The sequence below is a fragment of the Streptococcus orisasini genome (assembly GCF_001431045.1).
Lineage (GTDB): Bacteria > Bacillota > Bacilli > Lactobacillales > Streptococcaceae > Streptococcus > Streptococcus orisasini.
Map to the genome: position 1 here is coordinate 1 of NZ_BCLE01000042.1, position 57,255 is coordinate 57,255.

At 39.8% G+C, this 57,255-nt stretch carries 53 protein-coding genes, 1 pseudogene and 1 other annotated feature; of the genes and pseudogenes, 45 read left to right on the forward strand and 9 right to left on the reverse strand.

Going from position 1 to position 57,255, the window contains the following annotated elements; translation table 11 throughout:
• Positions 1-18: 18 nt before the first annotated feature.
• The 4 genes from SCSH_RS09080 (at position 19) to SCSH_RS09095 (ending at position 3,025) form a co-directional block, all read left to right on the forward strand.
• Positions 19-969, forward strand: coding sequence for an Abi family protein (locus SCSH_RS09080; RefSeq protein WP_057491598.1), 951 nt, complete (start codon positions 19-21; stop codon positions 967-969).
• Positions 970-996: 27 nt separating this feature from the next.
• Positions 997-1,992 (forward strand): type II toxin-antitoxin system antitoxin SocA domain-containing protein, encoded by a 996-nt coding sequence (locus SCSH_RS09085; RefSeq protein ID WP_057491599.1) that lies wholly within the window; start codon positions 997-999, stop codon positions 1,990-1,992.
• Between the two features lie 69 nt (positions 1,993-2,061).
• Positions 2,062-2,535, forward strand: coding sequence for a hypothetical protein (locus tag SCSH_RS09090; RefSeq protein WP_057491600.1), 474 nt, complete (start codon positions 2,062-2,064; stop codon positions 2,533-2,535).
• Between the two features lie 91 nt (positions 2,536-2,626).
• Positions 2,627-3,025, forward strand: a complete 399-nt coding sequence (locus SCSH_RS09095) for a hypothetical protein (RefSeq protein ID WP_057491601.1) — start codon at positions 2,627-2,629, stop codon at positions 3,023-3,025.
• Positions 3,026-3,180: 155 nt separating this feature from the next.
• Here SCSH_RS09095 and SCSH_RS09100 read toward each other — a convergent pair whose 3' ends face one another.
• Both SCSH_RS09100 and SCSH_RS09105 read right to left on the reverse strand, forming a co-directional pair.
• Positions 3,181-4,344, reverse strand: a complete 1,164-nt coding sequence (locus SCSH_RS09100; RefSeq protein ID WP_057491602.1) for an NAD(P)-dependent malic enzyme — start codon at positions 4,342-4,344, stop codon at positions 3,181-3,183.
• Positions 4,345-4,380: 36 nt separating this feature from the next.
• Positions 4,381-5,700, reverse strand: coding sequence for a 2-hydroxycarboxylate transporter family protein (locus tag SCSH_RS09105; RefSeq protein ID WP_057491603.1), 1,320 nt, complete (start codon positions 5,698-5,700; stop codon positions 4,381-4,383).
• Positions 5,701-6,031: 331 nt separating this feature from the next.
• Here SCSH_RS09105 and SCSH_RS09110 point away from each other — a divergent pair, with 331 nt between their 5' ends.
• On the forward strand, positions 6,032-7,570 hold the full coding sequence (locus SCSH_RS09110; RefSeq protein WP_057491604.1) for a Spo0B domain-containing protein: 1,539 nt from the start codon (positions 6,032-6,034) through the stop codon (positions 7,568-7,570).
• The gene (locus SCSH_RS09115) at positions 7,567-8,238 is read left to right on the forward strand and encodes a response regulator (RefSeq protein WP_057491605.1); all 672 of its coding nucleotides are present in this window, start codon (positions 7,567-7,569) and stop codon (positions 8,236-8,238) included. Before SCSH_RS09110 ends, SCSH_RS09115 begins: the two co-directional genes overlap by 4 nt.
• A 193-nt stretch (positions 8,239-8,431) precedes the next feature.
• On the opposite strand, the gene SCSH_RS09120 is transcribed toward SCSH_RS09115, so the two are convergent.
• Entirely contained in the window at positions 8,432-9,079 is a 648-nt protein-coding gene (locus SCSH_RS09120) for an HAD family hydrolase (protein WP_057491606.1), read from the reverse strand.
• 100 nt (positions 9,080-9,179) lie between these two features.
• On the opposite strand from SCSH_RS09120, the gene SCSH_RS09125 reads away from it, so the two are divergent.
• The gene (locus tag SCSH_RS09125; protein ID WP_057491607.1) at positions 9,180-10,319 is read left to right on the forward strand and encodes a glycerate kinase family protein; all 1,140 of its coding nucleotides are present in this window, start codon (positions 9,180-9,182) and stop codon (positions 10,317-10,319) included.
• Between the two features lie 28 nt (positions 10,320-10,347).
• Here the strand turns inward: SCSH_RS09125 and SCSH_RS09130 are convergent, their stop codons facing one another.
• Positions 10,348-10,800 (reverse strand): YueI family protein, encoded by a 453-nt coding sequence (locus tag SCSH_RS09130; RefSeq protein ID WP_057491608.1) that lies wholly within the window; start codon positions 10,798-10,800, stop codon positions 10,348-10,350.
• Between the two features lie 129 nt (positions 10,801-10,929).
• Between SCSH_RS09130 and SCSH_RS09135 the strand changes: the two genes are divergently transcribed.
• The 7 genes from SCSH_RS09135 (at position 10,930) to SCSH_RS09170 (ending at position 19,060) form a co-directional block, all read left to right on the forward strand.
• A complete protein-coding gene (locus SCSH_RS09135) occupies positions 10,930-11,181 on the forward strand; it encodes a hypothetical protein (RefSeq protein ID WP_057491609.1) in 252 nt (83 codons plus the stop codon).
• A gap of 26 nt (positions 11,182-11,207) precedes the next feature.
• A complete protein-coding gene (locus SCSH_RS09140; RefSeq protein WP_057491610.1) occupies positions 11,208-11,846 on the forward strand; it encodes a DUF4352 domain-containing protein in 639 nt (212 codons plus the stop codon).
• A 287-nt stretch (positions 11,847-12,133) separates the two neighbouring features.
• Positions 12,134-13,432 carry a surface-displayed alpha-enolase gene (eno, locus tag SCSH_RS09150; protein ID WP_057491612.1) on the forward strand — a complete coding sequence of 433 codons (1,299 nt, stop codon included), beginning with the start codon at positions 12,134-12,136 and terminating at the stop codon, positions 13,430-13,432.
• A 258-nt stretch (positions 13,433-13,690) separates the two neighbouring features.
• Positions 13,691-16,576, forward strand: coding sequence for a GBS Bsp-like repeat-containing protein (locus SCSH_RS09155; RefSeq protein ID WP_057491613.1), 2,886 nt, complete (start codon positions 13,691-13,693; stop codon positions 16,574-16,576).
• Positions 16,577-16,600: 24 nt separating this feature from the next.
• Positions 16,601-17,209, forward strand: coding sequence for a DUF6287 domain-containing protein (locus SCSH_RS09160; protein WP_057491614.1), 609 nt, complete (start codon positions 16,601-16,603; stop codon positions 17,207-17,209).
• Positions 17,210-17,297: 88 nt separating this feature from the next.
• Positions 17,298-18,518, forward strand: coding sequence for a peptidase T (gene pepT / locus SCSH_RS09165; protein WP_057491615.1), 1,221 nt, complete (start codon positions 17,298-17,300; stop codon positions 18,516-18,518).
• A 56-nt stretch (positions 18,519-18,574) separates the two neighbouring features.
• Positions 18,575-19,060, forward strand: coding sequence for an EbsA family protein (locus SCSH_RS09170; RefSeq protein ID WP_057491616.1), 486 nt, complete (start codon positions 18,575-18,577; stop codon positions 19,058-19,060).
• On the opposite strand, the gene SCSH_RS09175 is transcribed toward SCSH_RS09170, so the two are convergent.
• On the reverse strand, positions 19,052-19,246 hold the full coding sequence (locus SCSH_RS09175; protein ID WP_057491617.1) for a ferredoxin: 195 nt from the start codon (positions 19,244-19,246) through the stop codon (positions 19,052-19,054). The genes SCSH_RS09170 and SCSH_RS09175 overlap by 9 nt on opposite strands.
• 45 nt (positions 19,247-19,291) lie before the next feature.
• On the opposite strand from SCSH_RS09175, the gene SCSH_RS09180 reads away from it, so the two are divergent.
• From SCSH_RS09180 to rplT, 5 genes are all read left to right on the forward strand, one after another.
• Positions 19,292-19,783, forward strand: coding sequence for an SAG1386/EF1546 family surface-associated protein (locus SCSH_RS09180; protein WP_057491618.1), 492 nt, complete (start codon positions 19,292-19,294; stop codon positions 19,781-19,783).
• 10 nt (positions 19,784-19,793) lie between these two features.
• Entirely contained in the window at positions 19,794-20,474 is a 681-nt protein-coding gene (cmk, locus tag SCSH_RS09185) for a (d)CMP kinase (protein WP_057491619.1), read from the forward strand.
• 24 nt (positions 20,475-20,498) lie between these two features.
• Positions 20,499-20,627 (forward strand) — a sequence feature (ribosomal protein L20 leader region).
• A 15-nt stretch (positions 20,628-20,642) separates the two neighbouring features.
• Positions 20,643-21,173, forward strand: coding sequence for a translation initiation factor IF-3 (gene infC / locus SCSH_RS09190; protein WP_057491648.1), 531 nt, complete (start codon positions 20,643-20,645; stop codon positions 21,171-21,173).
• A gap of 34 nt (positions 21,174-21,207) precedes the next feature.
• Positions 21,208-21,408, forward strand: coding sequence for a 50S ribosomal protein L35 (gene rpmI / locus SCSH_RS09195; protein ID WP_057491620.1), 201 nt, complete (start codon positions 21,208-21,210; stop codon positions 21,406-21,408).
• Positions 21,409-21,453: 45 nt separating this feature from the next.
• Positions 21,454-21,813: a 50S ribosomal protein L20 gene (gene rplT, locus SCSH_RS09200; protein ID WP_057491621.1), complete on the forward strand. Its 360-nt coding sequence runs from the start codon at positions 21,454-21,456 to the stop codon at positions 21,811-21,813.
• A gap of 234 nt (positions 21,814-22,047) precedes the next feature.
• Here the strand turns inward: rplT and SCSH_RS09205 are convergent, their stop codons facing one another.
• Complete coding sequence (locus SCSH_RS09205; RefSeq protein WP_057491622.1) at positions 22,048-24,207, reverse strand: LTA synthase family protein; 2,160 nt, start codon at positions 24,205-24,207, stop codon at positions 22,048-22,050.
• A gap of 131 nt (positions 24,208-24,338) precedes the next feature.
• On the opposite strand from SCSH_RS09205, the gene SCSH_RS09210 reads away from it, so the two are divergent.
• The 7 genes from SCSH_RS09210 to SCSH_RS09240 all read left to right on the forward strand — a co-directional run bounded on the left by SCSH_RS09210 (position 24,339) and on the right by SCSH_RS09240 (position 30,844).
• Positions 24,339-25,496, forward strand: coding sequence for a class I SAM-dependent rRNA methyltransferase (locus SCSH_RS09210; protein WP_057491623.1), 1,158 nt, complete (start codon positions 24,339-24,341; stop codon positions 25,494-25,496).
• Positions 25,497-25,502: 6 nt separating this feature from the next.
• Positions 25,503-26,180 (forward strand): type I 3-dehydroquinate dehydratase, encoded by a 678-nt coding sequence (gene aroD / locus SCSH_RS09215; protein ID WP_057491624.1) that lies wholly within the window; start codon positions 25,503-25,505, stop codon positions 26,178-26,180.
• Positions 26,170-27,033, forward strand: a complete 864-nt coding sequence (locus SCSH_RS09220) for a shikimate dehydrogenase (RefSeq protein WP_057491625.1) — start codon at positions 26,170-26,172, stop codon at positions 27,031-27,033. Before aroD (SCSH_RS09215) ends, SCSH_RS09220 begins: the two co-directional genes overlap by 11 nt.
• Positions 27,034-27,050: 17 nt before the next feature.
• Positions 27,051-28,118 (forward strand): 3-dehydroquinate synthase, encoded by a 1,068-nt coding sequence (aroB, locus tag SCSH_RS09225; protein WP_057491626.1) that lies wholly within the window; start codon positions 27,051-27,053, stop codon positions 28,116-28,118.
• Between the two features lies 1 nt (position 28,119).
• Positions 28,120-29,286 carry a chorismate synthase gene (gene aroC, locus SCSH_RS09230; protein ID WP_057491627.1) on the forward strand — a complete coding sequence of 389 codons (1,167 nt, stop codon included), beginning with the start codon at positions 28,120-28,122 and terminating at the stop codon, positions 29,284-29,286.
• Between the two features lie 84 nt (positions 29,287-29,370).
• A complete protein-coding gene (locus SCSH_RS09235) occupies positions 29,371-30,477 on the forward strand; it encodes a prephenate dehydrogenase (protein ID WP_057491628.1) in 1,107 nt (368 codons plus the stop codon).
• Positions 30,478-30,493: 16 nt separating this feature from the next.
• Complete coding sequence (locus tag SCSH_RS09240) at positions 30,494-30,844, forward strand: YlbF/YmcA family competence regulator (RefSeq protein ID WP_057491629.1); 351 nt, start codon at positions 30,494-30,496, stop codon at positions 30,842-30,844.
• A 152-nt stretch (positions 30,845-30,996) separates the two neighbouring features.
• On the opposite strand, the gene SCSH_RS09245 is transcribed toward SCSH_RS09240, so the two are convergent.
• The gene (locus SCSH_RS09245; RefSeq protein WP_057491630.1) at positions 30,997-31,902 is read right to left on the reverse strand and encodes a LysR family transcriptional regulator; all 906 of its coding nucleotides are present in this window, start codon (positions 31,900-31,902) and stop codon (positions 30,997-30,999) included.
• A gap of 154 nt (positions 31,903-32,056) precedes the next feature.
• Between SCSH_RS09245 and SCSH_RS09250 the strand changes: the two genes are divergently transcribed.
• The 7 genes from SCSH_RS09250 (at position 32,057) to SCSH_RS09280 (ending at position 40,034) form a co-directional block, all read left to right on the forward strand.
• On the forward strand, positions 32,057-32,899 hold the full coding sequence (locus SCSH_RS09250; RefSeq protein WP_057491631.1) for a sugar phosphate isomerase/epimerase family protein: 843 nt from the start codon (positions 32,057-32,059) through the stop codon (positions 32,897-32,899).
• Between the two features lie 21 nt (positions 32,900-32,920).
• Positions 32,921-33,778 carry an SDR family NAD(P)-dependent oxidoreductase gene (locus tag SCSH_RS09255; protein ID WP_057491632.1) on the forward strand — a complete coding sequence of 286 codons (858 nt, stop codon included), beginning with the start codon at positions 32,921-32,923 and terminating at the stop codon, positions 33,776-33,778.
• Positions 33,779-33,805: 27 nt separating this feature from the next.
• Positions 33,806-35,104 (forward strand): MFS transporter, encoded by a 1,299-nt coding sequence (locus tag SCSH_RS09260; RefSeq protein WP_057491633.1) that lies wholly within the window; start codon positions 33,806-33,808, stop codon positions 35,102-35,104.
• Between the two features lie 87 nt (positions 35,105-35,191).
• Positions 35,192-36,073 carry a shikimate dehydrogenase gene (locus SCSH_RS09265; protein WP_057491634.1) on the forward strand — a complete coding sequence of 294 codons (882 nt, stop codon included), beginning with the start codon at positions 35,192-35,194 and terminating at the stop codon, positions 36,071-36,073.
• 125 nt (positions 36,074-36,198) lie between these two features.
• Positions 36,199-37,545 carry a hypothetical protein gene (locus SCSH_RS09270; protein ID WP_082581970.1) on the forward strand — a complete coding sequence of 449 codons (1,347 nt, stop codon included), beginning with the start codon at positions 36,199-36,201 and terminating at the stop codon, positions 37,543-37,545.
• A 187-nt stretch (positions 37,546-37,732) separates the two neighbouring features.
• Positions 37,733-38,692 (forward strand): alpha/beta hydrolase, encoded by a 960-nt coding sequence (locus SCSH_RS09275; protein ID WP_238581386.1) that lies wholly within the window; start codon positions 37,733-37,735, stop codon positions 38,690-38,692.
• A 25-nt stretch (positions 38,693-38,717) separates the two neighbouring features.
• Entirely contained in the window at positions 38,718-40,034 is a 1,317-nt protein-coding gene (locus SCSH_RS09280; RefSeq protein WP_057491635.1) for an SLC13 family permease, read from the forward strand.
• A gap of 139 nt (positions 40,035-40,173) precedes the next feature.
• Here the strand turns inward: SCSH_RS09280 and SCSH_RS09285 are convergent, their stop codons facing one another.
• On the reverse strand, positions 40,174-41,052 hold the full coding sequence (locus SCSH_RS09285) for a LysR family transcriptional regulator (protein ID WP_057491636.1): 879 nt from the start codon (positions 41,050-41,052) through the stop codon (positions 40,174-40,176).
• A gap of 173 nt (positions 41,053-41,225) precedes the next feature.
• Between SCSH_RS09285 and aroD (SCSH_RS09290) the strand changes: the two genes are divergently transcribed.
• From aroD (SCSH_RS09290) to SCSH_RS09350, 12 genes are all read left to right on the forward strand, one after another.
• Positions 41,226-41,978, forward strand: coding sequence for a type I 3-dehydroquinate dehydratase (gene aroD, locus SCSH_RS09290; RefSeq protein ID WP_057491637.1), 753 nt, complete (start codon positions 41,226-41,228; stop codon positions 41,976-41,978).
• 12 nt (positions 41,979-41,990) lie between these two features.
• Positions 41,991-44,909, forward strand: coding sequence for an oxidoreductase (locus tag SCSH_RS09295; protein WP_057491638.1), 2,919 nt, complete (start codon positions 41,991-41,993; stop codon positions 44,907-44,909).
• Between the two features lie 302 nt (positions 44,910-45,211).
• Entirely contained in the window at positions 45,212-45,712 is a 501-nt protein-coding gene (locus tag SCSH_RS09300) for a shikimate kinase (RefSeq protein WP_057491639.1), read from the forward strand.
• Positions 45,713-45,813: 101 nt separating this feature from the next.
• The gene (aroA, locus tag SCSH_RS09305) at positions 45,814-47,103 is read left to right on the forward strand and encodes a 3-phosphoshikimate 1-carboxyvinyltransferase (protein ID WP_057491640.1); all 1,290 of its coding nucleotides are present in this window, start codon (positions 45,814-45,816) and stop codon (positions 47,101-47,103) included.
• Positions 47,104-47,135: 32 nt separating this feature from the next.
• Positions 47,136-47,960, forward strand: a complete 825-nt coding sequence (pheA, locus tag SCSH_RS09310; protein ID WP_057491641.1) for a prephenate dehydratase — start codon at positions 47,136-47,138, stop codon at positions 47,958-47,960.
• A gap of 47 nt (positions 47,961-48,007) precedes the next feature.
• Positions 48,008-49,411, forward strand: a complete 1,404-nt coding sequence (locus tag SCSH_RS09315; RefSeq protein WP_057491642.1) for an LCP family protein — start codon at positions 48,008-48,010, stop codon at positions 49,409-49,411.
• Between the two features lie 56 nt (positions 49,412-49,467).
• Entirely contained in the window at positions 49,468-50,829 is a 1,362-nt protein-coding gene (gene rlmD, locus SCSH_RS09320; protein ID WP_057491643.1) for a 23S rRNA (uracil(1939)-C(5))-methyltransferase RlmD, read from the forward strand.
• A 478-nt stretch (positions 50,830-51,307) separates the two neighbouring features.
• A complete protein-coding gene (locus tag SCSH_RS09330) occupies positions 51,308-52,273 on the forward strand; it encodes a DUF4365 domain-containing protein (protein WP_057491644.1) in 966 nt (321 codons plus the stop codon).
• A gap of 12 nt (positions 52,274-52,285) precedes the next feature.
• Entirely contained in the window at positions 52,286-52,684 is a 399-nt protein-coding gene (locus SCSH_RS09335) for a hypothetical protein (protein ID WP_018374750.1), read from the forward strand.
• Positions 52,685-52,817: 133 nt separating this feature from the next.
• Positions 52,818-54,038, forward strand: coding sequence for a hypothetical protein (locus SCSH_RS09340; RefSeq protein ID WP_238581387.1), 1,221 nt, complete (start codon positions 52,818-52,820; stop codon positions 54,036-54,038).
• A gap of 619 nt (positions 54,039-54,657) precedes the next feature.
• Positions 54,658-54,981 carry a TfoX/Sxy family protein gene (locus SCSH_RS09345; RefSeq protein WP_057491646.1) on the forward strand — a complete coding sequence of 108 codons (324 nt, stop codon included), beginning with the start codon at positions 54,658-54,660 and terminating at the stop codon, positions 54,979-54,981.
• Positions 54,982-55,273: 292 nt separating this feature from the next.
• Positions 55,274-56,338 carry an alpha/beta fold hydrolase gene (locus SCSH_RS09350; RefSeq protein WP_238581388.1) on the forward strand — a complete coding sequence of 355 codons (1,065 nt, stop codon included), beginning with the start codon at positions 55,274-55,276 and terminating at the stop codon, positions 56,336-56,338.
• A 593-nt stretch (positions 56,339-56,931) separates the two neighbouring features.
• Here the strand turns inward: SCSH_RS09350 and SCSH_RS11145 are convergent.
• Positions 56,932-57,159 (reverse strand): annotated as a pseudogene (locus tag SCSH_RS11145) (IS982 family transposase); the annotation flags it as partial.
• Positions 57,160-57,255 lie beyond the last annotated feature (96 nt).

The following is a 57,255-nucleotide window of genomic DNA, read 5'->3' on the forward strand; positions in this document are numbered from 1 at the left end:
TATTTTTTTGGGTGAAAGATGAAAGAACATAAGACATTTAATCAACAACTAGCTATCCTCCGTAAACGTGGTATGACTGTTCCTAAAGATGGGAGACCTAAACGATTTTTAGAACAAGAGAATTACTATAATGTCATCAATGGGTATAAGGATTTATTTTTAAAAAAAGATGCCAATAATCGCCCCATTGTACCAGAAAAATATTTAGATGGCACGCATTTTAATGAATTGCGAGACCTTTTCTTGTTTGATAGAGAATTACGTTCCCTATTTTTAAAATATCTTCTGATTTTTGAGAACTCATTGAAAACAACAGTTGCTCATACATTTACACAAGAATATCCTAAAAAGAATGCCTATCTTGATATTGATAACTTTGTGGACGATGCTCCTAAGAAGGTGCTCCAGCAGATTTCGATTCTTACGAAAACGATTCATGATAAGGTGGATAAAACGGGGGCTGTTAAACATTACATAGAAGAGTACGGTGAGGTTCCGCTGTGGGTTCTAGTAAATTTTTTAACCATAGGTAATATTGCGCATTTTTATAACATTTTGACCGATTCAATGAAAAATAGAATTGCCAAATTTTACGGTAATAAATATAATAAACAGTATTCAGGGAATAATTTACGAATAAGCAGTCACGATTTTGAATCTATCTTAAAAGCCGTTAATCTTGCTAGGAATATTTGTGCTCACGATGAACGACTCTACAATGTTAATCTTAGAAATATACGGTTAGTAAATATTGCTTCCTATTACAATATTAAGAACTATGATAATAAGCGTTTAGTTGTTATCATCCTATTTTTAAAAGTAGTATTGGATAAATCATACTTTAAAACGTTTTTCAGCGATTTTATTAAACTGTGTAAAAGATACGAAAAGCAATTTCAGACAGTTACTTTTTCTAAAATTCTTAGTGTTATGGGAATGGATTTGAAAGAATTGCAAAATAACCTTTAAAATAAGCTTACTTTGAAGTAGTATATCATGGCAGAAAAAAGAGTCTTTTGTGAACATTGTTTAGATGATGTGACCTATCATGTTGAAGAACGCGAGTTCACGCGGAAATTAAAAGGAAAAAATTATACTTTTAAGGGTCGTGAAGCTCTTTGCGATAACTGTAACAGGCCTGTTTTTGTTGAAGAAATTGATAATGCTAACAGAACAGCTCTTTATGCTTCTTTTAAAAAGGAAAACGATATTATTTCTATTGCTGAAATTAAAGCTATTCTTAAAAAATATAATATTGGAGCTAAGCCTTTATCAGAGCTTTTAGGCTGGGGAATTAATACCGTTCCTAGGTATTTAAAGGGGGATATTCCTAAAGCAGACTATTCAGCTAAGCTTCGTAGGATTGCTGCTGAGCCTGATTATTTTTTGTCCCTCTTAAAAGATGCATCTGATATTTTAAAACCGATAGCTTATGAGAAAAGCATGAGAGCTGCCGAGGAAGCGATCAAAGCAGGAGGAGTAGATAAAGAATCTTTAGCAGCGGATTATCTACTGTCTAAAAATAATGAGATAACTCCTCTGGCTCTGCAAAAACTGCTTTACTATGTTCAGGGCTTTTTTTATGCTTTTACTGGAGAATTCATGTTCGAGAGTGATTGTGAAAGCTGGGTGCACGGACCTGTATACAGAGATATTTATAATAAATATCAAGAATTTGGCAGAAATCCGATTGTTTCAGAAAAGAGTTATGATTTCAGTAGTTATTTCACTTCTCAGGAAATGCAGCTGCTGGACAGTATTATCAAGCATCTCAGTGTTTATAATGGTAAGGTATTGGAGAAATTCACTCATGAGGAAAGTCCTTGGCTGTTGGCTCGAGGAGATTTAAGAGAAGATGAGCCTTCCACTAATATTATTGAAAAGGAAATGATTGCTGATTTCTTTACCAAAGTCAAAGAAAAATATAATATGCTTACAGTAGATGATTTGTCGGCTTATACCAAAGCAAGGTTTGCTAGTCTTAGTTTTTAAACTGTTTATACAAATTCATCTGCTATGACATTGCCGGCAGAAATTCGCTGATAGAAAAGAGGAAAAACTATGTCTGTTAAGCAAAAGGGAAAACGGTCCAAACTAAGAAAATGGCTGGCTGCAAGTATGATTATTGTGAGCGGTTTCTTGTTAGTCAGTTTGATGATTTATGCTGTTACGGATTTTTTGCCTAAAGATGCTTCGCCTATGCAGATGAAAGTGTTGGTCATTGCTATAATGGCTTTTCTGCCTTTTAATATGCTGATTAGCGCTGTTTTTATGCTCAAGTATCAAAAGATTTTAAAAAAGATTCTGCTAACCTGTCTGGCTTCTGTTATGACAGTGATCATTATCTTTCTTGTTACTGTTTTTACTATAAAATCAGATGTTTCTGATATGCCTCAGTCCCTTGGTGTCCGCTCTACTCAGTCATCCAATCAGTCAGTAAATAGACATAAAGAACGGAAAAAATCATCTGAAAATGGTCGCTGGTACTCAACTGAAAGCGAGGCTTTGAATCATTTTAAGGAAACAAAGGGATAAAGATTTCTTTTACATTAAAGACTTAGGAGATACTGTCCATTATTTTTATACTTCCAGCAAATCAAAGAACTTTACAGTATATGCGCTGGAGATGAAAGACGGTAAATATTTTAAACCTGCTGCGGAAGAATATTTTATAAAAGATTACTTAGATGATCCTTACTTATATGACTGTGATGATGCTGCCTGTGATAGTATTTCTGAAGAACACATCTTTAAATATATGCAGGGAGCAAATGTTTCAGCCATGGCAGAGCAGGACTTATACTTTGGTAGATGGCACAATAAAAAAGAAGTCAAGAGTTTAACGATTTTAGGTCAACACCCAGATGAAATCATCCCTGTCAAATCTGGAAAGAGGATTGATTATTTTTGGATTATGGAAAGTTCAGAGATCACCAAATCGCTTAAAGAATTTAACTTTTCCAAATTTACCTACCGCAAATTGGCTAAGCACTTGCAGATTAAGTACACCAAATCACAAAATTAGCAGATAGGTTGAAGTTTAACAGACACACATAAAAAATGACTAAAGCTGGCTGTTCTTTAAATTGGATTTTTAGTTTCCAACTTAGAGAAGCCGTTCAGCTTCAGTCATTTTTGTTTTATTTTAAACAGCTGCTAAAGGTTCATGAGGCCGTGCTTCTATTGTGTGGCACTTTCTCTGACAGCGGCTGCCACTGTTTTGGCTACACCTTCTTGGAAGGCGTCTGGGATGATGTTAGTCGGGCTGAGTTCGGCATCCGGAATAAGGTCAGCAATGCCGTGTGCTGCGGCAATCTGCATGTCAATGGTAATCTTTCTGGCTCGGGCATCTAAGGCGCCGCGGAAGATTCCTGGAAAGGCTAAGACATTGTTGATTTGATTTGGAAAATCACTGCGGCCTGTTCCGACAATATAAGCTCCGCCTGCGATAGCTTCATCAGGGAAAATTTCAGGGACTGGGTTAGCCATGGCAAAGATAACTGGCTTGTCTGCCATTTCTTTGATCCATTCCTTTTTGAGGACACCCGGTGCAGAGACCCCGATGAAAATGTCTGCACCTTTAAGGGCTGTCTGTAAGTCACCTGAGAGATGCTTACGGTTGGTAACCTTGGCAATATCGGCATGGTGGGCAGGAAGGCTGCTGTCTTCTTCGTTGATGATACCTGTACGGTCTACAACAGTAATATGTTTGGCGCCGGCGGCTAAGAACTTACGCGTGATGGATAAACCGGCGGATCCTCCTCCGTTAACAACGATTTTGACCTCATCAAGGGTCTTGCCAATCAGTTTCAAACTGTTAAAGGCAGCTGCCAGAACGATAATAGCTGTCCCGTGCTGGTCATCATGGAAGACCGGAATAGGGCATTCTTCAATGAGGCGCTGTTCGATTTCAAAACAGCGCGGTGCACTAATATCTTCCAGATTAATACCGCCGAAAGTTGGAGCGATGGCTTTAACTGTTGCGATAATTTCTTCGGTATCCTGCGTATCAAGAACAATTGGCACTGCATCAACATCGGCGAAGCGTTTGAAGAGTGCCGCCTTACCTTCTATGACTGGCATAGCGGCTTCTGCGCCGATATTTCCCAGCCCCAGAACGGCTGAGCCGTCGCTGACTACTGCAACGGTATTTTTCTTAGTTGTCAATTCGTAGGCCAGTTCCTTGTTTTCTGCAATAGCTGATGAAACTGCCGCAACACCTGGTGTATAGGCGATGCTCAAATCTTTTTTGTCTTCGACTTTGACCTTAGAAATCACTTCTAATTTTCCGCCCTTTTCTCTTGCCTGCTGCAAGGCTAATTCTCTAACATCTTCATTTGCCATATTCATTTCTCCTCTTTTCTATTTTTTGTTGAATCATTAAAAGATAATCCGTAAGATAGCAGTCATGGTAATAACAGTGATGGCTCCGCCAAGACGCGTTGCTACTTGGGCAAAAGGCATGAGATTCATGCGCTCTGCCGTGCTTAAGATGGCAACATCACCTGTACCGCCCATACCGCTTTGACAGGCCGAAATAATAGCGGCTTCAATAGGATACATGTTCATAAAACGGGCTACGAAAAATCCTACTGAAATAACGGTGAAGACAACGCTGATAACAATGATAAAGTAAGGTAGGGTAAGAACCCCGACAACATCCTTCAAAGGAATATAAAGAAGACCAAGCCCCGCCATCAAAGGGTAGGTGAAGTTGCCTGAGATAAATTTGTAAAGCTGCTTAGCACCGTGCTGTGTTTCTGCTGGAATGACGTTGAGATATTTGAGAGCGGCAGCAGCAACAATCATCAGCACTGGTCCCGGAAAACCTGTAAGATGCTGTAGCAGATAACCGACAATGAATAAGGTACAGGCTGTCAGAACCCCGGCTCCCATTTTTTTGATGTCAAGCGGTCCGGAATTGTCCTTGAGAGCATCAGCCATATCGTCTTGAGAGTTGAGCCGCACCAGCTGCCCTTGGCCTGAAAGGTCCGGACGCCGCTCACCCCAGCGTGACAGAATAGCAGTACACATAATAGCAAAGAAGTTGCCGACAATCGTTGCCGGAATCAGCTGAGCAACCAGCTGCTCGCTTCCCATGCCAGTAATCGCACTGTAACCAAGCGACAGCGGAAGAATACCTTCGCCGATTCCTCCAGCCAGAACGGGTGTGACAATGAAGAACAGGGTATGTTTCCAGTCTTGTCCTAGCAAAACACCTACCAGCGTACCGACAGCCATGGCGCAGATCATTCCTAACATCATAGGAATAATCATTCGCATCAGTCCCTGCACCAAAATTTTACGATTCATTCCCAGAATGCTGCCGCAGACTAAACAGGCAATGTAAAAGTATAAAAAGTTAGCCTGCTTCATCAAAATATCAGCAGAATCCAAAACATTTTTATTTACCAGATTCAAAAACACTAAAATGGATGGCATCAGCAATGAAAAAATTGCCGGTCCGCCAAAGTTTTTCAAAACCGGAATATTGGCACCGAGGGTTCCCAGTAACCAGCCCAAAGTCAGAATAACAGCAAAGCCGCCCAGCATATTGACGGGGAGCTGCTGCAGCAGGGCTGTTATTAATATAATGAGAGATAAGACGGCGTAGACAGGCAGAGGAACAGAACCGACACGGCGGCTCATCCATTTTTCCCATACCGTTGGAGACGTTTCAGCTGTTTTCTCTTTTGCCATAAGTTTCTCCTCCTAATTGATTGGAATTACCCTCATTATAGAGAAAATGTTTTTTGAACTTAAGATTATTTAAGTAATTTAAGTAAGTCAACTTTTTTAAGGTCAGCTGCCGCTTGGCGGATATGGTATAATAATGGACAAATATAAGGAGAGCAAGGGGACGTTGCTGCTTGAACTGCAGGGGATAGGAAACTCAAGCATTCATTTGCCGGCCTTGTTCTGCCTTATGAAATGTAGTTAATGAAAAGGCACAGAAAAACTGGGAAATTTAAAGATATTTGCCTTATCAGGTGCCTGTCGGTTAAGCAATCCGAGAATAGGAGATTTGAGCATGAAGAAGGGACTGACTCTCAGAAATTTATTGACCATGGTCTTTATCCTGATGCTGCTGATGATGGCTTCTTTATTCTATGGACTGACACTCTACCAGCATTCGCAGCTCATTCGCCACCAGCAAGAAGAGCTCTTGCTTTCTGTGGGCCGTCAGCTGGCTCTTGACCCCCAAATCAAAACAGCTCTTTTAACCAAGGATAAAGATGAAAGAGCAGAAGTCTATACGCAGAAAATTGCAGCTATCCACCGTTTAGATTTTGTAGTAGTGATGGATATGCGTGGGATTCGCTTAACCCATCCTGATAGGAGCAAAATCGGCAAACACTTTGAAGGAGGCGACGAACGTCCAGCCCTTAAAGGGAAAACAGTCATTTCGGTCAGTCAGGGCAGCCTTGGCAAATCCTTGCGCGGCTTTGTCCCTATATATGCGGATAATGCTAAGAAAAAACAAATCGGTGTTGTAGCCTTGGGAATTAAGGTTCATTCACTGAGCACGCTTATCAGAACCTCGCGACAGGGGTATTCATTGGCTCTGTTTTTAAGTATTATGGTGGGATTTGCTGCTGCAACAGGTCTGGCCTTTTATCTCAAAAGACAGCTCCTCAATTTGGAACCGCGAGAGCTTTCCCGTCTTTTTGAAGAGCGCAATGCCATGCTGGATCAGACCAAGGATGCCATCATCGTTATTGATCTTGGGTATAAGATCAGCTTGGCCAATATTGCTGCTGAAGAGCTTTATCGAAAGAGCAGCGGACAAGATGACAGTTTGCTGCAAAAGCCTGTTGATCAGTTGATAACGGATTTTTCAGCAGACATGTTAAAAGATAAAAAAGAGCAAGTCTATCGTCAAAAGGGTCAGGATTATATCTTTTCTTCCGCTCCTATTGAGGTCAGCGGCAAGCTGATTGGCTGGATTATTTTTTTGCGAAATGCGACTGAATCTTTTTTGATTATGGATCAGCTGGCCAATACCACAGCTTATGCCTCTTCGCTTCAGGCGCAGACTCACGAATTTGTCAACCGTCTTCATGTTATCTATGGTTTGGCTGATCTCAATGCTTACGAGGAGCTGAAAATTTATTTAGAAGATATTTTGACGCCAGACAAGGAGTTTGCCCACCAACTGTCCTTTTTAGTTCAAAATCCTCAGATTGCGGGTTTTCTAAATGGTGAACGCCAGAAATTTACTGAGCGCAAAATACCGTTCTTGGTTGAAATTTCACCCAAAATTCCGGCCAATGAAAACGAGACAGAAACCAAGGCTTTAATCAATGTTTACCGCTACATTCACCATGTTCTATTGCAGCTGGTACTGCAGGGAAATCTTTCCCTAACAATCCACTATGAAGACAATCAACTGATGACCAAGTATTTTCTAACCCTGCCGCAGGATCAACAAGAACAGCTGCAGAATCAGTTCGACAATCATTTTTTCAAGCAGATGCTCAAGGAAAATCAGGCAGAGTTCGACATGCAAGCAGAAGGTGACCTTATTCAGCTTGTCTTAGTATTGCCTTACAAGGAGGGAAATGTATGAATGTACTCATTATAGAAGACGATCCCATGGTAGAATTTATCCATCGCAACTATCTGGAAAAGGGAGGGCAATTTGATAATATTTACTCTGCTAATTCTCTGAAAGATGCTGAGGAACTTCTTGAAAAACGTGAGATTGCTTTGATATTGCTGGATGTTCACTTGCGAGATGGCAGCGGTTTGGATTTACTCAGAGACCTTCGCAAGCGCAGCAGCAACAGCGATGTCATTCTAATCACAGCCGCCAATGAAGCCCAAACCGTTAAGGAAGGGCTTCACTTAGGTGTGGTTGATTACTTGATCAAACCCTTTACTAATCAGCGTTTCCAGCAAAGCATCAATCTCTTTCTCAGACAAATGACCAACTTGAACGAAGCCACTGTGGAGCAGGCACAGATTGACCAGCTTGTAAGCAGCAAGGCCGATACTCCCCAAAATACAGCAGAACTTGACAAGGGACTTTCTTTAGAGACCCTGAGCAAAATAAAAACAGCCATCTTGGAACTCCCCGCTCCCTTTACCGTTCAGGAGCTGGCCGACTGCTGTCAGATTTCGCATGTTACCATCCGCAAATATATCTCTTATTTGGAAGAGCGCCACTATCTTAAAAGCCATACTGTCTATACTAAGGTCGGCCGTCCCTACAAAGTGTTTGAAAGGCAAACATAACATTTTTGTTAGCAAGCTCATTCGCAGTGGCAAGGAAAAGTAGTAATCTTGTTTGAAATGCCTTAAGATTATTTTAAGTCTTCTTTGTTATCTTATAATTATCTTAAAACTTTTCCATAAATTTCCTAAAAAGAGAGCAAGACAGAAACTATGATTTTTTTGAAATCAATGTTGCTGTTTCGCTCTTTTTTTGTTATCTAAGAAGAATTTTTCTTAAATCTTCTGTACTTTTGGCAATATAATCAGCTTTTGCAGCTTGCAATTCTTCAAAGCTACCGTATCCGTACAGGACACCGAGTGATGCGAGCTGATTTTCCTTGGCTCCTAAGATATCGTATTTGCGATCGCCAACCATGATAGTTTCGGCAGGATTTACTGTATCAGCATTTTTCAAAGCGTAGGCGATGATATCGCTTTTTTTGCTGCGGGAGCTATCCATACTAGCACCAGTGATAATTTCAAAAAAGTGGCTGAGTTCAAAGTGCTCCAAAATCTGCTGTGCGAAAACTTCAGGTTTTGATGTGGCCACAAGAAGCTGTCTTTTTTGACTTTTTAGGTCTGCCAGAAGTTCTGGAATACCTGGATAAATCTGATTTTCAAAGATTCCTTTTTCTCTGAAATAGTCTCGGTAAAGGGCAATAGCTGCCTGACTTTCAGCCAAAGACATGCCCAGAGTTTGTTCAAAACTGGTTTTCAAAGGGGGACCGATAAAGGTCTTCAGCAGATGGTCATCTGGAATCGGGCGATCTAGCTGAGTCAAAGCATAGCGGATAGAATTGAGGATTCCCTGTCCTGAGTCGGTCAGGGTACCATCCAAATCAAATAAAATTGTCTGATACATACAGTCTCCTTTTCACTGTAGCGATATTTAGAAAGTCTGTCAGGAAAATCTTAATGTTTTACGTTATAATAAAGTCATAATACTTTAAGGAGGAATTTTTATGCATATTCTCATTGCCCCAGATTCATTCAAGGAATCTTTACCAGCTCTGGAAGTAGCAAAAGCCATCAAAAGAGGACTCGCAAAATCGCTGCCTCAGGCTGATTTTGAGCTCTTTCCTATTGGCGACGGTGGTGAAGGGACCTTGCAAGCTCTAGCTTTGGGACTGCATCTAGAAAAATCCTCTCAAAAAGTAACTGGTCCTTTTGGTCAGCCTCAGACAGTTGAGTACGCCTATAAAGATGACTTGGCAGTGTTTGAAATGGCTGCAGTAACTGGTCTTGAAACGATTCCTGAGGAGCAGCGAGACCCTCTATTAATCAGTAATCAAGGAATTGGTGAGCTGATAGTGTTTTTAGCTCAGCAAGGCATCAAAAAACTAATGATTGGTGTAGGCGGCAGCTCTACTAATGATGGTGGTATTGGTATGGCAGCAGGTCTAGGCTATGAATTTTTTGACAAACAAGGGAAAAAGCTAAAAGCAATAGGAGCAAATTTGAGCCAAGTCGCTTATATTTCCGACTGTAAGGTATCACCCTTGATTAAAGATATGGAAGTGACTGTTATCACCGATGTCACTAATTTTCTTTGCGGACCTAAAGGAGCTACCTATGTTTTTGGCCCGCAAAAAGGCTTACCGCAAGACTCCTTGCAAGCTGCTGATCAAGCAATGGCAGCATTTTATCAGCTAGCGGCTCCTAACCTTTTGAATGTAGCAGGAGCAGGAGCGGGCGGCGGCATGGCAGCAGGCTTGGTTGCTTTTGCTGGCGGCAGAATTATTTCGGGAATTGATGCTATTTTAGATATTCTTGATTTTGATCAGCGTGTTAAAAATGCTGATATTGTGATTGTTGGCGAAGGACGCATGGACAGACAGAGTCTGTCAGGCAAGGCTCCTGTGGGGCTGGCCCGACGAACTCCTCAAGGAATTCCAGTTATTGCGATTTGCGGCAGTTTATCAGATGATTTGCCTGACTTTCCCACGGCAAACATACAGGCTGCTTTTCCCATTATTTCAAAAGTTGACAGTCTGGAAAACACTTTAGCTGATGCAAGGTTCAATCTTGAACGGACAGCTCGTAACATCGGCAATCTTTTAAGCCTGACCATTAAAAAAGCTCGTAGCTGCAAGACCGATTAGTCAGCATCAGATTTTTACTGTCCTCTTTTTATTTTTTAGAGAACCATTTTCGCCAGAATGGTTTTGGCGAAGTCTCCTTAGAACTTTGCCTGAGCAGCTGGGGATAAAGAGTCCTAATATCAGTCGTTTCAAGATTCTCAGCTTTATCTGTATGAACCAAAAGGCCAAAGGGTGACTGACAATTATCCTCATCAACAATAGTCGCAGAAAGTTCAGCTTTCTGTGCTTTTTTCATGTAGTTCATCTGAGAGTCTAATGATAGTTTAGGAGAAATCTTCAGGTAGCACTTGCCGTAAGCTGCCTTAAGATCCGATAAAATAGCGTCAAAACCTTCAAAAATAGTTTGATTTTCAGCATCTTCTAAAAGAATACTTAGGACTAAGCGTTCAGCAAAAGTCCCAAAATACTTTCGCTGTTCATCAGGATTCAGCCGCTGTTCACCACTAGCTCTTTCCAGAACTTTCTTTTCTAAATCAGTCATTGTCCACCTCGTTTCATCATTTATAACAATTATACACTATTTTACAGATTAAAATGTATCTGTTGAAGGGAATTTGCTTTTTCAGGAATTTTAGTGGTATAATCGGAAGCAAAAAAGGGAGAGAAGAAGATGGAAAAAAGAACAGATGTCTGGAAAACTCTCAGTATTGTCTTCATTGTTTTAACCAGTTTGTTTTTCATTACAAGTGTGACATTGACTACTGTTTACCTTTTATCTTATCAAGATGTTGAACAGTTGGTTGAACAATCTCAAGAAAAAGCAAACAAAATTTCCGACTACCGTAAAACAATCAGAAAATACAAGGAAAAAGAAGCTCTGGATTATATTGACAATAATTACAAATCAAATAATTATGAGTAAAGAACGAAAAATATTAGGAGAAGAAGATGCAGAAAAAAACAAATGTTTGGAAAATTCTAGGGATTGTCTTTAGCAGTCTGGCTGGTTTCTTCTGCTTGGTTACCTTTATCTTGGGCACTTTTTATGCAGTTCACCAGCAGGAATTTGCTAAGTGGGCTGCAGTGAATAAGATGCAGGATAGAACGATTGCCAATAAGAAAAAAGAGATTAAAAGCCTTAAACGCAGAATTGATAGTCACAGTCGTTACACTTACAAGGACTATAGTAAAGATAAAACTAAACGATACATTTTTGGTGAAAGTGCTGTTTTAAACACAGGTGAAGAAATAACAGTAACAGGTATTAAAACAAATGCTAATCTTAAAGGGAAAGGTTTATCAAAAGACAATCAAACAATCGTCCTCAACGTAAGCGTGAAAAACACAAGAAATGAACCCATCCAGTTCAGTCCCAAAGATTTTTATATTTATGATACCAATCTTGATATTGCTGATTTAAGTCACTATGCGGCTAACAAAAAAATTCCGGATGTCATTGAACCTGGTAAGACAATTACTGCCAGCATTTATTTCACCGCCACTAAACCGGCTCCTTACCTAGTAAATTTTGGCAATGCCTATTGGCTTCCTCAGACTGTCTACCAAAAAAGATCGCGCTCAATCTAAGCTGATGGCAACAAAAATTAAGAGATAGAAATTTTAGGGAGTCTTTGATTTAAACTGACTGTTCAAGAATTGAGCGGTCTTTTTTTGTTTATGAGAGTAGGACAGACAGCAATCATGTGTGTCTGTCCTATTTTCAAATTGTAAGCCGTTTCTTTAATTAAGAAGAAGTCAAGATGAAAAAATTCCCAAGACAGCGCTGCAAACAACAATTTTTTTGGTTTGCCTAAGTTCCAACTTTGTGGTATTATTAACATGTAAAAATTAAAACTCATAAGGAGAGTAATATAATGTCAATTATTACTGATGTTTACGCTCGCGAAGTCCTTGACTCACGCGGTAACCCAACACTTGAAGTAGAAGTTTACACTGAATCAGGTGCTTTCGGACGTGGTATGGTTCCTTCAGGAGCTTCTACTGGTGAACACGAAGCAGTTGAACTTCGCGATGGAGACAAATCACGCTATGGCGGCCTTGGTACTCAAAAAGCTGTTGATAACGTAAATAATGTTATTGCAGAAGCACTTATTGGCTATGATGTTCGTGATCAACAAGCTATTGACCGTGCTATGATCGCTCTTGATGGTACTCCAAACAAAGGTAAACTTGGAGCTAATGCTATTCTTGGTGTTTCTATTGCCGTAGCTCGTGCTGCTGCAGACTTCCTTGAAGTTCCGCTTTACAGCTACCTTGGCGGATTTAACACTAAAGTTCTTCCAACTCCAATGATGAACATCATCAACGGTGGTTCTCACTCAGATGCTCCTATTGCTTTCCAAGAATTTATGATTGTACCTGCTGGTGCACCTACGTTTAAAGAAGCTCTTCGCTGGGGTGCTGAAATCTTCCATGCTCTTAAGAAAATCCTTAAAGAACGTGGACTTGAAACAGCTGTTGGTGACGAAGGTGGATTCGCTCCTAAATTTGACGGAACTGAAGATGCTGTAGAAACAATCATCAAAGCAATTGAAACTGCTGGCTACAAACCAGGTGAAGAAGTATTCATCGGCTTTGACTGTGCATCATCAGAATTCTATGCAGACGGCGTTTATGACTACACTAAATTCGAAGGTGAAAAAGGTGCAAAACGTACTGCTGCAGAACAAATTGACTACCTTGAAGAATTGGTTAACAAATACCCAATCATCACTATCGAAGATGGTATGGATGAAAATGACTGGGATGGCTGGAAAGCTCTTACAGAACGCCTTGGCGGACGTGTTCAATTAGTTGGTGACGACTTCTTCGTTACAAACACTGACTACCTTGCTCGCGGTATCAAAGAAGGTGCAGCTAACTCAATCCTTATCAAAGTTAACCAAATCGGTACTTTAACTGAAACATTTGAAGCTATCGAAATGGCTAAAGAAGCAGGCTATACTGCGGTTGTATCACACCGTTCAGGTGAAACTGAAGATTCAACAATTGCTGATATCTCAGTTGCAACTAACGCTGGTCAAATCAAGACTGGTTCACTGTCACGTACAGACCGTATTGCTAAATACAACCAATTGCTTCGTATCGAAGACCAACTTGGTGAAGTTGCTGAATACCGCGGTTTGAAATCATTCTATAACTTGAAAAAATAATCGTTGATTTAACAACTTTTAAAGACCTTAGCCTTTGAGCTAGGGTCTTTTCTATGCTTTAGAGACAAAGAAGAAGTAAGAGACTAAAGATTTACTTTAATTGACATGTTTTTGGTGGCAATACATTTTTGCCTTGATATTATGTATTAATAAATGTAAAACCAGCTAAATAAAGTGTTACAAAAGAAAGTTAGCAATTTTGAGTAGGAATTGCGAATATGGTATAATGAAAGCAATTATATTTTTAAGGAAAGTAATATGGAAAAAAACAAAATTAAAACTTATCTGATGGTGCCTTTGGCTCTTACCCTGTTTATGGCTGCCGCTAAGGTATCTGCAGATGAAACAGTTCAAACTGCCTCTGGTTCAGAAAAGGCAGTATCTTCTGAAGTCGCGTCAGTGACTAGCGCTGAAACATCAGTATCAGAAGCAAGTAGCAGTCAGAGCACTGCTGCAGTCAGTCAAGCTACCAGCCAAGAAGAGCCAAGTCAGCCAGTCGAGCAAACAGCTGCTGAATTGACAACTACTGAAAGTTCTCAGCAAAATGACACGACATCTGCTGAAACTACGACTTCATCGGCTTCCAATCTGGTGGATGTTCAGGCAAAAAGTCAGCCAACAACAAAAGCAGCAGCTCAAACGCAGAACCAACAGTCTTCATCGAATCAGCCTCTTAGACAGTCAGTGTTTTCACGAAAAACAGCGGCTGTAAAAGCGCCTCAGCCAAAAGCACCTGTTTCGGCTGCTAAGGAGCAAAAAACACCTGTAACAACAGCTGCAATTGAAGAAAAAGGAATAAAGCTCCAGTACAATCAGTCTATTGCCAAGGATACTAAAATTCAGTTTGCGGTTTGGACAGCTCAAAATGGTCAGAATGACCTTCGGTGGTATACAGCCAATAATATGGGGGCTGCCTATGCTGAATTTAAAAATCACCGCGAGTACGGAATCTATTATATTCATACTTATGCTAACCAGAAGGGCAAAATGATAGGGCTTAATGCTATGTCTATTACAATTGCCAGACCTCAGGTTCAGACAAAGATTCAAAAAACGTCATCCAACCGTTTTGAAATTACCATTTCTAATGTTCCAAATACCATTACACAAGTTAAGGTTCCTGTTTGGTCAGATAAAAACGGTCAGGATGACATCAAATGGTACAATACTACAAAGACAGCGGCTGGTACCTATAAGGCTACTGTCAATCTGCAAGATCATAAGAATACATTTGGCCATTATCAAGCTCATGTTTATGGCTATAGTACAGTTACCCAATCTCAGATTGGATTGGTAGCAAGCCCAGGTTTTGACAATAATGACACTCGTTCCAATGCGCTTGTTTCGGTTGTAGGCTATAAGGAAAATTCAAGCACTTTTGATGTAGTTGTCAAAGGAAGCCAAAAAACCAAGACAATCAAATCTGTTGGCGTTGCTGTTTGGTCAGAAGACAAGGGTCAGGATGATCTTAAATGGTATAAACCGGCAGTCACTAATAATCAGGCAACTGCTAAAATAGATATTGCCAATCATGCAAATGTCTCTGGAAAGTATCTTGTTCATGTTTATACAGATTATACAGATGGGACAACATCAGGAATTGCCCTGGGGCCTTATAAAATTACTAAAACACTTGCTGCGGTTCAGCTTACTTCTAATGGTATTCAAATCAGATTGAATGCTGGTAATGTTAAAGATAAAAGCAAGGTTTCCTTTGCTGTTTGGTCAAATGATAAAGGTCAAGATGACCTTCGGTGGTATCAGGCTAATAAGCAAGGTGAAGTAGTTGCCAACTATAACAATCACCGAGGTTATGGTGTTTACAATATTCATGTTTATCATGATAAAAATGGTAAACTGGAAGGATTGGGAACGACAACTATAACGGTTGCTAAGCCAGCTGTGACGACTAATATTGCTAAGACAGGTGACAATGAGTACACGGTTACTATTAAAAATGTTCCTTATTACATTTCATCAGTGCATGTTCCTGTGTGGACAGCCAAAAATAATCAAGATGATATCAACTGGTACGAAGCTCGTAAAGTATCAGATAAAACTTATCAAGCGAAGATTTTTCTTAAGAATCACCGGTTTGAAAGTGGCCTCTACAATGTTCATATTTATGGCAAGAGCAGGCTGGAAAATAATAAATTAATCGGTATGGGAACAACAAACTTTACGATCAATGCAGTTAAATTTAGTGATCCGAAAGTAACTGTGACAAATCATCAGGCTAAAAATGGAACCTTGGATGTTGTTATTACTGAAAATAATAATTCTAAAAAGCTGAAAATTGCCAAAGTCGCCGCTTGGTCAGAAGATAAGCAAAGCAATCTGTACTGGTATAGCAGCAGTGATGTCAAAAACGGTAAAATTAGCCTTACTGTCAATGAGAAAAATCATGGCTATATTAAGGGAAATTATCATGTTCATGTCTATGTGACCTATCAAGATGGTCAGGAAGTCGGTTTTGACAAGGGAACTTACCGTTTAGAGGCTGATAGACCAGCTGTAACTCTGCCATCTTACTTTATTGATGTCAGCAGCCATAATGGAACGATTTCTGTTGCAGAATTTAACCGTTTAAAGCAACAGGGAATTCGGGGAGTTGTTGTCAAGTTAACAGAAGGTACCAGCTATCTTAATCCTTATGCCAAATCACAGATTGCTAATGCTAAAACAGCAGGAATCAAAGTTTCTGCCTATCACTATTCGCACTATACATCAGCAGCAGAAGCCCAAGCAGAGGCACGTTACTTTGTAAATGCGGCTAAGGCACATGGTTTGTCTTCTGCGACTGTTATGGTAAATGACATGGAAGTATCTTCCATGCTGAACAATATAAATAATAATGTTCAAGCTTGGCAAGATGAGATGAAGCGTTTGGGATACGGCAATCTTGTTCACTATACTATGGCAAGCTGGCTGGATATCCGCGGTGGAAGTGTTGATACAACACGATTTGGACTTAACAATTTTTGGATTGCTCATTATGCCAAAGGCTATACTTATATGTCTCAAGAAGAAGCTAAATCCTTAAATTATTATGCTAATGCAGCGGCTTGGCAATATACAAGTGTTTCTTCTAAACTGACTCATCCTTTAGATGAAAACATTGATTATACTGGCCGCTTTACTTAAAAGCTATAATAAGGAGTTCAATTTATGAAAATGAAATCTATCCTTAAAAGTTTTGTTGTTGCATTGCTCAGTGTTTCTCTTCTTTTGGGCTGTTCGGCTCAAAAGAAGAGTGATAATGGCGAAAAATCTGCTTCTCCCAAGACAAGTCTGCAATCAAAATCGCATAAGAGCGACAAACACAGCTCATCTGAACAGGAGAAAAAAACAGAATCTTCGTCGGAAAGCAGTCAGTCGTCCAGCTCTTCCAGTGAAGAGAGCCATGAGGCAGAAAGTCTGGCTCCTATTGATACAGGGGCTATCTTAAAGGCTGATTACAGCACAGCAGCAGGTACCTGGAAGAATGCACAGGGGCAAGTTTTAAACTTTAATAATCAAGGATTGACGACAGCTGGGATGATAGTCAGTCTGTTGGATATTGATCAGGATGGTGTTCTTCTGCTGAATGTGGAAACGGGCAGCAAAACCAATCTGACCCTTTATATTGTGCCAGCAAATCATACCTTGTCTCAACAATACTTTGCTGATGGACAGACGGATACATCTGATAAATCAAAAGATCGCATCATTTCTTCTGAAAGTTTAAATAGCGGCCAATTGGAAAATCAAGTTTATTATCATGTATCAAGTCGTTAATAAAACCGAAAAAATTCTGACTAATATTTAAAAAACCACGTTTATCTGTGGTTTTTTCTGTTATAATTAAGAAGATAAGAGGTGGCAAATGACTTACGATAATTTATTAAAACGTTTTTTAACCTATGTTAAAATCAATACCAGAAGTGATGCAAATAGCACTAAAACACCAACAACACAGAGTCAGGTTGACTTTGCATTGACTGTTTTAAAACCAGAAATGGAGAATATTGGCCTCAAGGATGTTCATTATTTGCCAAATGGTTACTTGGTGGGAACTTTGCCTGCAAATGGAAATTTTCCTTATAAGATTGGGTTTATTGCTCATATGGATACAGCCGATTTTAATGCCGAGGGTGTGAATCCTCAGATTATTAAACATTATGACGGTGGAACTATAAAACTTGGGCAGACAGATTTCACTCTTGATCCAGCAGACTTTCCAAATCTTAAGAATTATGTGGGACAAAGCCTGATCACTACAGATGGGACAACCCTTTTAGGAAGCGATGATAAGTCAGGAATTGCTGAAATTATGACAGCAATTGAGTATTTGACGAGTCATCCTGAGATTGAACATGCTGAAATTCGTGTTGGCTTTGGGCCTGATGAAGAAATTGGCATTGGTGCTGATAAATTTGATGTGGCAGACTTTGATGTTGATTTTGCCTATACCGTCGATGGTGGGCCCTTAGGAGAGCTGCAATATGAGACTTTCAGTGCTGCAGAAGCAGAGCTTCAATTTACAGGTCGTAATGTTCATCCGGGAACTGCTAAAGATCAAATGGTCAATGCCCTGCAATTAGCTATTGACTTTCATGAGCGGCTGCCTGAAAACGACCGTCCTGAAAAAACTGATGGCTATCAAGGTTTTTATCATCTTCTCAGTCTTGAAGGAACTGTTGAAGCAGCTCGCAGTTCCTATATTATCCGTGATTTCGATGATGATGCTTTTGCCAAACGTAAGTTTTTACTGCAGCAAATAGCTGAACGAATGAACATACAGCTAGGAGCAAAACGTGTCCAGCTTGATCTCCGCGATCAGTATTATAATATGCGAAAAGTGATTGAAAAAGACATGACCTGTGTTGATCTTGCCAAGAAAGTTATGGAGAATCTGGATATAAAACCTATCATCGAGCCTATTCGAGGTGGAACGGATGGCTCCAAAATTTCCTTTATGGGACTACCAACGCCTAATCTTTTTGCAGGTGGTGAAAATATGCATGGCCGTTTTGAATTTGTCAGCTTAGAGACTATGGCAAAAGCTGTTGATGTCATCATAGGTATTGCCCGTTTCAGACATTAAAATTTGGAAAAAATCACTTAACTATGATAAAATGATGTAACATGGAGGAAAAGTAAGTGATTAAAATATTTGGGAAAGTAAGGTACCATTGGCAACCCGAATTATCATGGCTAATTATTTATTGGTCCATTACGATTATGCCAGTTTTTATTGCTCTGTCTCTTTTATATGAGCAAACCACTATTCCGCAGTATTTCTTTATTTTGTTTATTACCTTTGTTGTTTTGGTCGGTGTTGGATTTCATCGTTACTTTATTATTGAAGATAATGGCATTTTAAGAGTTGTCTCTTTAAGTTTGTTTAGGCCGTCCAAGATTATTATCGCTGATATTGAAAAAGTGGAAGTTACAAAATCAACAGTGACCCTGCTTGTCAAAAATAAAAAGAAAAGTCTCTTTTATATGCGAAAGTGGCCGAAAAAATACTTTTTAGATGCTTTGGCCCTTCATCCAGACTTTAAGGGTGAGGTTGAACTGACTGATAATTTTGTTAATCTTGATTATTTTGAAGCTTATAAAGATGAAAAAAAGCCCTTACAATAAAGTAAGTGCTTTTGTTGGACAGGCTTTGACTGCAGTGAGAATATCGGCATTATCACTAAAAGTTTTGACCTTTTCGCTGCTATTTGTGAATTTGACAATGCCGTCATCATCGTAATCAAAGAGATCTGAATAAGTCTGACAGAGTCCGCAGGCAATACATTTTTCGGGAATAATGGCTACTTTCATAATAACATTGTAATACTATTATTGACATTTAACAAGGGGGAAATCATGTCAAATAAACCATGGGAAGAAAAGGTAACAGAAGTTGATACTGATAATAAAGAATTAACAAGAAAGTCAAAAGATAATAATGTTGTCAGTACACCAATTTTAACAATTTTACTGAGCCTTTTTTTCTTGATTATTATTGGTATTTTATTTTTTGTGCTTTACACTTCTAATGGTGGTAGTGATGAAAAAGCAGCAACTTCAGGTTTTTACGGTTCTTCTAAAAGTGTAAAAAAGTCCAAAGAAAAAGTCAGCCAGTCTTCCAAGTCCTCTACAGCTGAAGCAGAGACAACGGAAGCAGCAACTACTCAGGCAGAAACCACAGTTTCTTCTGACGGAAAAGATACAATCACTGTTCAAGGTGGTGAAGGTGCAGCTGCCATTGCTGCGCGTGCAGGAATTTCTGTTGAGAAACTTTATGAATTAAATCCGGATCACATGACTCAGGGATACTGGTATGCCAATCCTGGAGATAATGTAAAAATTAAATAAGAGGGATTGTATGACAGGAATTAAAATTGCTATTGACGGCCCTGCTTCAAGCGGAAAGAGCACGGTTGCTAAAATCATCGCTAAGGATTTAGATTATACTTATTTAGATACAGGAGCCATGTATCGCTCAGCGACTTATCTGGCTCTTCAAAACGATGTTTCTTTAACAGATGAGCAGACTATTGTTAAACTTTTACAGGACTATCCAATTAGTTTTGGCCGCCGTGAAGATGGACAGCAGCTGGTTTTTGTAGGAGATGTTGATGTCAGTTTGCCGATTCGGGAAAATGAAGTGACCAACAATGTTTCTACCGTATCTGCCCTACCCATGGTGCGTGAAACCTTGGTTGCACTTCAGCGTCAGATTGCCAGTCAAGGCGGTATTGTCATGGATGGTCGGGATATTGGAACTGTTGTGCTGCCAGATGCTGAATTGAAAATCTTCTTGGTGGCTTCTGTTGAAGAACGGGCAGAACGCCGTTATAAAGAGAATCTTGAAAAGGGAATCAAGACTGATTTTGATAAACTTAAAAGAGAAATTTCAGCGCGTGACTATAAGGACAGTCATCGAAAGGTTTCTCCTCTTAAGGCAGCTGAGGATGCAATTACCTTTGACACAACAGGTGTGACAATTGAGGGTGTTGTGCAATTTATTGAAGAAAAAGCAAAGAAAATTATTGACAGTCATTAATTGACATGTTATACTATTTGACAATGAGAAAAGCAGAAGTGAGAACTTCTCGCCTTGCGACTAAGGTTGTCTGGCCCAACATGTCAAAATTCCTTATATAAGGAAAGTTATGTGTGCGGGCTTGAAATGTCAAGTCCGCTTTCGTTTTTCTCGAAAAAATACAAAGGGGTGAAGAAGATAGCTAAAAAAGATTTGTTCATTAATGATGAAATTCGTGTCCGCGAAGTTCGTCTTATTGGCCTTGATGGCGAACAATTAGGAATTAAACCACTGGCAGAAGCGCAGTCTATTGCTGATGATGCTAATGTTGATTTGGTTTTAATTCAGCCGCAGGCTACACCACCTGTTGCTCGTATCATGGACTATGGTAAGTTCAAATTTGAGTATCAAAAGAAACAAAAAGAACAACGCAAAAAACAAAGTGTTGTTACCGTTAAAGAAGTCCGTCTCAGTCCTGTTATTGATAAAGGAGACTTTGAAACGAAACTTCGCAACGGCCGCAAATTCCTGCAAAAAGGGAATAAGGTGAAGGTTTCAATTCGTTTTAGAGGACGTATGATTACTCATAAGGAAATTGGAGCAAAGGTGTTAGCTGATTTTGCTGAAGCAACGCAGGATATTGCGATTATTGAGCAAAGAGCTAAAATGGATGGTCGTCAGATGTTTATGCAGCTTGCACCGATTCCAGACAAAAAATAAAGTCGATAAAATAGTAAAGTAGGAGAATATTAAAATGCCAAAACAAAAAACACACCGCGCATCAGCTAAACGTTTTAAACGTACAGGTTCAGGTAGATTGAAACGCTTCCGCGCTTATACATCTCACCGTTTCCATGGTAAAACTAAGAAACAGCGTCGTCATCTTCGTAAAGCATCAATGGTGCATTCAGGAGATTTCAAACGCATCAAATCAATGCTTACTCGTATGAAATAAGAGCAGCTTAGAAAAAATTAGAAAGAACTATTGGAGGATCAATAAATGGCTCGTGTTAAAGGTGGAGTTGTTTCACGCAAACGTCGTAAACGTATTTTAAAATTAGCTAAAGGTTACTATGGTGCAAAGCATATCTTGTTCCGTACTGCAAAAGAACAAGTGATGAATTCATACTACTATGCTTATCGTGACCGCCGTCAAAAGAAACGTGACTTCCGTAAATTATGGATCACTCGTATCAATGCGGCAGCTCGTATGAATGGACTTTCATACTCACAATTAATGCATGGTTTGAAATTAGCTGAAGTTGAAGTTAACCGCAAAATGCTTGCTGACTTAGCTGTTAATGATGCAGCAGCTTTCACAGCTCTTGCAGATGCAGCTAAAGAAAAGCTAGGTAAATAAGATATTAAAAGTGGGATGGCAAGTTAATAGCTTTGTCCCACTTTTTTTATTATTCAGAAGTGATAATGCATAGGGAGGCCGGTCAGCGATTATAAGGAATCTGACAGGCATAATTAGACAGCACAGATGAAATACTATTTTGAGGTGAAAGTGTTTGTCTAGTTGAGTGGCTGCTTTCGTCGATATTAAAAAGGACTGGAAAGAGTTCATGGCTCTTTTTCAGTCCTTTTTGAGTTATTCTTTCGAACCTGTATCTGCTGTTGCTGAGGATTGCTTGGCTTCCTCAGGATGCAGTTCTTTATAGCTTGGTGCTTTATACAAATCTTGGGTCGATTTATTGCCATTTTTGCTATAGAGACTGGTTGAATTGTCACCTAGTTTCTTTTCGATTTTCTTTAAAGAAGCTAAGGTATCCTTTTTATATGATATAGAATTAATATCAATTGGCTTTAGACCGCTGTCTTTATCAAAGCGCAGCAAATCACCTGTTTGAATTTCGTCACTCATATTAAGCTGTTTGTCAGCCGCATCACGGAGCTCCTTAAGCTTAGCAGTTGTTGTTTCATCAGGATTGGTGATTTCAACACCTGTTTTAGTATCATAGACACGTCCGCTGTAACTGGTGTAATTTGGCGTAATGTAGTTGCCTTCAGAGCGAAAGGCTACTAACTGTTTATTGGCTGGAGACAGCAAATCCTGTCCTAACTCGACATAATTTTTACTATCAAGACCTAATAAATGAAGCAAGGTAGGAAGAGAATCCACTTCCCCGCCGTAAGTATTGCTAATAAATCCCTTGTCTGTTCCAGGGACATGAATCATGTAAGGAACACGCTGTAGCATGGCGTTGTTATATTCTGTCCAAGTCTGCGGATCTTTACCTAAGAGCGGTGCAAGATCAGTATTTCTTGAATTGGCAATTCCGTAATGGTCACCATAGAGAACAATAATTGAATTTTTATATAAACCAGATGCTTTCAAATAATCGAAGAAGCTTTTAACAGCAGAGTCTAGGTAATTAGCGGTAGCAAAATAACCGTTAATAGTTTCGTCATCTGTTTTAGCCAGAGGAAAACCTTTATCATCTCCAGCTAAACTTTGGTAAGGATAGTGGTTAGATACTGTGATAAACTTGGTATAAAAAGGCTGCTGTAGATGTTCTAGATATTTGATAGAGTCTGAAAACATGACTTTATCATTAAGGCCGTACTGGAAGGAATTATCCTTGGTCATTTTCGACATATAGGATTGGTCGAAGAAATGCTGGTAGCCTAACTGCTTATAAGCATTATTGCGGTTCCAGAAGGTTCCGATATTACCATGGAAAACGGCACTGCTGTAATTATTGGTATCATTGAGAATGTGTGGAGCAGCCTGCTGTGTGTTGTCCCCACCGTATTGAACGAAGAAGGAGCCTTGATTGAGGCCAAAAAGCGAAGTTTCCATAAGTGTTTCAGCATCAGAAGTCTTTCCTGCTTTAACCTGATGGAAGAAATTTGCAAAAGAAAAAGTTTCTTTAGAATGGTAAAGAGAGTTGAGGAAAGGAGTAACAACATATTCTTTGCCATCAATGTTGAGTTTGTAGTCAATTAAAAATTGCTGGAAGCTCTCTAAATGGAGAATAATAACATTTTTTCCTTTAGCGATGCCATAGTATTTAGGATTGGGAGCAGCATAGTGTTCTTGGACATATTTCTTAACGGTTCCCAATTCATCAGCAGTTGCTTCAGAGCGTACTTTTTGTGTTTGATAAGTCTGATTGGCGCTGTAAGCACTGAAAGCTGGCAGCCCCAAGGCGCGGACAATATAGACATTGGAAAATCCACGAGTCAATAATTCAGGTCGGTCAATTTCTGCCATGAAAAGATTGATGGAAAAAAGAAGTCCAGATAAAGCTGAGACGGCAAAGCTGGCTCTCTTGTTAAAGGGTCTTGGGTCAACTGAAATTTTTTTGAGTGAAAAAAGTGTGATGAAAATAATGTAATCTAGGATATAGATAGCATCCCAAGGCCTTAATAAATTCAGTGCAGAAGCCCCTAATCCTGCAGATGTCTTACTGCTGGCAAGTGCTGCACTGACCGTGATGAAATCTGAAAATTCTCTGAAATAAATCGAATTTGCAAATAAAAGAATATTGAGTACAGTGTAAATAACAACGGTAACAATATAAAAAGCACGGGTATTTTTTATATAAAGTCCTAAACCTAATAGCAGCAAAGTTATTGGAATAGGGTTTATTAAGGTTAGAAGAAATTGGTAAGAATTTCCAACATCCAAACTAAAATCAATGTTATAGGCCCAGAGTGTCTTGAGCCAATAGATTAATACGAGCGTCAAAATAAATCCTAAACGCGTATTAATAACGCTCAGGAGAAATTTAACTATTTTTTTCATTATACTGATTTCCTTATTGTTTTAAAGATAAAAGCTTATTATTTGATTATAACATAATTTTATTTTTGGCATATAGAAGAAATGTTTTTTTAAGGAAGAAAATTTCTTAATTTTTTGTTATAATTATTGTTATGAATAGACTTACGGTGGGTTCTTCAGCGGAAAAAAAACTTAAGCGGGGAATTCAGTTATTAGGCAGCAAAGATTTTCCGAATATAAAGTTGAATGACCAACCGGTTTACTTGTTTTCTCAGGCGGGCAGTTTTTTGGGAACAGCCTATCTGTCTAAACAAAACAAAGGGGTTGGCTGGTTAGTGTCAACCAAAAAGGTGGCACTGGATCAGGCTTATTTTGCCGAAGTATTTCAAAGGGCTAAGAGAAGACGGGAGACTCTGGCAAATTCAGATGTAACGACAGCCTATCGTCTTTTCAATCAGGATGGAGATTATTTTGGTGGCATGACTGTTGACCGCTATGGTCAGTTTGTTCTCTTTTCTTGGTATAATGCTTTTGTTTACCAGTTGAGAGATCAGATTACAGCTGCTTTTCGCCAGATTTATCCCGAATTTTTGGGGGCCTATGAAAAAATTCGCTTTAAAGGTCCTGACTACGAATCGGCTCATTTGTACGGAGAAGAAGCCCCCGAGCATTTTATTGTTACAGAAAATGGTGTGTCTTACAGTGTTTTCTTAAATGATGGCTTGATGACAGGTATTTTTTTGGATCAGCGTCAAGTGCGTAACAGCTTGATTAATGGCTTAGTTGCTGGGAAAAGAGTTTTAAATTTATTCTCCTACACAGCTGCGTTTTCTGTTGCAGCTGCTATGGGCGGGGCTCTTGAGACAACATCAGTGGATTTGGCTAAGCGTTCTAAAGAGCTTTCTTTAGCTCACTTTCAGGCCAATCATTTGGATGTGGCACAACATCGGCTGGTTGTTATGGATGTTTTTGATTATTTTAAATATGCTAAACGCCATCAGCTGACCTTTGACGTTCTGATTATTGATCCGCCAAGTTTTGCGAGAAACAAGAAAGCAACTTTTTCTGTTATGAAAGACTATCATAAGTTAATTAGTCAGGGGCTGGAGATTTTGGCTGAGAATGGTCTAATTATCGCATCAATAAATGCTTCCAATATGACTGTGGCTCAGTTTAAAAAACAAATTAAAAAAGGTTTTGGGAAACAAAAACATGCTTATCTTGATTTGCAGCAGTTACCTAGTGATTTTGCTGTCAATGAAAAAGATGAAAGCAGCAATTATTTAAAAGTATTTACAATAAAGGTTTAATTATTTATGAAAATAGTAGTTCCTGTTATGCCTCAGAATATCGATGAGGTTAACCAGCTTGATTTAGCAAAAATTAGTAACGCTGACATTATTGAATGGCGGGCAGATTATTTGGCTAAGGATGATATTTTGACAGTAGCTCCGGCTATTTTTGAAAAATTTGCGGGGCGTGAAGTCATTTTTACCCTACGCACAGAAAAAGAGGGCGGCAATATTTCGCTGACCAGCGAGGAATATCTAACGATTATTCGTGATATTGCCAATCTCTATCAGCCGGATTATATTGATTTCGAATATTTCTCTTATCGTGAAGTTTTGAAAGAAATGTATGATTTTTCTAATTTAGTGCTGTCCTATCATAATTTTAAAGAGACCCCTGAAAATCTGATGGAGGTATTTTCGGAACTGACAGCTCTGGCACCGCGTGTGGTGAAGATAGCTGTCATGCCGCAAAATGAGCAGGATGTGCTCGATTTGATGAATTATACGAGAGGTTTCAAGACCTTGAATCCTGAGCAGGAATATGTGACCATGTCCATGTCTAAGTTAGGACAGATATCACGTTTATCAGGTGATTTAACAGGCAGCTCGTGGACTTTTGCTAGTTTGGAGCAAGAAAGTGCTCCTGGGCAGATTTCACTGACAGATATGCGTAAAATTAAGGAGGTTTTAGATGCAAATTGACGGTCATACGCGTTTAGCAGCAGTTGTTGCAACACCCATTAAACATTCCATTTCACCTTTTATTCATAATTATGCCTTTGATAAAACAGGGGTCAATGGTGTTTATGTGGCTTGGGATATTCCAGAGTCTGAACTTGAGGCTACTGTGGAAAATGTCAGACGTTATGATATGTTTGGCATTAACATTTCCATGCCTTACAAACAGGCTGTTATTCCTTATCTTGATGAGATAACAGAAGCAGCTGACCTAATTGGAGCAGTCAATACGGTTGTCAATAAAGACGGCAGACTCTTAGGTTACAATACAGACGGAATGGGCTTTTTTAGAAGTTTGAGTACTTTTGCTGATTTTGATGTTAAGGACAAAGTGATGACTATTCTTGGCGGTGGCGGTGCTGCAACAGCTCTTATTGCTCAGGCTGCCATCAATGGCGCTGCAAAGATTAACATTTTTAATCAGACAGAGTTTTTAGAGGAAACCAAGGAAAAGGCTCAGCGGATTTCTGATAAAACAGGTGTTACTCTTGAGGTCTTTCCGGTTGAAGATGTGGATTTAATTCAGGAAAAGGTCTTAGAGTCTGACTTATTTGTTAATGCTACCAGTGTTGGTATGGATGGCAAATCCATGATTATCAACGAAAACTTTGAATTCCCTGAAAATATCATGGTTGCCGATGTTATCTACCAGCCTTTTGAGACTCCGTTTCTGAAATTGGTTCGTAGCCGCGGCCTAAAGGCTGTAAATGGCTTGGGTATGCTTTTATTTCAAGCAGCAGAAGCTTTTGAGCTCTGGACAGGACAAGAAATGCCAAGTCAAGAAATCTGGCAGGCATTAGCAGAAAAATATAAATAAAGAATTTAGGTGTTTCTATGAAATTAAATGTCAATCTTCCTCGAAATCCCTATGATATAGTTATTGAAAAGGGCAGCTTAGCTCGGGCAGGCCAATGGGTCAAAAAACTTTGGAAACCGCAAAAAATAGCCATTATTACAGATAACCGTGTTGGCGGACTCTATGCTGAAAAAGTAAAGCTTAGTCTTGAAGATGCCGGTTTTGAGGTAGTTGTCTTTGACTTTTTAGAAGGCGAAGCCAGTAAAAATTTGACAACAGCTAATAAGGCTTATGAATTCTTAGTGAAACGCGGTCTGACCAGAAGTGATGGGATTATTGCTCTGGGTGGCGGTGTTGTTGGTGATTTGGCTGGTTTTGTTGCATCGACTTACATGCGGGGCATCCATTTTCTGCAGATTCCAACCAGCCTGACAGCTCAGGTAGATTCTTCTATCGGTGGTAAAACTGGCGTTAACACTCCCTTTGCTAAAAATATGGTGGGAACTTTTACCCAGCCTGATGGTGTTCTGATTGATCCGGATACTCTCAAGACGCTTGGTAAACGTGAGCTGATTGAAGGCATGGGCGAGGTCATCAAATACGGTTTGATTGCCGATGCAGAGTTCTGGGATAAGCTGGATGCTCTGGATGGTTCTACAGATTCTATTTTAGAGAATTCTGAAATGATTATTTATCGTTCCTGCGATGTTAAACGCAAGGTCGTTGTTGAAGATGAGCTGGATAACGGTGTTCGGCTCTATCTCAATTTTGGCCATACGATAGGGCATGCAATTGAACAGACTGCAGGCTATGGCAAGGTTATGCACGGTGAAGCGGTTGCTATTGGCATGGTACAAGTTTCCCGTGTTGCTGAAAAGAAGGGGCTTATGCCTCAGGGGCTTACAGAAAAGATTGAAGCCATGTGTTCCAAGTTTGGGCTGCCGACTTCTTATGAACCATGGAATGCTGAGCCTATGTATCAAGCCTTGAAGCATGATAAAAAAGCGCGCGGTCAAATGATAAAAATGGTTATTGTTCCCCAATTAGGGCAGGCTGCTATCAATGAAATCAGTCTGGAAGAGATGAAGGAGTACTTGGAGAAGTAAGATGAGATATTTCACAGCTGGAGAGTCGCACGGCCCTCGTCTGACAGCTATTATTGAAGGAGTGCCGGCAGGTCTTCCGCTGACTGCCGATTATATCAATGCTGAATTAAAGCGGCGTCAAGGGGGTTATGGCCGCGGCGGCCGTATGAAAATTGAATCCGATCAGGTCGAAATCACCTCAGGTGTCCGCCATGGTTTGACCATGGGCAGCCCAATTACGCTCAATGTTACCAACCGAGACTTTAAAAATTGGACTGAGGTCATGAGTGCCGCTGATATTGAAGAGAAGAAAAAATCGATTCGCAAATTAACCAAGCCCCGTCCAGGCCATGCTGACTTGGTTGGCGGTATGAAGTATCGTTTTTCTGATCTGCGCAACAGTCTAGAACGTTCCAGTGCGCGTGAGACAACCATGCGTGTTGCAGTGGGAGCAGTGGCTAAGCGTCTTTTGGAAGAGATTGGTGTGGATGTTGCCAGTCATGTGGTCGTTTTTGGCGGTATTGAAGTAGATGTCCCTGAAAATCTAACTGTAGCTGAGATTAAAGAACGGGCCCGTCAGTCAGAGGTTTCTATTGTCAATCAGGAACGTGAGCAGGAAATCAAAGATTATATTGACCAGATAAAGAAAGAAGGCAATACCATCGGCGGTGTTATTGAAACAGTTGTCGGCGGTGTTCCGGTTGGTCTGGGTTCTTATGTTCAGTGGGATCGTAAATTAGATGCTAAAATAGCACAGGGCGTTGTTTCCATCAATGCTTTTAAGGGCGTTGAATTCGGTTTGGGCTTCAAAGATGGCTACCTCAAAGGTAGCGATGTCATGGATGAAATTGTTTGGTCCAAAGAAGATGGTTACACGCGTAAATCCAACAATCTTGGCGGTTTTGAAGGCGGTATGACCAATGGTCAGCCCATTGTTGTTCGCGGTGTCATGAAGCCAATTCCGACACTCTATAAACCTTTGATGAGCGTTGATACTGAGACGCATGAGCCTTATAAAGCCAGCGTAGAACGGTCAGATCCGACGGCTGTTCCAGCTGCTGCGGTGGTCATGGAAAGTGTGGTTGCAACAGTTTTGGCAACAGAAGTCTTAGATAAATTTTCTTCGGATAATTTAGAAGAGTTAAAGGAAGCTGTTGAACACCATCGGCAATTTGTAAAAGATTTTTAAAATTTTAAGAGAGTGGGCAGCAATCGTGGCAGCCTGTTTCAAATTCTCAGTAAGTAATTAGCATTGGTTTAGTTCGGGGAAATGATGGAAGAAAAAACAATTTATATTGCGGGACTGGGGCTCATCGGTGGCTCCCTTGCTTTAGGCATTAAGCGCGGTCATCCTGGTTATAAAGTTATTGGCTACAATCGTTCTGACAAATCACGAGATATTGCTCTTGAACGCGGAATTGTGGAAGAGGCAACTGCCGATTTCAAAGAATTCGCTCCTTTAGCAGATGTTATTATTTTGGCAGTGCCAATTAAAAAGACAATTGATTTTATTAAAGATTTGGCAGATTTAGATTTAAAAGAAAATGTGATTATTACAGATGCCGGTTCTACTAAACTTGAAATTGTTAAAGCAGCAGAGCAGTACCTTAAAGATAAGTCTGTACAGTTTGTAGGCAGCCATCCTATGGCTGGAAGTCACAAATCAGGAGCCATTGCAGCAGACGTTAATCTGTTTGAAAATGCTTATTACATCTTTTCGCCATCAAGTCTGACCACAGCTGATACCATACCTGCTTTGCAGGATCTTTTATCAGGTTTACATGCAAGATATGTTGAAATCGATGCGGCAGAGCATGACCGAGTTACCAGTCAAATCAGTCATTTTCCTCACATTATTGCGTCAAGCCTTATGGAGCAGGCAGGTGATTTTGCTGAAAGCCATGAAATGACCAAACACTTTGCTGCGGGCGGTTTTCGCGATATGACACGCATTGCTGAAAGTGAACCCGGTATGTGGACGAGCATCCTTTTAACAAATCCCCAAGCTGTTTTAGATCGCATTGAAAATTTCAAGCAGCGTTTGGATAGAATTTCCAGTCTGATTGAAGCAAAAGATGAAAATGCCATTTGGGAGTTCTTTAATCAGGGTCGGCAAATTCGTAAAAATATGGAAATTCATAAACGTGCGGGTGTTGACAGCTTTTATGATATTTATGTGGATATTCCTGATAAAGAAAATGTCATTTTGGAAATTTTGGAGCTGCTGAGAGGAACTTCTTTAGTTAATATTCGCATCAATGAAGAAAATCGTGAAGATATCAATGGTATCTTGCAAATTTCTTTCAAGAATGAGCGCGATTTGAAGCGGGCTCAGGAATTAATCAGTAAAAATACAAGTTATCATGTTCATTTAGATTAAATAAAGGAGAGATATTATGTCAGTAAATATATATGATTTAGCAAATGAGTTGGAGCGCAATATCCGTACTTTACCAGAGTATCAAACTGCTGTTCAGGCAAAAGCAAGAGTCGATAGTGACGAAGAAGCCCAAAAAATATGGTATGGATTTACAGAACTTCAAGTGAAAATTCAAAATCATGTAAAGACAGGACAAATGCCAACTTCTGAAATGCAGCAAGAATTGCAAAGTTTTGGTCAAAAAATTGAAACCAATCCACTTTTAAAAGAATTTGCTGAAACTCAGCGAGCTCTTGGAGTCTATATCAGTGATATTGAACGCATAATTCTTCAGCCGCTTCAAGATTTATCGAAAAAAGATGCCTAAACATAGGTATTTATAAGAGCTTATGTTTCAAGGTGCTGGAAAATTCATTCCTTCTCTGATAAATATAAGCTCAAGCAAAAGCCCTCATTAGACAGGTCAATCTAATGAGGGCTTTTTTAAATATATATTACAAGTAACAAAAAGAAATTTTCTTAAATTGATAGATTCATCATTTCTGACTGTGTGGCGATAAAATCAATAAAATTTTTTAAGTCATTGTGCAATTCTTTGCCTTTATGATAGGCAGCGTAATAGACGCGGCGATTTTTCAAGGATTTAATAGGAATGACATCAATATCATCAAAATCCTTTAAAAAATCTGCTTTAGGTGCAATAGCAATTCCAAACTGCTGAGCGACTAAACCAACTACGGTTTCATCTTCGCTGACTTCAAAAGCAATTTTAGGTCGTTTGCTTATTTCTGAAAAAACTTGCTCCAATACAGGGCGCATTCCGCTTCGTTTTGAAAACCAAACTTGAGGATAATCCAAGGTATCTTCAACAGTTACCTGCTCCTTAGCCGACAGAGGGTGGCCTTTGGGAACAATGAGCACAAGGTCTTGAGTGAAGATAGGAATAAAGGAAATAGAAGAAAAGCTTTCAATTTTGGAACAAAAGGCTAAATCATACTGGTCATTTTGAATTCCTTCCAGCATATCTGCTGACATGCCGCTGTCATTATGAAAATCAAATTCCGATTGTGTATCAGGATGCTGTTCAATGAAGGTTCGAACAAGATTAGGAACAGCTTTTCGTCCCAGAATACGCAAAAGCGTAAGATTAATACGATGCTGCTTTTGATGTGTTTGCTGTAGTTGCTTGACCCCTGTATCTAAGAGATTAATAGAAGTTTTAACAATTTTGTAAAAATCTTTTCCTGCCTCTGTCAAGACGATATTGCGTCCTTTTTTCACAAAAAGGGGAACTTTGACTTCGCTTTCCAATGCGGCAATTGCATGACTCAGTGTTGGCTGTGTAATATGCAGCTGTTTGGCAGCATCAGTATAATGTTCCAAATCAGCTAGGGTCAAGAAGTAGCGTAAATGTTGAAGATTCATCTGTCTACCTATTATTCGTTTTTTGTTTATTATATCACAAAATCATGAAAAAAATCTATGAATTACTGAAGAAAGATTCATTAGTATTTGCCCCTAATTCATTGTATAATCAAGGTGATAAGTGAAAAAATTAACAATATAGGAGGATAAAACAGTGTCTAAACTTTCACCAATTACAATCAGTTCATGGACCCTTGGAGATCAATGTCGTTTTGAGGATCGTGTCAAAGCGGCTAAAGATGCAGGTTACGAAGGTATTGGACTTCGTGCAGAAACTTATGTCGATGCTTTAAACGAAGGGCTAACAGACCAAGATATTTTAGCTATTTTGGAAAAATATGATATCAAAGTAACAGAAGTAGAGTACATCGTTCAATGGGCCGAGGAGCATCGCTCTTATGAGCAAAAGTACAAGGAACAAATGTGTTTCCATATGTGTGATTTATTTAATGTCGGTCACATTAACTGCGGCTTGATGGAAAACTATTCAGTAGAATATACTGCTCAAAAATTGAAGGAGCTCTGCGCGCGGGCAGGTAAATATATTATTGGGGTAGAACCTATGCCATACAGTGGGCTTCCAACTTTTGACAAGGCTTATGCAGTTGTCAAGGAATCTGGTGCGGACAATGCTATGATTATTCTGGATACTTGGCATTGGGTTCGTGCCGATCAGCCTTACCGTGCCTTGACAGCAGATGAAGCTGCTAAGGTTATTTCTATTCAAATTAATGATGCTTACGAGCGTCCTTATGCAGCTGCCATTCTTCGTGATGAATCGATGCATGATCGCCTTGCTCCGGGGACTGGCGCAAAGGATACCGCTGGTTTTGTTCGAATGGTTAAAGAGGCAGGAATTTCACCCAAAGTAATCGGTGTGGAAGTTATTTCAGATGAGATTTTAAGCCGTGGTCTTGCCGAGGCTAGCGCATTTACATTTGAAAATACGGTTAAGGTTCTTAAAGAAGTTTGGCCGGAAATGTTAACAGAAAATTAAGAGAAATAAAGGAGAAAAACGATGTCAGACAAATGGTTAGGACTTGAAGGGAAAACGGCAGTAGTTACTGGTGCAGTCGGCGGTATGGGAAAAACAATTGTTCAAGAGTTTGCCAAACAGGGCACCAATGTTGTCTTATTGGATATCCGTGAACAAGAGTTAAAAGATTACGCGGAAGAAATTGCTAAGGAATACGGTATAGGTACTCTGGCAGTGCCGACTAATTCAACCAGCGAAACAGATGTGGACAATGCTGTTGCGAAATCAGTTGAAAAGTTTGGCTCAGTAGATATCTTGGTCAATACAGCAGCCATGCTTCGTGCCTGTCCTTTGGAAGATCTTCCTTTAGAAGAATGGCGTCAAACAGTTGATATTAATTTAACAGGCTATTTCTTGGTATCACAGCGCTTTGGCCGTCAAATGATTAAACAAGGCCGTGGTAATATGGTACATATTTCAACGATTGCATCTGTGTTCCCAGAAACTTATTCAGCTGCTTATAGTTCAACAAAGGCTGGTGTTAACATGATGTCACGTCAGATGGCAGCAGAATGGGGACAATTCGGTGTTCGTTCAAATTGTATTCAGCCATGTTTTGTTAAAACACCACTTTCTGAACCATTTTATGCAGATCCAGAAGTAGAAAATGGCCGTAAAGCCTTGACAGCTAATAAACGTATCGGTAATACCATGGACATTGCCAATGCGGTGCTCTTTCTCGCAAGTGACCGTTCAGACTATACCAATGGACATGAACTTCGCGTTGAGGGTGGTTTTGGTATCATGATGGGAGATCAGACTCCAAAACCAGGCGGTCGCCGTGAATATGCTGTCAAAGAACACAATGCTTATTTGGAACGCTTAAAAGGAAATCAATAATTTGTCTTAAAAGGAGCTTATACCTACATGTTTAAAAATAACAAATTTAATTTCTCTGCTGTCATGCTTTGGTTTACCTATTTTTGTCATGGCATGCAGGCCATTATTATCTCTCAAAATACAGAGTATTTTGCAGATAAATGGGGAATTACGACAGCAGCTGTTCTAGGTGTCGTTGCTTGGGTCGGTATCGGTAAAATCGTCTTTTTGATTTTTTCTGGTTCTTTATCAGATAAGATTGGGCGTAAACCGGTCGTTTTGGCAGGCTTGGCAGGCTATGTTATTATGTTTGCCTCTCTCTTGATTGCCAATAATGTACTGGAAGCTAATATTTTGGCTTTCATTGGTGGTGCCATGACTTCTTTATACGATGGTTCCATTAACCCGGCTCTATTTGAAATGTATCCAGAGAATAAATCAACAGCATCTGTCTTATCCAAAGCCTTTATCTCTGCATCATCCATTCTTTATCCGCTGTTTGTAGCTTTCTTAGCAACACATAAAATGGCTCCAGAGTTGGCCATTGTTTTGCCTCTTGTCATCAGCACTCTTGTTTTGATAGGCGTTATATTAGCGCCATTTCCAGATCGCGAACTGCAAAAAGCTGAAGGCTTGAGTCCTGCACAGGCGGTTAAGGAATTGGAAAAACGTCAGGATACAGCGACAGCAGCTACTGAAACAAAAACTCAGAATACAGGCAATGCCAAGCCTAAATTTGCTGTTGATGGAGTTGTTTTATCACTCTTTGCTCTGACCATTTATTCAAATTTCTATCTGTTCCAGCAAGTTTCCAAAATCTATGCTAAAGATATCATTCATATGAGTGAAAGTGCAGCCGCTTCGGTTACCTCTCTTTATCAAATGGGGGGCTTAGTTGCCACTATTGTATTCTCGCTCATTATGGCACGTGGTATTCGTGATATGGCCATCTTAATTATTTCGCCAATCTTTGCAGGGCTGGCTGGTTTGGCAGTTTACTTTGTGCCAACACCAACTGTTTTGACACTGGCTGGTATTGTGGTTGGTTTCTGTGCAGCTGGTGGACTTCTTCAAATGGGGAATGCCGTTCTCAATCAATTTTTTGATACCAATAAAGGACGCAATACCTCTATTTATTACTTTGTCATGGCTCTTGGTTCTTACATTGTTCCGGCTGCAGCGGGCGGCTTGCTGAAAGAAGTCAATGGTGAATTTCCAAATGCTCCAATTATCTTATTGATTATTGCTGTTACTGGCTTTGTTTCCTCTGCTTTGATGATTTTTATTGGTTTGCGTTATAAACAGATTTTTGGCCAGTCCGTATTTTCAAAGGTTAATAAAGACTAAATCCAGCGCAGTTAAATTTTATGAACTTTGATCTTAGTTTTATTAGAAATGCTATAATAGTTGTAGTCTTAGAAAGAAGGTTTTATTATGACAGAACGTATTTCAGGTCACACACTTCTCGTTAGCTTAATTGCTACACCAATTCGCCACTCCTTATCTCCTAAAATGCATAATGAGGCATATGCTAAACTTGGCTTGGATTATGCTTATTTGGCATTTGAGGTTGGAAATGAAGAACTGAGAGATGCTGTTCAAGGAATCCGTGCTTTAGGCATTCGAGGTTCTAATGTTTCTATGCCAAATAAACAGGCCATCATTCCTTATCTTGATGAACTGTCTCCTGCGGCTGAGTTGGTCGGTGCTGTTAATACAGTAGTCAATAAAGATGGGAAAGGTCATCTTGTTGGTCACTGTACAGACGGAACAGGATGCGTGCGTGCCCTTGCAGAAGAAGGGGTAGAGGTTAAAGACCAAATCATTACCCTGACTGGTGCAGGCGGTGCCGGAACAGCTATTGCTATTCAATTAGCCTTGGATGGTGCTAAGGAAATTCGCATCTTCAACCGTAAGGATGAATTTTATGCTAATGCTGAATTAACCGTGGAAAAAATTAATACAAAGACAGATTCTAAGGCTACACTGACAGATTTAGCTAATCAAGATGCTTTCAAGAAGTCTATTGCAGAATCCAGCATTTACATTGATGGAACAGGTGCTGGCATGAAGCCGCAAGAGGATGTATCCCTGATTAACGATCCTGAAGTCATTCGTCCTGATCTGGTTGTCTTTGATGTGGTGTATGCACCGCTTGAAACTAAGCTTTTAAAATTTGCCAAAGAACATGGTGCTAAGAAAGCCATCAATGGTATTGGTATGATGCTCTATCAAGGCGCAGAAGCTTTCAAGCTATTCACTGGTGAAGATATGCCGGTTGACTATATTCATGATTTGCTTTTCAACGAAGAATAAGTTTTGATGGCTGTCAAATGAAAAGCAGCACTTGTTAAGAAAAACCGCATTCTTCTCACAAAGGCGAGGGGAACTCCCTCGCCTTTTGTAATCAAAGAATAGTTATAAACTAAAAAGGAGTTTCTATGACTAAAGCTAACAACATGATTCATCAAGCTAGCGAATTGCCATATATTAAGGCAGGCCCCTTTAAAATACGCTTTCCCTTTGTTCACTATAAATTAGAAAAAGTAGAATTCATTCAAGGTTTGATTGTTGGAGCAACTGCTCTGTCTGCTATTCCTTATATTACGGATTATTTAGAACTGCCTTATGAACTAGCCTACAGTATGGTCATCTTGGAAACAAGTTTGTATATCCTTCATGGAACCTTGGGGGATCCCGTGGTACCTGGCTGGATTACGGCGACACTTCCTTTGACTTTAATCTATCTAACAAAGTATGATGCCGGTGCCGATCGCATCAGGGCAATGATTGCGCTGCAGTTATTGGTCGCAGGACTTTTTATTTTTATGAGTCTCACCAAGTTGGCCAAGCGGTTTGTTAATTTGGTCCCCAATGGTATGAAGGCAGGAATTTTGCTGGCAACCCCTATTTCGGTTCTGCAGACACAATTGGGTGATAAAGGTGGCTTTAGGCAATATCCGATATCACTTATAGCGGGTTTTGGCTTGTTAATTATTTTGTCCTATTCAGTTTGGTATAAAAAACTGAGAGCAAAAAATCGCTTGCTTGATTTTATAGCTAGTTATGGAAATCTCTTTCCTTATCTTTTTGCTATGCTGGTAGGTGTTTTGATTTCTGAATTGCCTTTGCCAACATTGGAACTGGGAACTATCTTAAAAGTGCCAGATTTTCACAGAATTCTCAGTCAAGTGAGTGTCTTTGCGGTTGGTTTTCCTAAAATCCATTATTTTGCAGATGCCTTGCCCCTAGCCTTGGTTAGCTATGTTATTGCTTTTGGAGATTTTGTTACCACAGAATCATTGGTTGAGGATGCGCGTGAATCAAGAAATGATGAATACATTGATTTTGATTCCAACCGTTCTAACTTGATCATCGGAATTCGCAATACAATTCTCGGTCTTCTAGCTCCTTTTCCGCCTCTGGCAGGTCCTCTCTGGGCAGGAATGACAGTTTCTATTAGTCAGCGCTATAAGGAAGGAAAGGCTGCGATGGATAGTCTGATTGGTGGGATGGCTTCTTTTCGTTTGGCGACTCTTCTGTGTGTACTTCTCATTCCAATCACAAGTTTTATGCGGCCCATTTATTCTGTTGGAGGTGCTATAACCCTTCTTTTTCAAGCCATTGTCTGTGCTAAGATTGGTATGGAGTACTGTGAAGATGAGACAGATAAGATGATTGCTGGTTTTATGGCAGCAGTACTGGCTTTTGCAGGATCAGGCATTGGTTTAATTACAGGAATTATTTTAACTCTGGTTTTAAAAGATGTTTTTGCTAAGGCTGAATAAGTTGAATTTATTGGGCATTAGCAGTAAAAATTCATGGTTAAATTTCTGGCTATGGATTTTTTATTTATAGAAAAAATTTTAAAACTAAAAGAAATTTTTCATTAAAAAACTATGTGAAAAACTTCTCAAGGTGTGATAGAATATAAACAGTATCACACAGCAATAAATAGTGAAAGAAAGGGGTTGCATGATGGATATTAAATCATTCCCAGGTTATGAGGATCATTTGTTTAGCAACCTTGCTGAACAAACCGAAGAAGTCAAGCGCCGCAAGGCAGCGCAGGTTGAAGCTATGCTGACTTATGAATTGCCACAAGGCATGACAATGGAGGATCGTTTTATTCCAGGTAAGGAGGAAGGGCAGGAAGTAAAAATTCGCGTTTTCACTCCGGCTAATCTTCCTGAAAAAGCACCAATGATTGTTGATATTCACGGCGGTGCTTTTGTTGCTGGCAGCGTTGATATTGACAATGCCCGCTGTATTGCAATTGCTCAGCGTGTGCCCGCTGTCGTGGTTTCGGTCGAATACCGTTTGGCAGGAGCTGATGGCATCAGTTTTCCTATTCCATTGGAGGATTGCCATACAGCTTATATGTATTTATATCATCATGCTACAGAATTTGGCGGCGATCCTGAAAAGATGGGACTTCATGGTTCAAGTGCAGGGGCAACTATTGCAGAAGGTCTTGCTCTCTATCTCCGCGACAGAAATGAACCTCAGCCGGCTCTGACTGTTCTTAATTGTCCTGCTCTCAGCTTAGCCTTGGAGGAAAGCCCTTCCTACCATCAGCTTTATCAGCTGCGTATGGGGCCATCTAATAAAGCACTTGGAGCTGAATCAGCCTATCTTGGCGGTTACAATGGAAGCACACCGTCTTATTACGCTTTTCCAGCCTATGCCCCTGATTTGGGAGGTCTTGGCCCACACATGGTCGTTGTCGGAGAATATGATACCTTGCGCGATACAGGACTTGATTATGCCCAACGCCTTTTGCGAACAGGAGTTCCATGTGAAATTTACCAAGCTCCACGTTTAGGTCATTGCTTTACTTCAGCACCGCATCCATTTACTGACTTTGTTCATGATATGATGGCTTGGTCTTTCAAGCGTGAATTTGGCATGTTAGATGATTTGATTAAAAAATAACTGTATAAGGAGATAGGAGAAGGTTATGAGTCCAGCTATACTTGCCATTATTATGTTGGCAATCGTTGTTGCTTTTATTCTTTGGAATAAGATTCCTTTGAATTTTATCATGTTTGTTGTTCCAGTTGTCTTTAGCTTTTTGATGGGCTACGATTTGAAACAAACCAGCGATTTTATTATAAATCAGATTAACGTTGTAATGACCCAGTCTGGGTACATGCTTTTGTTTGGGTTGATCTATTTTGGTATGCTGACGGAATCCGGTTTGTTTGATACTATGATAAACGGTGTCATGAAAGTTATTGGCAATCGTATCAATGTAGTAGGCGTCATGATTTTAACGACTGTTTTAAGTGCTATCGCTTATTTAACAGCACAGATGTCCACAACCTACCTTGTTGTTTTTCCGATTGTTATTCCATTTTTTAAGAAATTTAAGATGGATCGTAATTTTGCCTTTATCATCTGTCAAACTGCTATTGGAGCAATGTGCTGGCTGCCGTGGGGAATTGGTTTAGTCATGTCAGCAACCATGGCTAATACTCACGCTGAGACTCTTGCAGTTGCTTCTATTCCTTGGGGTCTGTGCTTTATCCCAGCTATCATTCTGCAATATATCTATTTTGCACGCAAACATAAAAAAGAGCATGGAACACTTGGACTGCCTGAAGATGCAGAAGGCGGAGCAGCACATAAGATTGAAGAACGGGAAAATGCTAGACCAAAATTATTTTGGCTTAACATGATTATCTTTTTGATTGTCGTTGTAGCCTTAGCCGTCTTAAAATGGCCATCTTACTTAGTGTTTATCATGGCTTCAATTGTTACGGCTTTGATTAACTATCCCAAAGATTTTGGCGCTATTTGGAATAAGCAGGCAACAATGTTCTTTAACGTATTGATTATGCTTATTGCCATTTGTTTTTACTTGGCTGTCTTTAACGCCAAAGATGGGTCGCATGCTTCCATGGTAGAAAGTCTTGCTAAGCTGCTGGAAGCACATTTCCCAAGCTTCTTGATGCGCTATATCCATATTATTTTCCTTCTGCTCTGTGTGCCGATTATCTACTTTGTCCCTTATCAGTTATATAATGCCCTTTATCCGCTTTTTATCTCAATCGGAGCTTCTTTCGGTCTGTCACCGATTGCCATCATTGCTCCCTTTGTATGTAACCTAGCTTTGGCAACTTCGGTCACACCGATGAATTCATCTACCTATGTGGGTGCAACGCTTTGTGAAATTGAAGCAGAACCTTTTACCAAAAAAGCAGCACCTATCATGTTTGTTACCAACGCAGTTGTTGTGGCAGTAGCTGCTATTTCTGGCGTTTTGCACTTTTAAATAAAATAAAAAATTCATATCAAAAGACATGAATTTTAGCTTCAAAGCAAACTTCTTTTGGAGGTTTGTTTTTTTATGTCGTTTTAATCTGTCTAAGGCTGCCAAGTGGCAATAGTGAGTTGACCTGCTAAACAGCTGCTCATGACTTGAGTAAATGCTTGGCAAATTTTTTGAAGGCCGTTTGAATCGGCGGATAATAATCAGACTTATTGTAAGCTATGTAAATCATACGCTTATCCAGGGCATCAGTAATTTTAATCTTTTTAACTCGGTAGGCGTCAATACTGATGATATTTGGGATAATAGCAATTCCAAAATGATGGGCAACAAACCCCAGCACACTTTGGTCATCTTCAAGCTCAATTTTGATACGGGGCTGCAGACCTAATTTTTTAAAGGACTGATCCAGATAGGGTCTAAGACCGCTGTGTTCGTTATAGTAAACGTAATCATATGCAATGGTATCTGCCAGCGAAATACTGTCATATTTGGCTAAGGGATGATCCTCAGGCACAATAATGACCTGTTCTTCTACCATTAAGGGTTCAAACTGAATCTGGCTGAAATGATCGATTTTAGAAACAATTGCACAATCCAATTCTTCCCTGCTTAAGGCATGCAGCAAATTGTGGGAATTGTTTTGCTCCAATTGAAATTGGACTTGGGGATATTCTTGCAGAAACTGGCTGATAAGTTTGGGACCAATGTTTGATCCAAAGGTATAAATAAAACCAATGGCAAGTTTTCCTTGATTAGGATGAACTTCAGCCTGCAAAGCAGTATAGGCTTGATTAATTGTGCGAATAGATTCCTTGGCAGAGGTGTAAAAAATACGTCCATAGCGAGTTAATTTAATATTTCTGCCATCTTTTTTGAAAAGCGGGAGTCCCAGTTCTTTTTCTAATTCTGCAATGACATAGGAAAGATTGGGTTGCGATGTATTCAGTTCTTTGGCTGTCTTTGTCATATGTTCGCTCTCAGCAAGAGCGACAAAATATTCTAAATGCTGCATGTTCATCTGTGTTACCTCTTAATCATTATAACAAGTTCTTAAGAAATTATAAAGAAGTTTTATAGATTTAATAAAATATATCTATTAGATTTATCAATATAGATGTGCTAAAATCATAAGTGAAATAAATCACAAAATGAAAGCGTAGTGAAAACAATCATGAAAATGGAGGTATTATCATGAAAACAGTAACTGTCGAAAATGTTGTCTTTGGGGAAGGAAGACCCAAAATTCTGGTTCCCCTGGTCGGAGCAACAGAAACAGAAATTTTAGAGGCAGCAGCACAAGCTAAGGAATTGGATTGTGATGTTATTGAGTGGCGTATTGACTTCTATGAATTTGTCGAAGAGCCTAAAAAAGTTGCTGCTCTGTCTTTAAAAGTGAAAGAAGCAGCGCAAAAACCAGTCTTAGTTACTTTCCGCACAGCTAAAGAAGGCGGAGTTCACGAAATACCAGATGCTCTTTACTTTGAGATTTACAGAACTGTTTTAACACAAGGTAAGGCTGATTTGATTGACTTGGAACTTTTTATGGATCAGGCAGAAGTTCAAAAAACAATTGAGCTAGCACATGAAAAGGGAACAAAAGTCATCATGTGCAATCATGATTTTAATGCAACGCCAACTAAGGCTGAGCTTGTAAGCCGCTTAACCATGATGGAAGAGCGGCATGCAGATATCTGTAAAATTGCAGTTATGCCGCAATCAAATCAAGATGTGCTGACCTTACTTCAAGCAACTGCTGAGCGTTATGCAAGTGCTCAGACACCTTTGATTACCATGTCCATGGGGGCACTAGGAATGGTATCTCGTGTGTCTGGAGAAGTCTTTGGTTCTTCAGCAACCTTTGGTGCGGCTGCGAAAGCTTCAGCACCTGGTCAAGTTCCTGTATCGGAGCTGCGTACTATTCTTGAAACACTGAAATTACAATAAAGAGGGAAAAATATGTCAAAACAATTATTTGAAGAAGTTAGATTAGCTTCCGGAGCTGCCTTGAAAAACCGTATTGTCATGTCCCCTATGACGACTGAATCAGCTTATTATGATGGCAGTGTTCCAAATGATTTGGTGGCTTATTATGCGAAACGTTCAGGAACTGTTGGAGCAGTTATTGTAGAATCAGCTTTCGTTGAAAATTATGGTCGAGGGTTCTTTGGAGCTCTGGGGATTGACAGCGATGATAAGATTGAAGGTTTATCCAAGATAGCAAAAGCTATCAAAGATAAGGGTTCCAAGGCGCTTATTCAAATTTACCATGCAGGTCGTATGGGATTTGAGCCGATGAATGAAGGTCGTATTCCTGTTTCGGCTTCGCCTGTGGCAGCTCTTCGTCCCAATGCACCTGTTCCGATTGAGATGAGCCACCATGACATTTTGGACATGATTGACAACTTTGCTGAAGGGGTGCGCCGCGCTATCAAAGCTGGTTTTGACGGTGTAGAATTGCACGGAGCCAATACTTACCTGTTACAGCAGTTCTTTTCACCTCATTCCAACCGCCGTTCGGATGCTTGGGGCGGCACCCTTAAGAAACGTGCCAAATTCCCAATCGAAGTCGTCAAAGCAGCCAAGCGTGTTATTGAAGAAGAAGGGGCTTCCAATTTTATCCTCGGTTATCGTTTTTCACCTGAAGAGTTGGAAGAACCTGGTATTACCTTTGATGATACCATGTATTTGCTAAATGCATTGGCTGAGTATGACCTGGATTATTTCCATTTTTCGATGGGAATTTATACCCGTTCATCAATCATTGATACCGATAATCCGGAAATGCTGATTACAAAGTTTTTAGCTCAGCGTTCTGAGAAATTAGCAAAGACGCCAATTATGGGAGTTGGCGGGATTATGCAAAGGGCGGATGCTGAAGATGCCTTGTCACTAGGCTATGATTTGGTGGCTGTTGCCAAAGGTTTTCTGGTAGAACCTGACTGGGCAGGTACCATTCAAGCCGGAAAAGAGGTCAATCCGTTTGCTGATATTCATGACCGTGAAAAATTGGTTATTCCAAGTCCGCTTTGGAACTTTATGGATACAAGCTTTGGTTTGATTAAAGATTTTGCAGCAGAGAAAGCTAAAGCTGAGCGCCTGAAAGACTTGATGACCAAGGATCTTGAATTTAAACCGGGTCAATATCACGTAATGGCTTCAGGTCACAACAGTGAACTTCCGATGGTAGTAACCTTCGACAAATCGCGGATTACAAATATTGAAATTGACAGTGCTGGTGAATCAGAAGGCCTCTCAGATTTAGTATTTGAAAAAATGCCAAAACAAATCATCGAATTTCAAACCTTGAATGTCGATGCTGTTTCGGGAGCTTCCTCTACCTCTAGAGGTGTCCTTGCAGGGGTAGCTGACGCGGCGCGTCAAGCAAGCGGTCAGGATGCTGTTGACGTTTTAGAAGCTCGGCCAAAACCGGTAGAAGTCAAGTCTACAGAAGTTTTGGAAGAAACAACAGATGTTGTGGTTATCGGTGGCGGTGCTGCTGGTATAGCAGCTTCTCTTCGTGCGGATGAGCTTGGCTTGAAGACGATGCTGGTTGAAAAACTCAGCTTTATTGGCGGTGCTATTTCAGTTTCTGGTGGAAACCAAGTTGTTATGGGCTCTAAACTGCAAAAAGAAGCAGGAGTCACAGATGATACGGTGAAATCTATGTTTGATGATTTCATGGCCAACGGCAATGGTCAAAATGTGCGGTCTCTCTTGACACTTTTAGCTGAAAATGTTGGTCAAACAACCGACTGGGTACACGAATATGTTGGGGTTGAATATGACATGGAAGGCGGTTTGCATGTTTTGGCTGAGTATGCCAAGGATCGTGAATTAGCCTATGCACATGGCGGACATGGATTTGCAGCTTCAGTCCGTGCTAAAATGGCAGCGTCTCGTGTCCAAGTGCTTCTTCAGACAAAAGCCCAAGAACTGCTGACAGATGGAAAAGGAAATGTAACAGGGCTTGTTGCAGTTGAGGCTAATGGAAGAACGCATCGTATTTCTGCTAAGGCTGTCATTATTACAACAGGTGGTTATGGTAATAATAAAGCTATGCTGCCGGATGAGCTCAAGGGCGTTCTTTTCTACGGAACGCGGTCTTCAATGGGTGAAGGTGTTCAAATGGCGCAAGCTCCTGGTATTGATGCAGCGACTCGTATGATGAATCTTGGTAAAATCTATCCTAATGGTGTCGAAGTTTCTCCTGGAACAGCCAAATCAACCATCGATGGAAACTTACGTGTCCTGAAGGAAAATGGTCTTTTGCTCAATAGCAAGGGTAAACGTGTTGTCAATGAACGTGCTTCTAACCATGCTATTTTGGATGTGTTGATGGAGCAGGAACCCAAAATACTATATTTGCTGCTCGATCAAAAGCATTTTGATATTTTCCGGGATGGAATAGCTGAAGGGGGCATTTCATCGGCTGAGGTTGAAAAATGGCTGGCAAGCAATGGCCGTGAAACACCTTATTTTTACCATGGTGAAACCCTTGAGGAACTGGCAAATGCTGCCGGTATGGATGGGGCTACTCTTGAAAATACTGTAGCCCGTTACAATGAATTCGTCGCTAATGGTGAAGATAAAGACTTCCATCGTGAACGTCGCTTCTTGCAAGTACCAGTTGGTGAAGGTCCTTACTATATGATTGAGCAAAAACCTCGTTTTGCAACGACCATGGGAGGATTAGTTGTCAATAATAAATTGCAGGTTGTTAATACTTCAAGTACGGTTATCAAGGGGCTCTACGCTGCAGGTGAAGTTGTCGGCGGTGTTATGGGAACAGATTCGCCATCAGGTGCCAATAATGCCTGGGCTCTGACATCAGGTAAGCTAGCCGCTGAAAAAATTAGAAAGAAAATTAAATTGTAGGCTGAGATTTAAAGGCGGTTTGTTTCCTATTATTTAAGGAACAGACCGCTTTATTTGTAAATCGTTACGATTGTTCTTGATTTCTTAATTTTATAGTATAAGTTTGCTAAAACATCAGAAAATTTAAGGAAATTGTGATAAAATGAATATAACTTTCCTAAAAAATTCGTTATGATGGCTGCTGTTGCAGCTTTGGCAGTCAAAGATGGGGAAGTTTGCCTTAGACAGGCAGAGGCAATCAATGTTTTATCTGAGTCTCTTCTTGGACTTGGATCGGTTAGTTAAAATTAAAGGAGTTTATTATGGCAAAAGTATTACTTGGATTTATGGGTGCCGGTAAGACGACCGTTGCTGGAGAACTGCAGGAAAGCTTTGAGCAGTTTTTAGATATGGATCTTATCATTGAAGAGCGCATCGGTATGTCTATTTCAGAATATTTTGCACGGGAAGGAGAAGCTAATTTCCGTAAGATTGAGTCTCAGGTGTTGGAAGAGTTGCTAGCTTTAGAAGGGAATATTATCATTTCCACAGGTGGTGGTGTCGTGGTTTCGGAGCACAATCGTGAATTACTGAAAGCTAATCGCAAGAACAACGTTCTTTTGTCTGCATCCTTTGAAGTGTTGTATGATCGTATTGAACATGATAAAATTTTCCAGCGTCCGCTGTTCTTAAACAATTCCAAAGAAGACTTTCATGGGATTTATGAACGCCGCATGAAACTCTATGAAGGTCTGTCAGATTTGATTATCAATACAGACCACCGTACTCCAAAGGAAGTAGCCAGAATTATTGAATGCATGTAAGGTACTTCTTCTAGGTTGTATGGCATGTTTCCACCCTTGTGGTGGTTTTTTTGTTTCTGAAATTATGGTAAAATAAAGGAAAATCATTTTTGGAGCAATAAATGAAATTACGGACAAATGCAAAACAGTTAAAAGGACAACTAAAAATTCCAGGAGATAAATCCATCAGCCACCGTTCGATCATCTTTGGCAGTTTGGCCCAAGGGGTGACAACTGTTCATGATATTTTACGCGGTGAAGATGTGCTTTCTACTATGCAGGTCTTTCGCGATTTGGGTGTTGACATTAAGGATAAAGGAGATGTGGTTGAAATTCACGGCCGTGGCTTTAAGGGACTTAAGACACCTCAAAATGCCTTGGACATGGGAAATTCAGGAACATCTATCCGCTTGATTTCAGGAGTTTTGGCAGGTCAGGATTTTGAAGTCGAAATGTTTGGAGACGATAGTCTCTCCAAGCGGCCTATGGACCGAGTGACTATTCCGCTTCGGCAGATGGGAGTCAAAGTTTCTGGCCGAACCGAGCGCGATTTGCCGCCTTTAAAAATGAAGGGTTCAAAAGCACTTAAGCCTATTCATTATCAACTTCCGGTCGCTTCTGCTCAGGTAAAATCAGCCCTCATTTTTGCGGCGCTTCAGGCTGATGGTGAGAGTGTCATTATTGAAAAAGAAAAGACACGCAATCATACGGAGGATATGCTCAGGCAGTTCGGCGGCTATCTGGAAGTAGATGGCAAAGAAATTCGTATTGCTGGCAATCAGGAGCTGACAGGCCAGACAGTCACTGTTCCCGGTGACATTTCAAGTGCAGCCTTCTGGCTGGTTGCAGGACTGATTGTTCCTAATGCTAAACTGATTCTTGAAAATGTTGGCATCAATGAAACGCGGACAGGGATTCTCGAAGTTATTGAGGCTATGGGCGGCAAGTTTAAGCTGACTGATAAAGATGAAATGGCAAAATCTGCAACCATTACAGTTGAGAGTTCCGAACTGAAAGGAACAGAAATTGGCGGAGATATCATTCCGCGCTTGATTGATGAGCTGCCAGTTATCGCTCTTTTAGCAACGCAGGCCCAAGGAAAAACAATTATCCGAGATGCTGAAGAGTTAAAAGTCAAGGAGACTGATCGCATTCAAGTTGTAGCAGACGCCCTGAATGCTATGGGTGCTCATATTACGCCGACAGACGATGGGATGATTATTGAAGGAAAAACCAGTCTTCACGGGGCTAAGGTCAATACTTTCGGCGACCACCGTATCGGTATGATGACTGCCATTGCAGCCTTGCTGGTGGCTGATGGCGACGTTGAATTAGAGCGAGCTGAGGCAATCAACACCAGTTATCCTAGCTTTTTCAGTGATTTAGAAAGAATTGCTAATATTACTGATTAAACACCCTAACATCAATTGAGGAAATAGATTACATGAAAATTGCTTATCTAGGTCCCAACGGATCTTTTACGCATAATGTGGCCATACAGGCCTTTCCGGGAGCTGATTTGCTCCCTTTTGCAAATATTACGGAAGTTATCAAGGCTTATGAGGATCAAAAAGTTGATTTTGCCATTGTCCCTATCGAAAATTCGATTGAAGGCAGTGTTCATGAGACCACTGACTATCTTTTTCATCAAGCAGAAATTCAGGCTGTGGCTGAAATCATTCAGCCCATTAAGCAGCAGCTGATGGCTGTTCGAACAGACAGAAATATTGAAAAAATTTTTTCCCATCCTCAAGCTATCGCTCAGGGTAAAAAATACATCAAACTTCATTATCCTAATGCGAAAATTGAAATGACTGCAAGTACTGCTTATGCGGCTCGGCTGGTGGCAGAGCACCCTCAAGAAAACTTTGCAGCTATTGCTCCTAAGGCAGCAGCTGATGAATACGGTCTGTCTATTATTGCACAGGATATTCAGGAAATTGAAGAAAATTATACACGTTTTTGGGTGCTGGGCCATCAAGTGCCTGAAATTCATCTGGAAAAGACTGATGGCAAAGTATCTTTGGCTCTGACACTTCCTGACAATCTCCCGGGAGCCCTTTATAAGGCCTTGTCAACCTTTGCCTGGAGGGGAATCGATTTGACCAAGATTGAAAGCCGACCCTTGAAAACGGTACTGGGAGAATACTTTTTTATTATTGATTTTGAGAATCATAATAAAAAATTAGTCTCTTTTGCTCTTGAAGAGTTGACAAGTATCGGAATTCAGTATAAAATTTTGGGTATGTATGCCGTTTACAGGCTTTAAAAGAATTGCTAAGTATTAGAAAAAATTAAGTTAGAGAACAATTAAACATGAGCAGAAACGACAGGGGAAATGCAAGCCGCCATGAGCAGCTGCGCTACGAGTACCTTTTGAGAAACATTGCCTATCTCAGTGAACGCGAGCAGGCTGAGTTTGATTATCTTAGAAAAAAAGTTGAGGCCGGCAGTTCTGATGATGATTTCTATCATTATGACGAGCCAGCAGAGACTTACCATCAAGATTATGGTCAATCTTATGACAGTTATTATGATGACTACTATGATGATGATTATCAAACTGACGACCAATGGGATGCCTATTCTTCAGACAGCCAGTATACAGATCAAGGGTTGCCTGTCTATCCAAATCAAACCTCAAATCGTTCGCGTCAGAGCCGTCAGGAGAAAAGGGCTGCTCAAGCACTGACCAAGCTTAAGCCCAAGAAAAAACGACTGACCTTTAAACGTTTTTTAAAAATTATCAGCTTTATACTGCTGGCAGTGTTTGTGGGTATGATTGTTATGTTTATCAAAGGAATGAATGATATTTCATCCGGTAAAAATAAAAATTATAAGCCAGCTGTTGTGGAAAAATTTAATGGTCAGGATACTAAAGATGGCACCAATATTTTGGTTTTGGGAAGCGATCAGCGTATCACACAAGGGTCATCCGAAGCTCGGACGGATACCATCATGGTCTTAAATATCGGCAATAAAGATAAGAAAGTCAAGATGGTCAGCTTCATGCGCGATACGCTTGTTAATATTAAAGGTGTCAGTGCTGATAACTATTCTTATGACAATAAGCTTAACACGGCCTTTAATATTGGTGAACAGGACAATAATCAAGGGGCTGAACTCATGCGTCAGACCTTAAAGCGTAATTTTGATATTGATATTAAGTATTATGTTATGGTAGACTTCCAAACCTTCGCAGAAGCCATTGATACGCTTTTCCCTAATGGCGTAGAAATTAATGCTAAATTTGCTACTGTTGATGGCAATGCAGTTGATTCTGTTGAAGTACCAGATGATCTCAATATGAAAGACGGCCTTGTTCCAAATCAGACGATTTCTGTTGGCAGACAGAGAATGGATGGTCGGACGCTTCTCAATTATGCACGTTTCCGTAAGGATGATGAGGGAGATTTTGGCCGAACCAAGCGTCAGCAGCAAGTCATGTCAGCTGTCATGTCTCAGATTAAGAATCCAACCAAACTTTTTACAGGTTCTGCAGCCTTAGGTAAGATTTATGCTTTGACTTCTACCAATGTGTCTTACGGTTTCTTACTGAGCAACGGTTTATCTGTATTGACCAGTGGCAAGAAAACAGAGCAGATTACTGTTCCTGAATACGGCGATTGGATTGATGATTATGACATGTATGGCGGTCAAGCCTTGTCCATTAATTTTACAAAATATAAAAAGCGACTGTCAAAATTAGGCATTCGTTAATATGATATAATAAAAGGCGGCTGAAACTTAAGACCGCCTTTTGTATTGGAGAAAAAATGTTAAAAAAGAATGATATTGTAGAAGTTGAAATTGTTGATTTAAGCCATGAAGGCCAAGGAGTTGCCAAGGTAGATGGCCTTGTCTTTTTTGTGGAAAATGCCCTACCAGAAGAAGTGATTCGCATGCGTGTGCTTAAAATCAAAAAAAATATCGGTTATGGAAAAGTAGAAGAGTACCTCAAAACTTCTCCTCATCGTGTGGAAGATATGGATGCCGCCTACCTCCGCACAGGAATTGCTGACTTTGGACACTTGGCTTATGCTGAACAACTCAAATTCAAACGCAAGCAAGTGGTAGATAACCTCTACAAAACAGCAGGGATTTCAGATGTAGAAGTAGCTGAAACATTGGGGATGGCTGAGCCAACTGCCTACCGTAATAAAGCGGCTATCCCTGTCCGTCGTATCAATGGGCAGTTGGAGACAGGCTTTTTCCGTAAAAATTCCCATGATTTGATGCCAATTGAAGATTATCTCATTCAGGATAAGGAGATTGACCGTCTCATCAACGCGACTCGTGATTTACTGCGCCGCTTTGATCTCAAACCTTATGATGAAAAAGAGCAGACGGGTCTGATTCGTAACCTTGTGGTGCGTCGAGGGCATTACTCAGGAGAAATGATGTTGGTGCTAGTGACCACACGGCCAAAGGTGTTCCGCATTGACCAACTCATTGAGCAGTTGGTAGCCGAGTTTCCAGCCCTTGTATCTGTGATTCAAAACATCAACGATAAAAACACTAACGCCATCTTTGGTACAGAATTCCGCAACCTCTATGGCAAGGATACCATTACGGATAGGATGTTGGACAATACCTATGAGATCTCAGCCAGTTCTTTCTATCAGGTCAATACGGAGATGGCGGAAAGGCTTTACCAGACGGCCATTGATTTCTCAGAACTGACAGCAGACGATGTCGTGGTTGATGCCTACTCAGGGATTGGCACGATTGGCCTTTCCTTTGCCAAATCCGTCAAGGCAGTTTATGGGGTGGAAGTGGTAGAAGCAGCGGTTAAGAATGCTCAGGCCAATGCTGAGCGAAACGGCATCACCAATGCCCGCTATGTGGTAGATAGCGCTGAACATGCCATGGCCAAGTGGATCAAAGAAGGCATCGAGCCTGATGTCATCATCGTGGACCCACCGCGCAAGGGCCTGACAGAGAGCTTTATCGAGGCCAGCGCAGCCATGTCTCCAGCCAAAATCACCTATGTCTCCTGCAACCCAGCCACCATGGCGCGTGACATCAAGCTCTATGAAGAATTGGGTTATAAATTGACAAAAGTGCAGCCGGTGGATCTTTTTCCAATGACGCATCATTGTGAAGTTGTTAGTTTACTAGAGAGAGCCGTAGAGTAAGAGTCCATCTCGCTTTCTTGTTTCAAGGCGAGCTGCTAAAAAGGTCCACAGGACCTTTTTACTCCCAAATACGCATCATGTTGAGACGGTTGCACTATTGTCCAAACTAGATGTAGACCATCATATCAACATCGAAATCAATGAAGAAGATAAGTAAAAAAGGGATGCGACTTATCCAGAAATCAAAGACTATATTTTGAAAAAGTATGGATTTAAGGTTTCTAGTCTCTATATTACACAAGTGAAACGACAGTTTGGTTTGGTTGAGCGAGAGAATTATAATAAGTCAAATAGGGTGGAAAGTGAGCAACGTGTTCCAAACTGTCCTCCTGAAAAAGTCGAGGCAATTAAGGATGCCTTAGCTTGGTTTGGTATGATATAGTTGTTATTATTTATTTTAGTTAATTTCAAATAAAAAGTACCCCAAAAGTTAGGCAGAAAATAACTTTTGGGATGTAGTTCAAGATGGGGTAGTTTTATGAGTAATTCAACTGAACGGGAAGGTGTGTTTCATTGCGGTAAAATTGCTGTACGTAAGAAGTGGATGTTTAGAGAGCAGCCTATTGATGATATAGGAATAGATGCCCATATGGAATTTATTGAGGATGATAAACCAAGACAACTTCTTGCTTTACAAATTAAGTCCGGTCCAAGTTGGTTTAAGGAGAAAAAAGATGACTGTATCATCTTTAGAAATATTAATGAGAGACAGTATAATTATTGGACTATGAATTCTCTACCTTGCATAGTTGTTTTGTATAATCCAGATGATAATATGTGCATATGGCAAGAATTAACTACGGAGACAATTAAACGCACCAAAGATGGAACTGGTAAGGGATTCTATGTAGAAGTTCCTCTAAATCAAACTTTTTTGGATGAATCATCGAATAAGAAACTCCTTTCTTATTCGAATTTACCACTACATATTCAAAATTATAACTTTTTATTATCTCAGAAAAAATTTATGAAAATTATTCAAAATGGTGGTGAAGTCAAACTACATTCAACAGAATGGGTCAATAAGTCTAGTGGTAAAGGTGATACCAAGTTAGTTGTTAATGATGGCCAAGAAACTAAAGAGTATGCCTATCCCTATTGGTTCCCGTTTACACCATATACCTCTGTGTTCCTGCAGTTGTTTCCATGGGCAAATTTCACTGTTGATGAGGAATTTATTAAAGAAAGTGATTTTGAATTATGGCAACAGTATCATTGTTATTATGATAGCGAAATGGATGAATGGGAGGTTGTTGGAGATACATTTGAGGAATTTCGCCAAAAATTGGATCCCATGCGTCATATTGACCATGTTGGTGAAGTTGCAGAATTTATGTTAGTTCTCAGTTTAAATGAACTAGGCAGAGCATTCTTAGAAGTAGAGCAGTTTGTATCACAAAATCGCCCGTATGCAAAAGCAAGACCAGAATCAAAAGATAAATAAAGGAGCATTATCATGAAAAAGCTTAAACTTAATAGTGATATGAAATCAGAAAAAACTATAGATGGATATAGACTAAATCCTACTGAGAAGTATGTTATTAATTTAGATGATGAAATGGAATTTGCGATAGCAACAATGCAAGCAGTCCATATGTTAGGCTTTCCTCCAGCGTTTAAAAATTGGCATGCTTGGCTATTCGAGAATGGTTTTAGTACGGAAACACCAAATCCAACAAATGAGTTTGTAGCAAAGTTCTATGGAGTTGAACCTCTTTGGAAAACTCCATATTCAATAGGGATTGTCGTAAAAGCAGAAGGAGATGATGATTACTACATTGTCATGGAATGTAGTAGTAAAAATTCAGGCTTTAAACATACACAAATTATCCTCACTATGGGTGGATGTATGTGAAATAAAGTTATTTTGATATTAAAATAAAGTGGAGAAATCTAAAACTGTAATTACTATGAAGTTTAGTAAAATATTTAAAATTATCTTGCTACTTATAGCGCTAGTACTATTACTATTTTTTAGGGAAATTATAGTGAAGTCAGTTGTTTCTACTAATGTAGAAGTTTCTCAAGGGAATTTGTATGCATTAACTTTTATATTTTGGTTAGAAATACTCTTTTTGTTAGTGATATATGATTTAGTAATTATTGAGTTATCTAGCAGTATAAGCTATTATTTGCATGAATTAGGGCAACTCGCAGTAAGAATAAAAAAGGCAGAGCTTGCACTTTACACAATTAGAATGAATTATTATTTGCTAAGATTAAGTCAATTATTACGTTTAGGTTGGGTAACTTATGGTAGTGGTGAAAAAAGTTCAGTCTGGATAGGATTATCTAAACTCTCCTTGACTCAGCTATCACTTAATATATTTAGAATTATAATAAGTGCACCTATGCTCTTGGCATTTTTGTCTGCTTGTTATTCATTGAAAATATTGAGAGGAGGAGATATTACCTATTATTTGTCTAAGTTTCAAGAATTTCTAAGAGGCATTTTACAAATAAAAGTAAACATCGGTGATGTCTTTTCAAGCTTACCAGCCCTTGTGGCTTTGATGACAATATTACCAACAGTCTTTTTCTTCTATTTCTATAGCCAAAAACGTGATGTTCGAAAAATAATTGGTAAGGAAAATAGTCAATATTTTGAAGAAGTTGTCTTACTGTATGAAAAATTGTTGATTTGGATTGATCATCATATTTATCAGATATCTGAAAATTTTGATCATGTTATTAATTGTCAAGATTCAATAGTTGAAGAATTTTTAAAAAAAGAAATTCCTAATTATATATCTTTAACTGGTAAACAATACTACATACCAAAAAGGATTGAGGACTTCAGATTTATTGAGATAACTGATTTGAGTGAATTACAAGAAATTATTACTAAATTATCAAGTGACAGTTTAGTGAAGTTTACACGAATATTTTCGGTTAAGCGATTTGATATATGGTATCTCTATTTTTGGGAGTTTCATTCATTAAGTAAAATAGAAGAAATCGAAAAATTGTTTTACACTCAAAAAGGGATGACCTCTAAATTAGATGGACGCTACACTCGTTTATATGATTTTACTCAAGAGCAACTAGAAAAGAAGAGAAAAGAGGAGCAACTTCTTTTATCCTGGTCTATTTATAATAACTTGGAATTGCTATATAGGTTAAAGAGAGCGAGTAATTCGTTAAGAGCCTATCTTTATTCTTCAAGAATGGAGAGATTATTATTAAAAGCGTTGAATAAAGACAAGTAGTTATGTTTCATAGTTTAATCGCAGAGTTAATTTTCTGAAATTCGTCTATTAGTATAGAAGAAATCACTCAGCATACGTTAAGGCAGTAAGTTTGCTAGTTAAGGAGTGACGCGACGAAGAGTAGCGAGACTTCTGCCCATGCGATATAGGATCGCCCTTGTTGTTTTGATATGTTACGTACAGTTACTCTAAGAAAGTGAGGCAACGAAGCTTGATTGGTTAGTAACCATACGCCTGTCGCAGAGCTTAGTGCTGTGGGAACAGCGAACCGCTGAGTGTGTAGTTCTGCTCGTGAAAGCTTAGAAACCTTTGAACGAAAGGGATAGTAAAAAGCTCATGACGCAAGGTGCTTTCTGGGTTTCGCCCCTCTCAGGATGGTCGAGGGGATGACCGCTTCGTGGTAACTTATCCAAAGCTTTCTGAAAACGATTTGTGGCTGAAATATGATAGGGTTGGGTTGGCTTGTCGGGTTAGATGTCAGGGGCTTATTGGAGAGTTCAGGTTAGATTAGATGTCATTGCCGGAAAGGCTTGAAAATAGAGGCTTTCTGTGAGAAAGTCTTAATGGGAAAAACTGTGATTTGATGCGGGAAGCATCTGTTTGATAAATGGAGGATATTATGTCGAATAGTAAAGAGCTTTCAGAATATATAATGGATCAACTGTCTGATTTGGGGGATATTCGGAATATACCTATGATGGGAGGATATATCTTTTACTATAGAGAACGCATATTTGGCGGGATTTATGGTAAAGGTTTTATGGTGAAGATTACTGAGGCAAGCAAGAAATACATGCCGGACAGCGAGCCGGAACCTCCCTATGAAGGGGCAAAACCAATGCTGCCTGTAACCATTCTGGACGACAGAACAAGGCTACAAAAAATGATTGAAGAAATGTATCCGGAATTGCCTGAAAGAAAAGTAAAGAAAAAACTGCGATAGATTTTGATTTACCTGACAGTGAATCGGTCGGTGAAGATGGTGATATTCTCGATGAGCCGTCTGACCAGAGTCTCATCAAACTCTGTGATGTCGGTTCTCTGACAGACGATGACCTGCAGCTCCTTAATCCAGTTCATGGGTTCTTCGTGGCTGTGGCTTAGATATCGGGATAGAGTATGCAGGTTAGGCAACTAAACATAACAAAAATCAATCATTTTTGACAGCTTTGATTGGTAGATAATGGGGCAACTTTTTACTACAATTTTCATAAGAATCAAATAAGGAGGTTCTCTTGAAAAAAATAATGAAAATTGTTGGTATAGTTCTGTTAATTATCATTATAGTTGCCATTGTAGCTTTTGGACTTTATTGGTATCGCAATATCCATTGGTATGACAGATATAAGAAAACACTGAATATGGCAGGTGCAGTTGAAAAGCAAGTTACTCTTCCGAGTGGTAATGTCATCAATTATGGTGAAGTGAACAATGATAAACCTGCCCTTCTATTAATCCACGGGCAGATGAGCATCTGGGAAGACTATGCACTTGTTCTTCCTGAGCTTAGTAAAAATTGGCATATTTACGCTGTTGATGTTTATGGACACGGGGAATCATCACATGATGAAAGTCTGTATTACCTCGATGTGAATGGTGACGATCTGATCTGGTTTATCAATAATGTCATCGGCAAGCCTACCGTTGTTGCCGGACACTCCAACGGAGCAATCACGGCAGCGTATGTAGCAGCATACGGCGGTCAAAACATAGCTGGAGCAGTGCTGGAAGATCCACCAGTATTTTCTACTGATGGAGAAGGCTGGGAAGATAGCTTTGCTTACAAGGATGCGTATAAGCCTTTGCATGATTACAATGAGTCGGATAAGGCAGAGTGTTGGGAAGCTTATTACCTCCGTCACTGCTACTGGGGTCAGCTATATATGCCGGATGCCATGCCGAAACTTGCTAACTATGCACAAAAGCAACATCAGAAGAACCCTAATAAGGCTGTTCAGATAGGCTTTCTACCAAGTTCGATTTGGTATGTTTTTGAATATGCCAAGCAATATGATTTTGCATACGGTGAACGCTTCTATGACCTGAGCTGGAATCACGGTTTGACACACAAAGAAATATTGTCAGCAATAGAAGTTCCCTGTGTCTATATTCATGCAAAGGAGATGGTTCACGAGAATGGAACATATCTGTGTGCAGCATCCCGCGAACAAGCCGAGAGAGCGGTGGCTTATATTGGTGAAAATTGTCAGTTGGTCGAGACTGAAGACAGTAACCATGTGATTCATACTGTTCATAGTGCTTTCTATATTGAAAAGGTAAACTCGCTGCTATCAAAATGAGGACATTATGTTAAAAACAAATCTTATTATGCTTCGTAATATACATGACTTTTCGCAGGAAGAAATAGCGGAGAAAATAGATATCCCCGTAGGACTTATGCAAAAAGGGAGAGTGGCGAACTGTCTCGGACATCGAAAAATATAAGCATCTTGCGGATATCCAAGGTGTCATGATTGATAGGCTGATAAAAGCAGAAACGATAGATAGAAAAGAGAACATTCCACCTGCGCCACAAAGAAGCAATATCTGGGACTTGGTGACAATAAATGAATGTGGACAATTTGCAATCCCCAAAAACCGATCGTGAGAGATTCGGTCTTACCAGTGGGCAAAGAAAATGAGGAGAACGATATTTGACAATAGGTGTTTGATTTTCCATGGTTCACGAGTATCTCTAACTGTAACCAAGAAATTTAGTAGCTCATCTATAACAAAATCCTCCACTTTTATTATAGCGAAGGTTAACTTATTTTTATAAAATTGTTATCTGAAAACAAAATTTTCTTCATGCGTTTGTCGTACATTGCCTTCATTAGTAGGATGGAGCCTTATGATATGTTTCGATTTCGATTATGATTTCTTGCTTGAATTTCACAAGCAGTATCTGACAGAGTTGATAAAATCGTCGCTGAGATTTGATGTCGAGTTCAGCTCGAAGCACTAGAAGGACAAGAATGGAATTGTCCTTAATTTACAATAGTTAACATTTCGACGCTGTATCAGTTCCTTGGCGCATAGCGGCGATAATAGGAGGAACACATGGTTCCCCCATATTGTATGGTAAGTGATGGCGTTTAGCGGTATCATTTAAATGGTTCATTTGGATGACTTCTGTTCGTTTGGTTACTGACAGCATAGTCCAAATGAACTTTTTTGGACTCTTTGTCAACTGTAGTGGGTGACTTATAGCTAAGCG

What these genes read in the sequence shown, in the direction of transcription:
- SCSH_RS09080 (WP_057491598.1), top strand. Translation starts at nt 19, where the DNA reads ATGAAAGAACATAAGACATTTAATCAACAACTAGCTATCCTCCGTAAA.
- SCSH_RS09085 (WP_057491599.1), top strand. Translation starts at nt 997, where the DNA reads ATGGCAGAAAAAAGAGTCTTTTGTGAACATTGTTTAGATGATGTGACC.
- SCSH_RS09090 (WP_057491600.1), top strand. Translation starts at nt 2,062, where the DNA reads ATGTCTGTTAAGCAAAAGGGAAAACGGTCCAAACTAAGAAAATGGCTG.
- SCSH_RS09095 (WP_057491601.1), top strand. Translation starts at nt 2,627, where the DNA reads ATGAAAGACGGTAAATATTTTAAACCTGCTGCGGAAGAATATTTTATA.
- SCSH_RS09100 (WP_057491602.1), bottom strand. Translation starts at nt 4,344, where the DNA reads ATGGCAAATGAAGATGTTAGAGAATTAGCCTTGCAGCAGGCAAGAGAA.
- SCSH_RS09105 (WP_057491603.1), bottom strand. Translation starts at nt 5,700, where the DNA reads ATGGCAAAAGAGAAAACAGCTGAAACGTCTCCAACGGTATGGGAAAAA.
- SCSH_RS09110 (WP_057491604.1), top strand. Translation starts at nt 6,032, where the DNA reads ATGAAGAAGGGACTGACTCTCAGAAATTTATTGACCATGGTCTTTATC.
- SCSH_RS09115 (WP_057491605.1), top strand. Translation starts at nt 7,567, where the DNA reads ATGAATGTACTCATTATAGAAGACGATCCCATGGTAGAATTTATCCAT.
- SCSH_RS09120 (WP_057491606.1), bottom strand. Translation starts at nt 9,079, where the DNA reads ATGTATCAGACAATTTTATTTGATTTGGATGGTACCCTGACCGACTCA.
- SCSH_RS09125 (WP_057491607.1), top strand. Translation starts at nt 9,180, where the DNA reads ATGCATATTCTCATTGCCCCAGATTCATTCAAGGAATCTTTACCAGCT.
- SCSH_RS09130 (WP_057491608.1), bottom strand. Translation starts at nt 10,800, where the DNA reads ATGACTGATTTAGAAAAGAAAGTTCTGGAAAGAGCTAGTGGTGAACAG.
- SCSH_RS09135 (WP_057491609.1), top strand. Translation starts at nt 10,930, where the DNA reads ATGGAAAAAAGAACAGATGTCTGGAAAACTCTCAGTATTGTCTTCATT.
- SCSH_RS09140 (WP_057491610.1), top strand. Translation starts at nt 11,208, where the DNA reads ATGCAGAAAAAAACAAATGTTTGGAAAATTCTAGGGATTGTCTTTAGC.
- eno (WP_057491612.1), top strand. Translation starts at nt 12,134, where the DNA reads ATGTCAATTATTACTGATGTTTACGCTCGCGAAGTCCTTGACTCACGC.
- SCSH_RS09155 (WP_057491613.1), top strand. Translation starts at nt 13,691, where the DNA reads ATGGAAAAAAACAAAATTAAAACTTATCTGATGGTGCCTTTGGCTCTT.
- SCSH_RS09160 (WP_057491614.1), top strand. Translation starts at nt 16,601, where the DNA reads ATGAAAATGAAATCTATCCTTAAAAGTTTTGTTGTTGCATTGCTCAGT.
- pepT (WP_057491615.1), top strand. Translation starts at nt 17,298, where the DNA reads ATGACTTACGATAATTTATTAAAACGTTTTTTAACCTATGTTAAAATC.
- SCSH_RS09175 (WP_057491617.1), bottom strand. Translation starts at nt 19,246, where the DNA reads ATGAAAGTAGCCATTATTCCCGAAAAATGTATTGCCTGCGGACTCTGT.
- SCSH_RS09180 (WP_057491618.1), top strand. Translation starts at nt 19,292, where the DNA reads ATGTCAAATAAACCATGGGAAGAAAAGGTAACAGAAGTTGATACTGAT.
- cmk (WP_057491619.1), top strand. Translation starts at nt 19,794, where the DNA reads ATGACAGGAATTAAAATTGCTATTGACGGCCCTGCTTCAAGCGGAAAG.
- rpmI (WP_057491620.1), top strand. Translation starts at nt 21,208, where the DNA reads ATGCCAAAACAAAAAACACACCGCGCATCAGCTAAACGTTTTAAACGT.
- rplT (WP_057491621.1), top strand. Translation starts at nt 21,454, where the DNA reads ATGGCTCGTGTTAAAGGTGGAGTTGTTTCACGCAAACGTCGTAAACGT.
- SCSH_RS09205 (WP_057491622.1), bottom strand. Translation starts at nt 24,207, where the DNA reads ATGAAAAAAATAGTTAAATTTCTCCTGAGCGTTATTAATACGCGTTTA.
- SCSH_RS09210 (WP_057491623.1), top strand. Translation starts at nt 24,339, where the DNA reads ATGAATAGACTTACGGTGGGTTCTTCAGCGGAAAAAAAACTTAAGCGG.
- aroD (WP_057491624.1), top strand. Translation starts at nt 25,503, where the DNA reads ATGAAAATAGTAGTTCCTGTTATGCCTCAGAATATCGATGAGGTTAAC.
- SCSH_RS09220 (WP_057491625.1), top strand. Translation starts at nt 26,170, where the DNA reads ATGCAAATTGACGGTCATACGCGTTTAGCAGCAGTTGTTGCAACACCC.
- aroB (WP_057491626.1), top strand. Translation starts at nt 27,051, where the DNA reads ATGAAATTAAATGTCAATCTTCCTCGAAATCCCTATGATATAGTTATT.
- aroC (WP_057491627.1), top strand. Translation starts at nt 28,120, where the DNA reads ATGAGATATTTCACAGCTGGAGAGTCGCACGGCCCTCGTCTGACAGCT.
- SCSH_RS09235 (WP_057491628.1), top strand. Translation starts at nt 29,371, where the DNA reads ATGGAAGAAAAAACAATTTATATTGCGGGACTGGGGCTCATCGGTGGC.
- SCSH_RS09240 (WP_057491629.1), top strand. Translation starts at nt 30,494, where the DNA reads ATGTCAGTAAATATATATGATTTAGCAAATGAGTTGGAGCGCAATATC.
- SCSH_RS09245 (WP_057491630.1), bottom strand. Translation starts at nt 31,902, where the DNA reads ATGAATCTTCAACATTTACGCTACTTCTTGACCCTAGCTGATTTGGAA.
- SCSH_RS09255 (WP_057491632.1), top strand. Translation starts at nt 32,921, where the DNA reads ATGTCAGACAAATGGTTAGGACTTGAAGGGAAAACGGCAGTAGTTACT.
- SCSH_RS09260 (WP_057491633.1), top strand. Translation starts at nt 33,806, where the DNA reads ATGTTTAAAAATAACAAATTTAATTTCTCTGCTGTCATGCTTTGGTTT.
- SCSH_RS09265 (WP_057491634.1), top strand. Translation starts at nt 35,192, where the DNA reads ATGACAGAACGTATTTCAGGTCACACACTTCTCGTTAGCTTAATTGCT.
- SCSH_RS09270 (WP_082581970.1), top strand. Translation starts at nt 36,199, where the DNA reads ATGACTAAAGCTAACAACATGATTCATCAAGCTAGCGAATTGCCATAT.
- SCSH_RS09275 (WP_238581386.1), top strand. Translation starts at nt 37,733, where the DNA reads ATGATGGATATTAAATCATTCCCAGGTTATGAGGATCATTTGTTTAGC.
- SCSH_RS09280 (WP_057491635.1), top strand. Translation starts at nt 38,718, where the DNA reads ATGAGTCCAGCTATACTTGCCATTATTATGTTGGCAATCGTTGTTGCT.
- SCSH_RS09285 (WP_057491636.1), bottom strand. Translation starts at nt 41,052, where the DNA reads ATGAACATGCAGCATTTAGAATATTTTGTCGCTCTTGCTGAGAGCGAA.
- aroD (WP_057491637.1), top strand. Translation starts at nt 41,226, where the DNA reads ATGAAAACAGTAACTGTCGAAAATGTTGTCTTTGGGGAAGGAAGACCC.
- SCSH_RS09295 (WP_057491638.1), top strand. Translation starts at nt 41,991, where the DNA reads ATGTCAAAACAATTATTTGAAGAAGTTAGATTAGCTTCCGGAGCTGCC.
- SCSH_RS09300 (WP_057491639.1), top strand. Translation starts at nt 45,212, where the DNA reads ATGGCAAAAGTATTACTTGGATTTATGGGTGCCGGTAAGACGACCGTT.
- aroA (WP_057491640.1), top strand. Translation starts at nt 45,814, where the DNA reads ATGAAATTACGGACAAATGCAAAACAGTTAAAAGGACAACTAAAAATT.
- pheA (WP_057491641.1), top strand. Translation starts at nt 47,136, where the DNA reads ATGAAAATTGCTTATCTAGGTCCCAACGGATCTTTTACGCATAATGTG.
- SCSH_RS09315 (WP_057491642.1), top strand. Translation starts at nt 48,008, where the DNA reads ATGAGCAGAAACGACAGGGGAAATGCAAGCCGCCATGAGCAGCTGCGC.
- rlmD (WP_057491643.1), top strand. Translation starts at nt 49,468, where the DNA reads ATGTTAAAAAAGAATGATATTGTAGAAGTTGAAATTGTTGATTTAAGC.
- SCSH_RS09330 (WP_057491644.1), top strand. Translation starts at nt 51,308, where the DNA reads ATGAGTAATTCAACTGAACGGGAAGGTGTGTTTCATTGCGGTAAAATT.
- SCSH_RS09335 (WP_018374750.1), top strand. Translation starts at nt 52,286, where the DNA reads ATGAAAAAGCTTAAACTTAATAGTGATATGAAATCAGAAAAAACTATA.
- SCSH_RS09345 (WP_057491646.1), top strand. Translation starts at nt 54,658, where the DNA reads ATGTCGAATAGTAAAGAGCTTTCAGAATATATAATGGATCAACTGTCT.